Genomic DNA, 56,902 nt, shown 5'->3' with positions numbered 1-56,902 from the left:
TGCATCAAAGAGGCATTGACTGCGATGTCTTTGAAAGTGTGATGGACGTCAAAGAAATTGGTGTTGGCATTACCCTGCTCCCCCACGCCATGCGTGAACTGTCAGCGCTTGGAGTGCAAGCTGAACTTGAAGCAGCCGGCATTGAAAATCTCGAAAGTGTGTTCTACACACAGCATGGCCAGTACGTTTACAAAGAGCCACGCGGCCGCCATGCCGGTTACACCTTGCCAGAAATTGGCATTCACCGCGGCAAATTGCATCGCATTTTGTTCGAGGCCGCAGTCAAGCGCTTGGGAAAAGACAAAGTTCACACAGGCATGCGTTGCACAGGCTTTTCACAAGACAAAGATGGCGTGCAGCTTGAATTTTCTAACGCCCACACACAAACCGCCGAAACGCACACCGCTCAAATTGCTGTGGCCTGCGATGGCGTCAATTCAGTCATCCGCAAACAAATGCATCCGCAAGATCAGCTTTGCTTTGCGGGCATCAACACTTGGCGCGGTGTCACCGTTCACCCGCCCATCCTCACTGGCAAAAGTTACCTGCGCATTGGCACTGTGGAAACCGGCAAGATGGTCATTTACCCCATCATTGACAACGTGGACGGCAAAGGCAATCAACTCATCAATTGGGTGGCCGAGTTGCAAAAACCCAATGCAGTCATGAACGATTGGAACCGCGCTGGCGATCCAGCGGTTTGCGCTGAAATCTACAAAGACTGGCACTTTGACTTCTTGGACGTCCCCGAGTTGATCATGAAGGCCGACAAAGTATTTGAATATCCCATGGTGGACAAAAACGCCCTGCCGTTCTGGACACAAGGCCGCGTCACTCTGATGGGCGATGCCGCCCACCCCATGTACCCACGCGGCTCCAATGGTTCAGCGCAGGCCTTGATTGATGCCAGAACTTTGGCAGAACAACTCAGCCAACACGCTGACCCCCAAGAGGCGCTCAAATCTTATGAAAGCTTGCGCTTGGCACCCACGGCCAAAGTGGTTGAAACCAATCGGAGTGTGCCGCCCGACTTCATCATCATGAAAGCAGACGAACTCAGTGGTGGCAAACCTTTCCGGCACATTGACGACCTGATCAGTCAGGACGAATTGCGTCAAATTTCAGACCATTACAAAACGGTTGCTGGCTTTGCTTTGACGAAGTGAATGGGCGAGGTCCCGTTCATAACGGGTGGCTCATTCAATGCAGATTGAAGTTCACGCGCTCTCAACTGTCCACACCCCCCCTCCACATCTTGACCGGCTGAATTTCTCAGCTTGGTCAAAATGCCGCGGCGGTGCAAAGTGCGCGCCATTTCTGCAGCCCGCTCCCACGAAGGCCGCTTGAAGGGCAAGTCATCGATGGCGTTGTAAGGAATCATGTTCATCAAGGCGTATTTGCCTTTGAGCAAACGAACGATGCCCTCCAACTCTTCTTCAGAGTCGTTCACACCTTCAAGCAATGTCCATTGGTATTGAATGGGGTAACCGGTTTGGCGCGCATACACCTCTGCCGCTTCGACCAATTCTTCGGGCGACATTTTGGGTGCACGCGGCAACAATTGCGCGCGCAAATCGGCACGTGTGGTGTGCAAAGACACAGCCAAGGCTGGCTTGACCAAACCCATTGGCAAGCATTCAAACACACGGGGATCGCCGACGGTTGAAAACACCAAAGACTTGTGGGCGATGTTGCCCACAGTGCCCAATACCTCAATGGCTTCCATCACATTGTCCAAATTGTGCGCAGGCTCGCCCATGCCCATGAAGACCACTTTTTTGACAGGTCGGTGTAACCTGGCAAAAGCAACCTGCGCCACAATTTCTGCACTGCCCACCTGACGAATCAAACCATCTCGACCGGTCATGCAAAACACACAACCCACGGCACACCCAACTTGTGATGACACACACAAGCCGTCGCGTGGCAAACCAACGGTTTCCAAGGTTTGTCCGTCTTGCAAAGCCAACAGCCACCGAACCGAGCCATCTTCGGCAGGATGCGCAGATTGCAAACGCAACAAGCCGTTCAAGTCGTCCGTCAGTTGCGCCAAGTCCTCGCGCAAAGCCGTCGGCATGAAACTCTCTAAGGGACGTCGGCCACTGTTTTGCGGTTTGGCTTGCGCCCACAATCGCAAGATACGCAGCTCGTGTGCAGGCCTTGCACCCAAGCGACGCACCCGCTCGCGGATGGCTTGAATTTGAGACATCGTCATGTCAAGTCGCGCCACACATCAAGCTGTGCAAAGCCAGTCACTCAAACAGACAGCAAGTCCAGCAAGTGCTGGGGCGCATGAATTTGTGCATGAGCTTTCCATGACGCAATGTCCGATTGACTGCCCAAATAGCCGTAGGTTGCAGCAACCGTTTTCATGGCTGCGGCATGACCCGCCACAATGTCGCGCTCATCATCGCCGACATACACACAGCGCGCAGGATCGATGCTCAAACGCTTGGCGGCTTCCAACAAAGGCGCTGGATGCGGTTTGGCATGCGGCGTGGTATCACCACTGATCACCACCGAGGCGCTTGCAAACAAGGGCATGCCTTGCGTCAGCGGCTCCGTAAATCGCTTTGACTTGTTGGTGACCACGCCCCACGGCAATTGTCGCGCCACCAAGGCCTCGATCAAGTGTGCCACACCCTCAAAAGCAAAGGTGCGCTGGGTCATGCACGCTTCGTAGTTTTGGAAAAACTCTTCTTTCATGGCCTCGTAATCAGGATGATCGGGTGTGAAGCCAAAGGCCAAGCCAATCATGCCGCGAGCGCCTGCACCGGCCATGGGACGGTAATGCGACAAAGGCAAAGAAGACATGCCGCGGTCAACACGCATCTTGTCAACGGCCGCGCCTAAATCAGGCGCACTGTCGATGAGGGTGCCGTCTAAATCAAACAACACCGCCTGAACATTTTCAAATTTCATCATGAATGATCTCAGGCTGGATCGAATGGCTTTTGCGTGGCCATCAAATAGTTCACGTCGGTGTCATTGCCCATGGCATAGACCTTGGTGAAAGGGTTGTAACCCATGCCCTTCATTTGCATCACATCGAGGCCAAAGGCGCGAACCCAATCGGCCAGTTCACTGGGCTTGATCATGCGGGCATATTCGTGCGTGCCTTTGGGCAACAGATTGAGCACATACTCAGCCCCGACCACCGCAAACAAAAATGACTTGGGGTTGCGGTTCAAAGTTGAAAAGAACACCCAGCCACCCGGCTTGACCAATTTGGCGCAAGCCTGAACGACCGCAGCAGGATCGGGCACATGCTCCAACATTTCCATGCAGGTGACCACATCAAATTGACCAGCTTGTTCGAGTGCCAAGTCTTCCGCGCTTATTTCTCTGTACTGCACGCCTTGCGTGCCAGCCTCCAACGCGTGCAACTGCGCCACTTTCAAAGACTTCACCGCCAAATCGGCACCCAGTACTTGTGCACCTTGTCTGGCCATGGCGTCAGACAAAATGCCGCCACCACAACCGATGTCGACCACTTTTTTGCCAGCCAATGGCGCCAAACTTTGAATCCAATTCAAACGCAAAGGGTTGATTTGATGCAGCGGGCGGAATTCGCTTTCTGTGTCCCACCAACGATGGGCCAGTTCAGAGAATTTGGCCAGCTCTGCAGGATCTACATTGGCGCTAGAAAATTTGGAAGAATGGGGTGTGCTCATAGACAGCATTGTCTCCGAAAGTAAAAAAGCCTCCCGAAGGAGGCTTTTTGGTGTTCAAACATAGGGTTGACTTGCATCAACCCGAATGTTGATTACTTGTTAGGGCGTGTACCCACAACTTCGATTTCCACGCGGCGGTTTTTAGAACGGCCAGCATCTGTCTTGTTGTCAGCAACGGGTTGCTTTTCGCCCTTGCCTTCTGTGTAAACGCGGTTTTTCTCGATGCCCTTGGTCACCAAGTAAGCCTTGACAGCGTCAGCACGCTTCACAGACAACTTTTGGTTGTAAGCATCAGAACCGACGGAGTCAGTGTGACCCACAGCAATGATCACTTCCAGGTTGATCGCTTTAACTTTGCCAGCCAAGTCATCCAATTTGGCTTTGCCGTCAGCTTTCAAGACTGATTTGTCAAAGTCAAAGAAGGTGTCAGCAGCGTAAGTCACTTTGGTGGCGGCAGCTGGTGCGGGTGCTGGAGCGGCTGGTGCAGCAGCTTTGGGGGCTGGTGCGGGGGCAGCGGCTGGTGCGGGGGCAGCAGCTTTAGGGGCAGCAATAGCGCCATCGCAACCAGCAGCAGCTGTAGCGGGTGTCCAGTTGGCATCGCGCCAGCAGTATTCAGCTGTGCCGTTTTTCCAGGCCATTTCGCCTGTGCCGTTGCGCCAGTTGTCTACGGATTGTGCACTTGCAACGCTTGCCAAGGCAGCTGAAGCCAACACCATTGCCACTTTGTTGAATTTTTTCATGGTTCTCCTCATGGGATTAATACCGCAGACATCCTGCGAGAAAAGAGACGTTTTGAATGACCATCACTCAAAACGTTGAAATGATTGTGCCATAGCTCTGAGGCAATTCCCCAATTTGGTGAAAAGCCCTTGCAAGCGATCTTATCAATCTGAGCAATGTGTTGCAAATCAACGACACTCTTTGGACCTAAAATGGCAGTCTTTCACCCAGCGCGCCTGACCCCTCATGACCCAGTTTGCCAAAGAAACCCTTCCCATCAGTCTAGAAGAGGAAATGCGCCGCAGCTACCTCGACTACGCCATGAGCGTGATTGTGGGACGCGCCCTGCCTGATGCACGAGATGGCCTCAAGCCAGTGCATCGCCGTGTGTTGTTTGCCATGCACGAGTTGAACAACGACTGGAATCGCGCTTACAAAAAATCTGCACGTATCGTGGGTGACGTGATTGGTAAATACCACCCTCACGGCGACCAATCTGTCTATGACACCATCGTTCGCATGGCGCAAGATTTCTCCATGCGCCACATGCTGGTCGACGGCCAAGGCAACTTCGGTTCGGTGGACGGCGACAACGCCGCGGCCATGCGATACACCGAAATTCGCTTGGCCAAAATTGCCCATGAAATGTTGGCCGACATCGACAAAGAAACCGTCGACTTTGGACCCAACTACGACGGCTCTGAAAAAGAACCTTTGGTCTTGCCCAGCCGTATTCCTAACCTGCTGGTGAATGGCTCTGGCGGTATTGCGGTCGGCATGGCGACCAACATTCCACCCCACAATTTGAACGAAGTGGTTGACGCTTGCTTGCATTTGCTGCGCAACCCCGAAGCCACCATCGACGAGTTGATGGAAATCATTCCCGCCCCCGACTTCCCTACGGCCGGCATCATTTACGGCATCAGTGGCGTGAAAGAAGGCTACCGCACAGGCCGCGGCCGTGTGGTGATGCGCGCCAAGTGCCACTTTGAAGACATCGACAAAGGCCAGCGCCAGTGCATCGTGGTGGACGAGCTGCCCTACCAAGTGAACAAGAAGACCTTGCAAGAACGCATGGCCGAATTGGTTCACGAGAAAAAGATCGAAGGCATCAGCCACATTCAAGATGAGTCCGACAAATCAGGCATGCGCCTGGTCATTGAACTCAAGCGCGGTGAAGTGCCTGAAGTGGTGTTGAACAATCTGTACAAACAGACGCAACTCCAAGACACCTTTGGTATCAACATGGTGGCCCTCATTGATGGCCAGCCCAAGTTGTGCAACTTGAAAGACCTCATCAGCGTGTTCTTGCAACACCGCCGTGAAGTGGTCACACGTCGCACGGTGTTTACGTTGCGCAAAGCGCGCGAGCGTGGTCACGTATTGGAAGGTTTGGCCGTTGCACTGGCCAACATCGACGAGTTCATTGCCATCATTCGCAATGCGCCCACACCGCCTGTAGCCAAAGCCGAGTTGATGACCCGCCGTTGGGACAGCAAGCTGGTCCGCGAAATGCTCACACGCACTCGCGCCGATGGTGGTGCTGTCAATGCAGACGACTACCGTCCCGATGGTTTGGAAAAAGACTTCGGCATGGGCAACGACGGCTTGTACCGCCTCAGCGACACGCAAGCCCAAGAAATTTTGCAGATGCGTTTGCAACGCTTGACCGGTCTGGAACAAGACAAGATTGTGGTTGAGTACAAAGAAGTGATGTCTGAGATTGAAGACTTGCTCGACATCTTGGCCAAACCAGAACGCGTCTCCGTCATCATCGGTGAAGAGCTGGGTGAGTTGCGCCAAGAATTTGGTCAAACCAAAGTCGGTGCACGCCGCAGCTTCATTGAAAACAACGCCCAAGATTTGGCAACTGAAGACTTGATCACGCCGACCGACATGGTGGTCACCCTGTCTCACAGCGGTTACATCAAGAGCCAACCTTTGTCTGAATACCGCGCCCAAAAACGCGGCGGTCGCGGCAAGCAAGCCACGGCCACCAAAGAAGACGATTGGATCGATCAGCTCTTCATTGCCAACACGCACGATTACATCTTGTGCTTCTCCAACCGTGGCCGTTTGTACTGGCTCAAAGTGTGGGAAGTACCTGCGGGTTCACGCGGTTCACGCGGCCGACCCATCGTCAACATGTTCCCCTTGCAAGAAGGCGAAAAGATCAATGTGGTCTTGCCTTTGACAGGCGACATGCGCAGCTTCCCTGCCGATCATTACGTGTTCATGGGCACCTCCATGGGCACTGTGAAGAAAACATCTTTAGATGAATTCAGCAACCCTCGCAAGGCCGGCATCATTGCCGTTGACTTGGACGAAGGCGACTTCTTGATTGGCGCCGCTTTAACGGACGGCAAGCACGACGTGATGCTTTTCAGCGATGGCGGCAAAGCCGTGCGCTTTGATGAAAACGATGTGCGCCCCATGGGTCGCAATGCACGTGGCGTGCGCGGCATGATGCTCGACGAAACACAAAGCGTGATTGCCATGCTGGTGGCCGAAGACGAGCAGCAAAGTGTGCTGACCGCCACCGAAAACGGTTTCGGCAAGCGCACCTCCATTGTGGAATACACACGCCACGGCCGTGGCACCAAAGGCATGATTGCCATCCAACAATCTGAGCGCAACGGCAAGGTGGTGGCAGCCACTTTGGTTCGCGCCGAAGACGAGATCATGCTGATCACCGACACTGGCGTGCTGGTTCGCACGCGCGTTTCCGAAATTCGTGAAATGGGACGCGCAACCCAAGGCGTCACACTGATTGGCCTGGACGACGGCGCCAAATTGTCTGGCTTGCAACGCATCGTTGAAAACGACGCCAACGCGCACGATGACAGTGAAGCTCAAGATGCTGAAGGCGACGCTGGCGAAACCGCTGAAGGCAGCGCCGCCGAATGACGAGGCCTTACAACTTTTCTGCCGGCCCTGCTGCCATTCCCGATGCCGTCTTGATTCAAGCCGCCAGCGAAATGCTGGACTGGCATGGCAGTGGCATGGGCGTGATGGAAATGAGCCATCGCGGCAAAGAGTTCATGTCCATTTACGAAGAAGCAGAAGCCGATCTTCGTGAGTTGTTGGCAGTGCCCGCCAACTTCAAAATCTTGTTCATGCAAGGTGGCGGCATTGCAGAAAATGCCATCGTGCCTTTGAACTTGTCGCAAGAAGGCACGGTCGATTTTGTGGTCACCGGCAGTTGGAGCCAAAAGTCATTCAAGGAGGCTGCGCAATTTTGTACGCCTCATTTAGCGGCCAGCGCGCAAGGCTCAAAATTCACCACCATCCCCACACCTGATGAATGGCAACTGAGTACGAACGCCAGCTATGTGCATGTTTGCACCAATGAAACCATCGACGGCGTTGAATACCATTCCCTACCCGACCTGAAAGCCTGGGGCAGCAACGCCCCCTTGGTGATTGATTTTTCTTCGCATGTAGCCTCACGCAGCATCGACTGGTCCAAAGTCGGCTTGGCGTTTGGCGGTGCCCAAAAGAATCTAGGCCCTGCAGGTCTTACCTTGGTGGTAGTTCGTGAAGATCTTTTGGGCAAAGCCATGAAGCATTGCCCCAGTGCGTTCAATTACAAAATGGTGGCCGACAACGGCTCCATGTACAACACGCCTCCCACCTATTCCATCTACATTGCCGGTCTGGTTTTCAAATGGTTGAAAGCACAAACAGAAAATGGCATGACGGGTGTGGCCGCTATGGAACAGCGTAACATCGCCAAGGCCAAGTTGCTCTACGACTACCTTGATCAATCCCAGCTTTACGAAAACCGGGTTGACAAGTCATGCCGCTCCCGCATGAACATCCCCTTCTACTTGCGCGACGAGTCTCGCAACGATGCTTTTCTAGCAGGCGCCAAATCCCGTGGTTTGCTACAACTCAAAGGTCACAAATCGGTAGGCGGTATGCGCGCCAGCATTTACAACGCCATGCCGATTGAAGGCGTTGAAGCCTTGGTGGCCTACCTCAAAGATTTTGAAGCCACGCAAGCTTGAACTTGCCCTGGGCAATCTTCCACACAACACTGATTCACCATGACGCAACCTATTCAATCTGATGCATTGGGCGAATTGCGAATTCAAATTGATTCGCTGGATCAACAGTTGTTGAGCCTCTTGAACCAACGCGCCAAAGTTGCCGAAAAAGTTGGCGAAATCAAACGCGCAGAAGGCTCGCCATTTTTCCGGCCTGACCGCGTTGCCCAAGTCATTGCCAAAATTGAGAAGGCCAACCAAGGCCCTTTGCTCAATGCGCACGTCGCGTCCATTTGGCGAGAAATCATGTCCGCCTGTTTGGCACTTGAGGCGCCTCAACGTGTTGCGGTACTAGGCCCCCAAGGAACTTTTTGCGAACAAGCTGCCGTTGAATTTTTTGGCAGCGCCGCCAACCTCATTTATTGCAACAACTTCGACGAAGTGTTCCACGCCACAGCCGCTGGCACCGCACAGTTTGGCGTGGTGGGCATGGAAAATTCCACTGAAGGTGTGGTGGCCAGATCGCTCGATTTGTTCTTGCGCTCACCCGTTCATGTGATTGGTGAAGTTAGCTTGTTGGTGCGTCACAATTTACTGCGTCAAACCGACAACCTGAAAGACATTGAAGTGGTGTTGGCGCATCCTCAGGCCTTGGCCCAATGTCAGACTTGGCTCACACAACACTTACCGCATGTCGAGCGCCGCGCAGTTTCTAGCAACGCCGAAGGCGCGCGTTTAGCGGCAGAAAACCCCACTTGGGCCGCACTGGCCAGCGAGCGTGCTGCCTCTCAATTTGGTTTGCACATCGTGGCCCATGCCATTCAAGATGAAGCCACCAATCGCACGCGCTTCGCAGTCATTTGTTTGCCGCAAACCTTGGCCACACCCCCTGCTTCTGGCAAGGACTGCACCAGCTTGGTCGTGTCGGTACCTAACAAACCAGGTGCCGTGCATGACCTGCTCATGCCTTTGAAGAACAACGGTGTGTCGATGACCCGCTTTGAATCTCGTCCAGCCAAATCAGGTCAGTGGGAATACTATTTCTACATCGACATTCAAGGCCACATTTCGCAACCGCACGTTGCGGCAGCCCTGCAAGAACTGCAAGGTTTGTGCGCCTTCTACAAGGTGCTGGGCTCCTACCCTATTCCCGAATGAAATTCAGCAAAGTCGCTCTCATTGGCTGCGGTCTGATGGGCGGCTCGTTTGCCTTGGCCGCTCGAAGAGCAGGCTGGGCACCCCACATTGTGGGCTATAGCGCCTCCGCGTCATCGCGCCAAAAAGCACTTAGCCTGGGCGTGATTGACTTGGCCGTCGACAGCATGGCCGAAGCGGTGACGGATGCAGATTTGGTTTTATTGGCGGTGCCCGTCAAGGCCACAGAAGCCTGCTTCAAAGCCATCGCCCCTGCCTTGAGTTCAAATGCCCTGCTGATGGACGTGGGCTCCACCAAATCAGACATCGTGGCTGCAGCCCTTGCAACACTAGGAGACAAACTCCCGTGCTTCGTGCCAGTCCACCCTATCGCTGGCAAAGAGGTGGCAGGCGTTGAACATTCAGATGCCGATTTGTACCAAGATCGCGCGCTCATCGTCACGCCCATGCCCAGTTCGGGTTCCATGCAAGTTCAATTGGCCAAACAAATTTGGAAGAGCTTGGGCAGCTACATCACTGAACTCACGCCTGCAGCGCACGATGCGGCCTTTGCCGCAGTGAGCCATTTGCCGCACGTTTTGTCTTACGCCATCATTCGTGGCATTTTTCAACAACACAATGGCCCCGACTTGATTGCGCTGGGTGGCCCTGGTTTCAGAGATTTCTCGCGCATTGCTGCCAGCGATCCCGTCGTTTGGCGTGACATCTTGAGCACCAATCGCGAGCAAGTCTTGCTTCAGATTCGCCATTTCAAAGACGCATTGAATGACTTTGAACAAGCCATTCAAGCCAACGACCCTCAAGCGCTTGAAGAGATGATTCGTCAAGCCAGTGACCTGCGATTCAATTGGCGCATGGGCGCTACCCAGCCATCAGAAGAATAAACACGCCAACATGTTTGCAACTGCGTTTCTCGACCTTCCCTCTTTGCAACAAGCTGGTGGCACTGTCACCTTGCCAGGCTCCAAAAGTATTTCCAATCGCGTGTTGTTGTTGTCTGCCTTGTGCGCAGGCAGCACTTGGGTACACGATCTGTTGGACTCAGATGACACGCGTGTCATGTTGGCCGCATTGCGTCAACTGGGTTGCGGCGTTGAGCCAAAGGCGGGTACCCACAGCGTTTGCATCACCGGCTTAGGACAAAGCACTTCCAACGGCCAATCCGCTGGCTTGAAGAAGCCCACTGAAGCCATTGAATTTTTCATGGGCAACGCGGGTACCGCCATGCGCCCTCTCACTGCTGCTTTGGCTGTGATGGGCGGGGACTTCACACTCAAAGGTGTGCCGCGCATGCACGAGCGGCCCATTGGCGATTTGGTCGATGCACTGCGCCTCTTGGGTTGTCACATTGATTATTTGGGCAACGAAGGCTATCCGCCTTTGCGCGTACGCACACCCCAACTTCAACTCGACAAGCCCATTCAAGTGCGCGGCGATGTGTCAAGCCAATTTCTCACGGCTCTCTTGATGTCGCTGCCTTTGGCTGCCCAAAAAGACATCGTGATTGAAGTGGTGGGCGAGCTGATTTCCAAGCCCTACATTGAAATCACCTTGAACTTGTTGGCGCGCTACGGCATTGATGTGAAGCGCGATGGTTGGCAACGTTTCACCATTCCCGCGGGAAGCCACTACACCTCGCCGGGCGAAATTCACGTCGAAGCCGATGCCTCATCGGCCAGTTATTTCATTGCCTTGGGTGCATTGGCCGCCACAGACAAAGCGGTTCGCATTCAAGGCCTAGGCGCATCGTCCATTCAAGGCGACATTCGCTTCATGGATGCCGCAGCCCAAATGGGTGCTCGCATTGAAAGTGGCCCCAACTGGCTAGAGATCAAACGGGGTGCTTGGCCCCTCAAAGCCATCGACTTGGACTGCAACCACATCCCAGATGCCGCCATGACCTTGGCCGTGATGGCGCTTTACGCCGATGGCCCCACCACCCTTCGCAACATTGCCAGCTGGCGTGTGAAGGAAACCGATCGCATTGCGGCCATGGCCAAAGAAGCACGCAAGCTGGGTGCGCAAGTGGAAGAAGGTCCCGACTGGTTGCGCATTCACCCTTTGCCAACAGGGCAGTGGAAAGCCGCCAGCATTCACACTTACGACGATCACCGTGTGGCCATGTGTTTCTCTTTGGCGGCCTTTAACGTTGACCAGCAAGCCGTGCGCATTGAAGATCCCAAGTGCGTGGCCAAAACATTCCCAGACTATTTCGAAGCCTTGTTCTCTTTGACGCAAACACCTTCGGACCGCATTCCAGTGATTTGCATCGACGGCCCAACCGCTTCAGGCAAAGGCACTTTGTCTAGCCTGGTGGCCCAACGGTTGGGCTATCACTACCTTGACTCTGGCGCCTTGTATCGGGTCACAGCTTATGCCGCATTACAGGCTGGCCTGAGCCTTGAAACAAGTAACGAATTGGCCATCGCCGCCCTCGCCGAAAAGTTGCCAGTCCGTTTTGAAGGCGACAAAGTCTTGCTCAATGAGCAAGATGTGACCGACGCCATCCGCAGCGAAGAAGGCGGCATGAACGCCTCCAAAGTGTCCACTTTGCCCGCCGTTCGGGTAGCCTTGGTGGCTCTTCAGCACAGCTTCCAGCGCCTGCCCGGCCTCTTGGCTGACGGCCGCGACATGGGCACAGTGATCTTTCCTGGCGCGCCTTTGAAGGTGTTTTTGACCGCCAGCGCCGCAAAAAGAGCCGATCGCCGCTATAAGCAATTGATTTCTAAAGGTTTTCAGGCTAAAATCGCCGATCTTAGGGCGGATCTAGAGGCGCGCGATGCACGAGACAGTTCTCGTAGCGTGGCCCCCTTAAAACCCGCACAAGATGCAATGCTGCTAGACAACTCAGATTTGAGCATCGACCAATCGGTGCGTCAGGTCCTTGACTGGTGGCAAAGCAAACAAGGCTTTCCTGTTTAAATTTCTTGTTTAAAACAGGCAGGCCTTGAACAGAGGCCCACAAAACACCCTCCGCGCTGCTTGCGCATTTGTTTTGTGGTTCATCAACTTAACCCGCGTGAAAACGCAAACAACCGCCGCATCTAGCCTTGGTAACGACGCAATATCGCAGTCGTCAGACCTTTTTGCGGATTAGGAACTTGAATGTCAGAATCTTTTGCAGCCCTATTTGAAGAATCACTGAAGCGCACGGAAATGCGCCCAGGCGAAGTGATCACCGCTGAAGTTGTTCGCATCGAACACAACTTCGTGGTTGTGAACGCCGGCCTCAAATCTGAAGCCTACGTACCCCTGGAAGAATTCAAATCAGATCTGGGCGAAATCGAAGTCCAAGTGGGCGACTTCGTGTCTGTGGCCATCGGCTCTATCGAGAACGGCTACGGCGACACCATTTTGAGCCGTGACACTGCCAAGCGTTTGGCATCATGGTTGTCATTGGAAAAAGCTTTGGAATCCGGCGAATTCGTCACTGGTACCACCAGCGGCAAAGTCAAAGGCGGCCTCACAGTTTTGGTCAACGGCATTCGTGCTTTCTTGCCAGGTTCATTGGTCGACACACGTCCTACCAAAGACCTGTCACCGTACGAAAACAAGACCATGGAATTCAAGGTCATCAAGTTGGACCGCAAGCGCAACAACGTCGTGTTGTCACGCCGTGCTGTGGTTGAAGCTTCGATGGGCGAAGAGCGCGCCAAACTGATGGAAAACCTCCGCGAAGGTTCCGTCGTTCACGGTGTGGTCAAGAACATCACCGAATACGGTGCTTTCGTTGACTTGGGCGGCATCGATGGTTTGCTGCACATCACCGACATGGCATGGCGCCGTGTTCGTCACCCTTCCGAAGTGGTGCAAGCCGGTCAAGAAATTACCGCCAAGATCCTCAAGTTCGACACCGAGAAAAACCGCGTGTCCTTGGGCCTCAAGCAAATGGGCGACGATCCTTGGATGGGCGTCAACCGCCGCTACCCACAAAGCACCCGCATGTTCGGCAAGATCACCAACATCGCCGACTACGGCGCGTTTGTGGAACTCGAGCCAGGCATCGAAGGCTTGGTGCACGTCTCTGAAATGGACTGGACCAACAAGAACGTGGCACCTTCCAAGATCGTGTCATTGGGCGACGAAGTCGAAGTCATGGTTTTGGAAATCGACGAAGACAAGCGCCGCATCAGCTTGGGCATGAAACAGTGCCGTGCTAACCCATGGCAAGAGTTCGCTCAAAACACCAAGCGTGGCGACCGCGTCAAAGGCCCAATCAAGTCCATCACCGATTTCGGTGTGTTCGTTGGCTTGGCCGCTGGCATCGACGGTTTGGTTCACTTGTCCGACTTGTCATGGAACGAAACCGGCGAAGCCGCAGTTCGCAACTACAAGAAGGGTCAAGACGTTGAAGCCATCGTGTTGGCAGTCGACGTTGAGCGCGAGCGCATCAGCTTGGGCATCAAGCAACTCGACGGCGACCCATTCACCACATTCGTGACAGTGAACGACAAGGGCCAAACAGTGACTGGTAAAGTCAAAACTGTTGACGCTCGTGGCGCTGAAATCGACTTGGGCGAAGACATCATTGGTTACTTGCGCGCTAGCGAAATTTCACGCGATCGCGTGGAAGACGCTCGCAGCTTGTTGAAAGAAGGCGACGAAGTCACTGCCGTGGTCGTCAACGTCGATCGCAAGACACGTAACATCCAGTTGTCTATCAAGGCCAAAGATGCTGCTGACCAAAATGAAGCCATGGCCACATTGAGCCAGCAGTCTTCACGCGAAAACGCTGGTACCACCAGCTTGGGCGCTTTGTTGCGTGCCAAGTTGGACAACAACGACGCAGCTTAATGATCTGCTGAAGAACAAAGCCTCTGGCCTGGCCCCTTCGGGGGTTGGGCGGAGGCTTTTTCTATGCGTCAACCCAACTCACTTTCTCTGACATGACCCGTTCCGACCTCGTTGAAGCATTGGCCGCCCGTTTCGAGCAGCTGACGCACCGTGACGCCGAATTCGCCGTCAAAACGGTCTTGGACGCCATGAGCGAAGCCTTGGTCAAGGGCCATCGCATTGAGATCCGTGGTTTTGGCAGTTTCACCATCAACCGCCGCCCACCCCGTGTTGGCCGCAACCCACGTTCTGGTGAAAGCGTGCAAATTCCAGAAAAACGCGTACCGCATTTCAAACCTGGCAAGGCACTGCGCGAAGCCGTTGATAAAAAGTCTCTCGACATCCTGCATGGCAAGGCTGAATAAGCCCGCAGCCCGCTCTGAATAAATCGGCCCATCCAAGGGCCTTTTTTGTTTCTGGGTGCAGCATCGCTTTAGAATGACAGGGCTGCCTGAGGCCATTCATGAAACAATTTCTCAAGCTGCTTCAGTGGACACTGAATGCGGCCGTCTTTTTTACTTTGTTTGCCTTCGCGCTGAACAATCAGCACGAAGCCAAGGTGTATTTCTTTTTTGGCACGCAATGGCGCTCTCCCATGGTGTTGATTGTTTTGATTGCTTTCGCTTTGGGCATGGTGGTGGGCGTGCTGGGCATGGTCCCTCGCTGGTGGCGCCAACGCCAAGCTGCCAAGGCCGTTCAAGCACCGGCATCCAGCAACGCAGAAGCCCAACCGGAAGTACCGCATGGAACTTGACCTCATTTGGATTTTGATTGGCCTGCCTGCAGCCTTCGGCCTGGGCTGGTTGGCTTCTCGACTTGACTTGCGTCAGCTGCGCATTGACAACCGTCAAGCACCCCGCGCCTATTTCAAAGGTCTGAACTTCTTGCTCAACGAGCAACAAGACAAGGCCATTGACGCTTTCATCGAGGCCGTCCAAAACGATCCCGACACCTCCGAGTTGCACTTTGCCTTAGGCAACTTGTTTCGCCGCCGCGGCGAATACGAGCGCGCCGTTCGGGTGCACGAGCACTTGCTGTCACGAGGCGACCTGAGTGCTGCAGACCGTCAGCGCGCACAAAACGCATTGGCCAAAGACTTTGTCAAAGCAGGCTTGTTAGACCGCGCCGAAGACGCCCTGCGCAAATTAGAAGGCACCAGCTTTGAAGGCCAAGCCAGATTGGCACGCTTGGCCATTTACGAACGTTCGCGTGAATGGCCTCAAGCCCGCGAAGTGGCCACCCAATTGGAAGCGTCTGGCGAAGTCAGCTTTTCTGTTCGCAAAGCCCATTACTTGTGTGAACAAGCGCGCGAACTCAACGCGAATGGCGATGCATCTGGCGCAGCGCAGTTGCTGCTGAACGCAATGACCGAAGCACCCGATGCCCCTCGCCCTCGCCTATTGCTAGGGCAGCTTCAGCTGAACCAAGGACAAGCCCAGCAAGCTTGCACCACGCTAAGCCAATTGTTTGAATCGGGTTCTGTGGCAGCACCTTTGGCCGCTGCAAGTTTGGTGCGTGCCGCTCAGGCGGCCCATCAGGTGCCTGCAGCTTTGTCCTTGCTTCAGCAACACTACGCCCAAAGCCCATGCATTGATGTGATGGACGCCATTGTGGCCTTGGAAAAAACTGGCCCCAACGCAGAGCAGCAAGTTAGGCAACGCTACATCGAGCACCTTCAAAAGCAACCCTCTTTGTTGGCCGCCTCTCGTTGGTTGGCAGGCGCCGATTTAGGTACTGACGACACGCGGGCACCGGTGCAAAAAGCCCTTGAGCAAGCTTCACGGCCTTTGGCGCGTTATCGTTGTGCGGCCTGCGGCTTTGAAGCCAAGGAGCATTTCTGGCACTGCCCAGGATGCCAAGCGTGGGACAGTTACCCACCACGCCGCGTCGAAGAACTCTAAAACACTTTCAAGGTGTTGCTTGCACTCACCTTGAATTGCAGAATGCACTTCTGCAGTTGAATCAGCAGTTGAATCGGGTTTGCATCACCGTTGGGGTGATGCCCAACTTAGGAATTCAACATGTTGAAAAAGATCTTAACCACCACCGCCCTGCTGTTTTCACTCAGCAGTTTTGCTGCCGTTGACGTCAACAAAGCAAGTGCCGCAGAATTGGATGGCATCAAAGGCATTGGCCCTTCTTTGTCGGGCAAAATTTTGAAAGAGCGCAACAAAGGTAATTACAAAGACTGGCCCGACTTGATGCACCGCGTCAGTGGCATGGGCGAGAAAAGTTCCGCCAAGTTTTCAGCACAAGGCCTCACGGTCAATGGTTCGGGCTATCAAGGGGGCGCAGCGAGCGAGCCCGCAAAAGCAAAATCAACCGACAAGCCTAAGTCGACCAAGTCTTAAGCAGGGATGGGCCGGGAATCCAAACCTCGGATGTGGCCAACCTCTTCGACCCAAGGCCTTGCGCAAACGCAAGGCCTTTTGTTTAAGAATTCAAAGCTGCAAGGTGCTGGATCGCAGAGAAATCAGAAGCACGTTCGATCAGTTCACCAGCTCTTAAAGCAATGTCCTCGCGAAAACGACTGGTGACAATTTGCACACCAACGGGCAATCCTGCAACAATGCCAGTTGGCACAGACAAGCCAGGTAAGCCGAGGACAGCAGTACTCAACAAGGGTGATTGCGCCAATAAAATTTCGCTCATCCGCTCTGCAGTCCGCTGATCATCGTCGATGGGGAATTGACGCTCCCATGAGTTGGGCATGAGCAAAACAGGATAGCGCTCAAAAAACACTGCCCAGTCTCGGGCAATGTTAAAGCGTCTCGTGAGCGCCTCCAGATTTTGATCTCTGTCCCAAATTGGATTGATGTCTAAATAATGCTGAAGCGCCCTTCGCAAGGCATCGTCACCTAACTGCTGCATGAATCCCGCACCAGCGCGTCGCATGTCATTCATGACCATGTGAAATTGCATGGCCGACACTTCTGCAAAGTGTGGCGGCTCAACTTCTTCCAACACATAGCCTGCGGCCTCTAGCCAATGCGCTGCTTGAGCCACGGCCTCACTGACACTGGGATCTACTTTTGAATGCGTCCAGTTTTTGAACACGGCAACACGCGTTGGTTTTTCACAGTCGGGGTTATCCAAAGGTGCAGGCACCCATTGCGGATCTAAAGCAGAACCACGCGACATCACTTTCAATGCCAAGCGAGCGTCAGCCACCGTTCGAGTGAGTGGACCTTGCACTGACATTTGCTGGTTGGTGATAATTCGATTGGGCGCACTTGCCTTGTACGAAGGCACACGTCCTACGGTGGTTCGCAAGCCCACCACACCACAAGCCCATGCCGGATAACGAATTGATCCACCATAGTCGTTACCGTGCGCAATGGCCCCCATGCCAAGCGCTGTTGCTGCCGCCGCACCGCCACTTGATCCACCCGGCGTGACCCCTGGGTCAAAAGGGTTGAGCGTTCGGCCGTGAAAACTGTTGTCTGTAAACCAGCGGAGTGAAAAGGCTGGGGCATTACTTCGGCCCACGATGATGGCGCCTGCATCACGCATCGATTGGACCAAAGGAGAGTCAGTGGTAGCGATGTTGTCCTTCAGTGCTTCTACGCCATCCGTTGTCGCTTCACCAGTCACATCCACATTCACTTTGATGGTGACGGGCACGCCATGTAAAAGTCCGAGCGATTTACCCTGGGCTTGTGCTGCATCAGCATCGTCCGCGTCTTTTAAAGCAGATACTGCATTAACTTTTGCCAAAGCATTGATGCTGGGGTTGATATCTTCAATCCGCGCAAGAACGCTCTCGGTCACCTGTCTGGCCGATATTTCTCGATGCGCAATGCGAGAGGCCACTTCGGTGGCGCTGAGTTGCCATAAAGCTTGAGTCATGGTATTTTTTAGTTTGTTAAGTAACGCTGCGTCAACAAAGCCCAATAGGCAGCACCCACAGGCAAAATTTCGTCATTGAAGTCATAGCCAGCGTTGTGCACCATGCAGGCATGTGCGAGATCTTTGGGGGATGAGGCGTTTGGTGCGACCCCATTGCCAATCATCAAGTAACTGCCCGGACAGTGATCCAGCATGAAAGCAAAGTCTTCACTCCCTGTAAGAGGACGGCCTTGCAAAGTGACGCCTTCATGGCCTAACAAGGCCACGCCCACGGCGCGTGCAAATTCGGTTTCAGCCCTTGTATTGACCAATACGGGGTAATCACGCTTGTAGTCAATCTGCGCTTGTAATCCGAAGCTTTGCGCTTGGGCAGTCACCAAATCCGTAATGCGAACTTGCAGTAGATCACGCACTTCGCGGTCCAGTGCACGCACGCTTAACTCTAAACGCGCAGAACCTGGAATCACATTGTTGGCTTTTCCAGACGCCAAGGCCCCAACCGTGATCACTCCAGTTTGCAAAGGATTGATGTTGCGAGAGACGATGGTTTGCAGGGACATCACAATGCTGGATGCCGCCACGATAGGATCTTGTGCCAAATGCGGCATGGCGCCATGCCCGCCCAAACCTGTCAAAGTAATGGTGACATCATCAGATGACGCCATGGCCGGGCCATCGATGAAGACCAACTGCCCCGCTGGAATGCCTGGCATGTTGTGCGCAGCGAAGATCGCGTCACAGGGGAATTTCTCAAACAGGCCCTGCTCAATCATGAGCTTGGCGCCCCCCGGATGTTCTTCTGCTGGTTGAAATATTAAATTCAAAGTTCCCGAGAAATCAAGTTCTTGCGAAATGTATTTCGCCGCTGCCATCAGCATGGCCGTGTGACCATCATGGCCACAGGCATGCATCAGGCCATCATGAAGACTGCAATGTGCAAAGCGATTGGTTTCTTGGATGGGCAAGGCATCCATGTCAGCGCGAATGCCCAAACGCTTTTTGCCCTGCCCCCGAACCAATTGCGCCACAAGTCCTGTTGTGGCGATACCTCGGGTGACGCTGAAGCCCCAACATTCAAGCTGTTCCGCCAACAAAGCAGAGGTTCGAAATTCTTGAAGCCCCAATTCTGGGTGCCGATGCAAATCGTGGCGTAGCGCGACGAATGGCGCTACGCGTTCACGCATAGCGTGCAACAAATTCATTGCGCTTGCAAGTTAATGGATTTGGCAATGCCCTGGTACAACTTGATGTCGTCGGCATAAGCCTTGCCCGCTTCATCGAGCCGCAAAGCGGGGGATGGGTCTTGCCCCATTGCAGCCATCGTGGCGACAAAGTCAGCATCAAACATCACTTTGGTCAGTGCTTTGTGCAAAGCCTCCACAATGGGCTCGGGTGTGCCCTTCTTCACGTAATAGCCACTTCCAATGGTGTAGTGAAATCCTTTGAGCAATTTGTTTTCATCCACGGATGGAATGTGTTTGATCAAACGTTGAGGCTCGCTAGACAGGACAGCAATGAATCGCAACTTGCCTTCTTTTTCCATGGCCACGTGAGGCGCGCCATAGGGTGTGATGAACAAGTCAATTTGCCCGCCCAACAAATCTTGCGAAATGGGCCCGCCACCTTTGTAAGGCACGTGCAACATCTCTGCGCCAATCTTTTTCGACAACTCTTCACCAATCAAATGATAGAAACTGCCATTGCCAACGCTGGCGTAATTGACAGGCTTACCCTCTTTGGCCATTTTTTGGATGTATGCCACCATTTCGTTGGCGTTCTTTGCAGGGAAGTCTTTGCGCGCCACGATGGCCATCGGCGCCAAAGCCATTTGCTGAATCAAGCGAAAATCTTCTGGCTTGTATTTCACCGCCTTCATGGCCAATGGCGCCAAAATCAATTCATTGGGTGAACCCTGAAAGATGTAGTACCCATCGGCTGGTGCGCTCAACACTTTTTGTGCCGCAATGGCACCGCCCGCACCGCCCAAGTTTTCAATGATGACGGGTTGCTTCAGTTCTAGCGCCAAAGCCTGGTTCACTTTTCGCGCAATGACATCCGACAAACCACCCGGTGGATAAGGCACCATCAACGTGACAGGTTTATTTGGATAGGTGTCAGCGTAAGCAGGTATCACAAGGGTGAGAATGCTGAGGAGCAGCAATTCCAGTGCAGAGCGTCGTTTCATGGCAGGGTCCTTTGGTGAGCGCTGAAGTAGCTCGAAGTTTGAAAAATCCATCCATCAGATACTAGGAACACCCAACGACAAACGGAAGGCTATAATTTTTCAGCATGACAACCAAAAGTTGTCATTTAAAAACTTTGATTGGAGTCACCATGAAGCTTCACCAACTTCAGGCACTTGTGGGTGTGGTTGAACATGGCAGCATTCGGGCCACCGCACGCGAAATGCACTTGACGCAAGCGGCCTTGACCAAGTCCTTGCGGACGCTAGAGGAAGATGTCGGCGTTTCTTTGCTGATCAGAAAATCGCGTGGCGTGGTGCTCACAGAAGCCGGTCAAAGATTACACGCCAGAGCCAAACTGGTCACACGCCAAATCACTTTGGCGCATGAAGACCTTAAACAGACACAAGGGGACGACACGGGCACCTTGCGGGTGGGAATTACGCCTTACCTCATGCTAACGGTGTTAGGCGATGCATTCATGTGGTTCAGGCGACGATACCCCAAAGTTCAGTTGCGTTTGGTCGAGGGCTTGGTAGCACGGGTCCTGCCCAGCTTGCGAGATGGATCTTTGGATTTTGCAATCGTGGCAGACAGCGGCGAAGTGATCCATACAGAATTTGATGCCACACGACTTCTCAAAGAACCTCAAAAAATAGTGGTCCGTCAGGGACATCCCATCTTGTTACAAGGCACCGCCGCCCGCTTGGCCGAATTGGAGTGGGTTTTGCCTGGCCCCTTCGCCAATGATTTGGACGATGGCTTGAATGCCATGTTCAAACAAGCTGGCGTCAAAGCCCCTGGTCTGATAACACGTTGCGATGCCATGGCAGCCATGGCCTTGGTGAGGCAGTCGGATGCTGTGAGCGTCATGCCTGCACCTTTGTTAGCGCAACCCGAATGTCGGGGCCTGGTCGAAATTTCCTTGCACAAACTGAGGCCTCCGCCGATTGAACTTGTACTGCTTGCACCACCCGATGTACCGCTGACACCGGCGGCAGCTTACTTTGCACGCTGCCTCACCGATGCCATCATGGCTCAACACATCAGTCGTCAGGTTTGAGGCTCTGAATTAAGCAGCGCAGATGCGTTCACTTCTTTCGATCACAGAAGAAAGGCCTGTTTTTAGCAGGGTACCGAATAAATTTTTGGGATCCTTCATCTGCGGCATCAATGACAAGCGCTCACCCAAGCCCAATGCGCATGCTGACTCATACATGAATCGCAGGGCAGCAAAATCTTCTAATGCAAAACCAACCGAATCAAATACCGTGATCTGTTGCAAGTGCTCTCGTCCTGGCTGATGTCCCTTTAGCACTTGCCACAGTTCTGTCACTTCAAAGTCATCTGGCATTTGCTGTATATCACCCTCCACTCGCGACTGTGGGATGTATTCCACAAACACTTTACTGGCAGCCAACACACCGGCCGACAATTCGGTTTTGCCAGGACAATCACCCCCCACGCCATTGATGTGCATGCCGGGCTCGATCAAATCAGCTGTAATGATGGTGGCACAAGATTTATCTGCAGTCACCGTGGTCACGATGTCTGCGCCTTTGACAGCCTGCGCAATGCTGTCGCATATTTGCAAGTTCAAGCCACTGCCACTTAAGTTGGCCATGAGTTTGGCGCTGGCCTTCGGATCGAGATCATACAAACGCACAGTCTCAATGCCTAGCAGGTGTTGAAAGGCCAACGCTTGAAATTCACTTTGCGCGCCATTGCCAATCAAAGCCATCACACGACTGCCGGGTCTGGCCAATACTTTGGCCGCCAATGCCGAAGTGGCGGCCGTTCGCAGGGCCGTGGTGAGTGTCAACTCGCTCAAAAACAAAGGTGTACCTGTCGCCACATCCGCCATCACGCCAAAGGCCATCACGGTAGGCAAGCCCATCGCCGTGTTTTTGGGATGACCGTTGACGTACTTAAAACTGTAGGTGGTGTCATCAGCAATGGGCATCAACTCAATGACGCCGTCGGTGGAATGATTGGCAACACGCGCAGATTTATCAAAATCCTCCCAACGCAAAAAGTCTGCCTTGATGAAATTGGCAATGCCTGACAGGCAAGCTTTCAAGCCAATGCTTTGCACCAATTCAACCGCGGCAGGTGCACTCAAATAAAGCGGGCTCAGAGTTGTGGCCTGTTTGGGAAAAGCCTTGCGTGGCTGAGAGGAAGAAAAATTCATAAGGAAACTCAAGATCTATCAAAACGAGAAGAGCAGAGTTTGCATAAGAAGTGAATCAATTGAAATGGTCAAAAATGTATTTTTTTGATCATTTATTTACCAAAATGACACAATAAAGTATCATTTCGGCAAATTAGGACGAATGATTTCAAATGGACGATATTGACCAAAAACTCATCGGCTTGCTACGACAAGATGCCCGGATGAGCATCGCTGACTTGGCTCACAAGTTGAAGGTGTCGCGCGGCACCATCAACAATCGCTTGCGAAAACTGGAAGACTCACAAGTGATCGTGGGCTACACCATCAAGCTAAGACCCGACACTGAACCCGAAACCATCAGGGCTTGGATGGGCGTATTGGTAGAAGGCAACACCACGCGTCAGGTCATCGCCAGTTTGCTGGGAGAGCCCAGCGTCTGCGCGCTTCACGATACCAATGGCCGCTGGGACCTCCTGGCGGAAATAGAGGCCCCCTCCATGAAGGCCTTATCTAACGCGCTAGAAAGAATCCGTTTGATCAGCGGTATTCGATCGACAGAAACAAACATCCACCTAGCTTCTTACCGCTAGGTGGATCTCTCACTTTCTGACTTCAGCGCCGTACCCACCGCCACCAGGCGTGTGAATTTCAAACACATCGCCCGGTGCCATTTCCACTTGGCCAATGTGTTTCAACACTTCTGTACGACCATCAGCACGCTGCACTTGGTTGATACCTGGTGCACCTGCTTTGCCACCGGCCATGCCAAATGCGGGATGCACGCGGCCATTGGACAAAATGCTGGCCGTCATGGGCTCTAAGAATCGGATGCGCCTGACACCACCCATGCCCCCCTGCCATTTGCCGTGCCCGCCCGAACCTTGGCGCATGGCGTAGCTCTCCAACCGCACTGGGAAGCGAAACTCCAATATTTCAGGATCGGTCAGGCGTGAGTTGGTCATATGCGTCTGGACCACCGAAGTGCCATTGAAGCCTGAAGTGATCTGCCCTTGCTCGTCCACCATCACACCTGCACCACTGCCACCCGAGATGGTTTCGTAGTACTGGTACTTGGCATTGCCAAAGGTGAAGTTGTTCATGGTGGGTTGACTACCCGCCATCACACCCAAAGCGCCAAACAAGGCATTGGTGATGCAGCTCGATGTTTCCACATTGCCCGCCACCACAGAAGCTGGAAAATTGGGATTGAGCATACAGCCCTCGGGGATGATCACGTTCAAAGGTTTCAAACACCCCGCATTCAGCGGAATGTCGTCGTTGACCAAACTTCTGAACACATACAACACCGCCGCCATGCACACCGCTGTGGGCGCATTGAAGTTGTTGGTCTGCTGCGCACTGGTACCTGTGAAATCAATTTCTGCGCTGCGGTTTTTGGCATCCACGCGAACGGCCACTTGAATTTGCGCGCCATTGTCGAGGGGCAAGGTGAAGGCGCCATCTTTCAAGCGTGTGATCACGCGGCGCACCGATTCTTCAGCGTTGTCTTGCACATGGCGCATGTAGGCCTGAACCACATCCAAGCCAAACTCAGCCACCATTTTGTGCAACTCTTGTACTCCCTTTTCGTTGGCGGCCAATTGAGCGCGCAAATCGGCCATGTTTTGTTGCGGATTGCGACTGGGGTATTGACCACTGGCCAACAAGTCCAACATGCCCTGCTCCTGCAAAACGCCTTCAGACACCAACTTGAAGTTGTTAATTTGCACACCTTCTTCTTGAATGGTGGTGGAGAAAGGTGGCATCGAGCCCGGTGTGGTGCCGCCTATGTCAGCATGGTGACCACGCGAGCCTACATAAAACTCTGGCTGCGTTGCACCTTCTAAAAATACGGGCGTGATGACCGTCACATCCGGCAAGTGCGTGCCGCCGTGATACGGGTCATTGAGCACAAACACATCCCCGCGGTGCATCTTGCCTGCGTTTTCACGGATGACGGTTTTGATGCTTTCTCCCATGCTGCCCAAGTGCACGGGCATGTGAGGCGCATTGGCTATCAAGTGGCCTTGGGCATTGAACAAAGCGCATGAAAAATCAAGACGCTCTTTGATGTTCACCGAATAAGCGGTGTTTTGCAATTGCAAACCCATTTGCTCGGCAATGTTCATGAACAGGTTGTTGAACACTTCCAACAACACTGGATCGACCGTGGTGCCAGCTGCATGTTTGGTTTGACGCACTTCCACACGGTTCAGCAACAGATGGTCCAGCGCAGTTACTTGCGCTTGCCAGCCAGGCTCGACCACTGTGGTGGCGTTTTTCTCTGCAATGATGGCGGGTCCTGCAATCACATCACCGATACGCAAGTCTTCGCGCACAAACAAGCCGGCATCCCACCAGCGCGATTCACCATCGGAGCCTGCAGCGTACATGCGCACGGTAGCGCGTTTGGGGACATCCCGCACAGGGTTCACCGATCGTGGCACTTCAACCGCAGCGTCTCCTTTGATCAAAGCCTCGACTGAAACGGCTTCCACCATGAGGGCCTTGCCCGTCATTAAAAATGCAAAGCGTTGACGGTAAGCCTGCTCGAATCGCGCGGTTATTTCTTCCAAGCTGCCCATGCTGACCACCAGGGCGGAATCACTGCCTTCGTACCGCACATGCACGCGCTGGTGCAATTCAATGGCATCGCCCAAGGCTTGCTGAGACAAAGCAGCGCGCGCTGCATCGCCCAAACTTTGAAGAGGCGCCAACAAAGCTGGCATGGCCTCTGGCGTCAGCCGCAACTCTACCGCTTGTTCCCGAATCAAACTCTGATCGGCCAAGCCCATGCCATACGCAGACAACACCCCCGCCAAGGGGTGCACATAGACTTGTTTCATGCCCAGTGCATCGGCCACCATACAAGCGTGCTGCCCACCAGCGCCCCCAAAACATTGCAAGGTGTAGCGCGTGACGTCGTAGCCGCGCGCCACTGAGATTTTCTTGATGGCGTTCGCCATCTGCTGCACTGCAATCCGCAGAAAACCATCGGCAATGGCTTCGGCGGGTCGGTTCATTTGCTGAGACAAAACATCAAAACGTTCTGCGACAGCCTGCTTGTCTAAACGCTGATTGCCCTCAGGACCAAACACAGCGGGGAAGAAGTCGGGCTGCACTTTGCCCACCAACACGTTGGCATCTGTGACCGCCAAAGGGCCACCACGTCTGTAACTGGCCGGCCCTGGATTGGCACCAGCGCTTTGCGGACCCACGCGCAAACGCGCGCCATCAAATTGCAACAAAGAACCACCGCCGGCCGCCACGGTGTGAATGCTCATCATGGGCGCACGCATGCGAATGCCTGCCACTTGCGTTTCAAACTCGCGCTCAAACTGACCTGCATAGTGCGACACATCCGTAGACGTGCCGCCCATGTCAAAGCCAATCACTTTGTCGTGACCCGCGCCTTCGGCGGTGCGCGCCATGCCCACAATGCCCCCAGCAGGACCACTCAAAATGGCATCCTTGCCCGCAAAGGCGTGCGCGTCTGTCAGACCACCGGATGACTGCATGAACATCAGCTTGACGCCTGGCATTTCACTCGCCACTTGGTCGACATAGCGGCGCAAGATGGGTGATAAATAGGCATCGACAACGGTGGTGTCACCGCGGCTGACAAACTTCATCAAGGGACTGGTTTGATGGGAGGTGCTGATTTGCGTGAAGCCAATTTCACGCGCCAACTGCGCAGCCAAAACTTCGTGTTGCGAATAACGATAAGCGTGCATGAAAACAATGGCCACGCTGCGAATGCCAGCATCAAATTGAGTTTGCAATTGCGCGCGCAATGCATCGACATGCAGCGCTTCAATCACTTCACCTTGCGCCGACATGCGCTCTTGCGCTTCAATCACCTCGCTGTAGAGCAATTCAGGCAAGACGATATTGCGGTCAAACAAGCGCGGACGGTTTTGATAAGCAATTCGCAAAGCGTCACGGAAACCTTGCGTGGTCACCAACAAGGTGCGCTCACCTTTTCGCTCTAACAGTGCATTGGTGGCCACTGTGGTGCCCATCTTGACGCAACTCACCAAATTGGGGCTTACTGGCTCGTTCGATTTCAACCCTAACAAATGGCGAATACCCGCCACCGCTGCGTCTTTGTACTGATCAGGATTTTCAGACAACAGTTTGTGAGTGACCAACTGACCATCAGGCTGTTTGCCCACGATGTCTGTGAATGTGCCCCCTCTGTCAATCCAGAATTGCCACAACGGACTGGACGGTAAGCTCGACATTGATTTTCCTTAAAATGACAGCGCAATTCAGCCCTGTTGAGGGCTGTTTTCAATTGATATTGAACGAGATGTTAAACCTTTCAGACTCATCTTCGTGATGAACATCGCGTTTCTACCAAGCCGGGCCTGTATTTTGCATTTGCAGTCAGTGCTATTCTTGCAATGCTTTCTGATTTTTTTTCATTCAATGGAGCACCTATGAAAAGACGTTTAATTTCCAAAGCCCTGATCACCACTGTGTTGGCCATGGGTGGCATTGCATCCGTCCAAGCCCAGACTAAGTGGGACTTGCCGGCAGCCTACCCCGCCAACAACTTTCACACCGAAAATTTGGTGCAATTTGCCAACGATGTTGAAAAAGCTTCTGGCGGCAAATTGAAGATTACCGTGCATGCCAATGCGTCATTGTTCAAAGCGCCTGAAATCAAGCGTGCTGTGCAAGGTGGTCAAGCACAAATTGGTGAAATCTTGTTGGCCAACTTCCAAAATGAATGGCAATTGTTTGGCGCCGATGGACTGCCCTTCTTGGCTGACAGCTATGAAGAATCTTTCAAACTCTACAAAGCTCAACGTCCTTTCTTGGAAAAGAAACTGGCTGAGCAAGGCATGATCTTGTTGTATGCAGTGGCATGGCCACCACAAGGCATCTATGTGAAGAAGCCCATCAACTCGGCCGCAGATTTGAAGGGTGTGAAATGGCGCGCTTACAGCCCATCCACAGCCCGCATAGCCGAATTGGTTGGCGCTCAGCCTGTCACTGTGCAAGCAGCCGAGCTCTCGCAAGCTATGGCAACAGGTGTGATTGAAAGCTACATGTCTTCAGGCTCAACTGGCTACGACACCAAAACTTACGAGCACATCAAGTACTGGTACGACACACAAGCTTGGCTGCCCAAAAATGCGGTCATCATGAACAAAGCCGCATTTGATGCCCTCGACGCCGGGACCAAACAAGCCGTTTTAAAAGCAGGCGCTGATGCAGACGCACGCGGCTGGAAAGTATCTCAAGCCAAGAACGGTGAATACATTGACTTGCTCAAAAAGAACGGCATGAACATCGTCACACCATCTGCACAGCTCAAAGCCGACATGAAAAAAGTAGGCGATGTGATGTTGAAGGAATGGCTTGAAAAAGCGGGTCCTGAGGGCAAAGCTTTGGTCGATGCCTACAACAAGCTTTGATTCACAATGCGCAGTTTGTTAAACCGCATTTATGACAGCGCCGCCGCTTTGGCGGCGCTTTTCATGTGCGCCATGCTCGCGATGGTTTTGATGTCCATCATTGGCCGTGAATTTAACTTTCACATCAGAGGCACAGATGCTTATGCGGGCTATTGCATGGCCGCCAGTGGCTTCTTGGCTTTGGCGCACACCTTGAAAAAAGGCGAGCACATTCGTGTCACGGTACTCATCAGCCGATTCAAAGGCGGCTGGCTCAAAGGCATTGAATTGTGGGCATTGGGCATGGCCACTTTTTTAGCCTGCCTCATGGCGTACTACAGCATTCGTTTGTCTTGGCAGTCATACACCTTCCACGACATTTCCACCAGCAATGATGCAACGCCCTTGTGGATTCCACAAATTTCCATGGCACTTGGTACCGTGGTTTTGGCGATCGCTTTCATCGACGAATTGATTTTGGAAATTCTGGGCAAACGAGTTGCCTTGAATTCAGATGAAGCGTTACACAACGAGTAACTATGAATGATTTACTGATCACAGCGCTGCTGGTTGCAACGCTGTTTCTCATTTTGGGCAGTGGCGTCTGGATTGGCTTGTCCTTGTCAGGCGTGGCTTGGGTGGGCATGCAATTGTTCAGCAGCCGTCCTGCTGGCGACGCCATGGCCGTCACCATCTGGGGATCCTCTTCCAGCTGGACCCTCACAGCATTGCCTTTGTTCATTTGGATGGGAGAAATTCTTTTTAGAACGCGACTCAGTCAAGACATGTTCAAAGGCTTGGCACCCTGGCTCCAAGCTTTACCGGGTCGCCTCTTGCACACCAATGTGGCGGGATGCACCATTTTTGCAGCGGTATCGGGTTCTTCGGCGGCCACTTGCGCCACCATTGGCAAGATGACTTTGCCTGAGCTGTCAAAAAGAGGTTATCCAGACAACATGGTCATTGGCACCTTGGCAGGCGCTGGAACTTTGGGACTGCTGATTCCGCCATCCATCATCATGATCGTTTACGGCGTAACGGCAGACGTTTCCATCGCCAAATTGTTCATTGCCGGCATTTTGCCTGGCCTGATGTTGGCTTGTTTGTTTTCGGGTTACATCATTTACTGGGCATTGCGACATCCAGAACAGGTTCCTGCCAACGATCGTCAATACACCTTCATGGAAAAGATTCGCGAATCGGGCAGCCTGATTCCTGTCGTGTTGTTGATTGCTGCTGTGCTTGGTTCTATTTACGCTGGCATTGCCACTGCCACTGAAGCAGCAGCAGTTGGCGTTGTAGGTGCCATGCTTTTGTCTTCAGCTCAAGGGTCCTTGAATCGGGCAAGCTTCAAAGAAGCTCTGATGGGTGCAACACGGCTTTACTGCATGATTGCCCTGATCTTGGCTGGGGCCTCGTTCTTGACGCTGTCCATGGGTTATATCGGTTTGCCGCGGCACTTGGCAGAATGGATTGCCACTTTGGGTCTGAGCCAATTTGAATTGATTCTGGCGCTGACCGTTTTTTACGTGGTCTTGGGATGCTTCTTAGATGGCATCTCGATGGTGGTCCTCACCATGGGCGTCATCATGCCCACCGTGCAAAAAGCCGGTATCGACCCCTTGTGGTTTGGCATCTTCATTGTGCTGGTGGTTGAAATGGCTCAAATTACCCCACCTGTGGGTTTTAATTTGTTTGTGTTGCAAGGCATGACCGGCAAAGACTTGCTGTGGATTGCCAAAGCCACACTGCCCATGTTCTTCTTGATGGTGTTGGCCGTTTTGTTAATTTACTTCTTCCCTGGCATCGTTACTTGGATGCCTCAGCAGATGAAGTTGTAAGCAGTTGATACAGGCTGTGCAGTTGCCAGCCTGTAGCCACTTGTATGGCCCCCGCATAAGGCGGCATGTTGGTGCACTCCAAAACCACATGCTTCACTTCGGGGGCTTTTTGCTTCAAACGCAATGCTGCTGACACCACACTTTTCTGAGCAGCTGCAACATCCATTTCCAATTGGTTTCCCATAATAGCCAAGGCAAAAGCTTCGTTTTTTTGAACACCCTGCACGCGCAACCGAGACAAGTCTTTGACTGCGACACCTGCTGCCAGAAAATGTGCAGCCCCCAAAGCTTCATCGTCCATCGTTAAGACACCCACCGTGTCATGCACTGCCAACAATTGTGGCAAACACAACAAACTAGAACTGATCACAGGCACTGGCAATGTTGCTTGCAATTCGTTTTGCAGCAAGACCAAAAAGCCGCAACTGGTGGTTATGCCTTCAGCGCCCTGCGCGATCAATTGTCGACTGGCATTGACAAAGGCTGGCAGCACCAAGTGCTGCTTCAGACTATCGGCGCTGCGCACAATTTCTTGGGGAAACATGCCGGGCACTTTTTGATACATCAAGTCAAATGGCCAGCCTTCAGGGCAGCCAATATCGCCCAGCAAACGCGGAAATTGCGTGTCCAACATCAACACACCCCAGCGTTTGCGTGCCATTAAGTTGGGTAACAAAGAATTTCTGACCATGAGACGAAGTGTGGCTGATTTTGATTCAAAATTAACACCCTATGATGTCGATTAATTTGACCTCAAGTCAAAGAATACCCAAAGGAATTTCGTGTTTAAAAATGTAATGGCCTATCGAATTGGGCCAAATTGGGTGGCGACAGTTCCCGAGATTGAAACAGCACTGGCTGCCAATCGTTTTGTAGAGTGCTCCCCCGGTCAAGACAAATCGGTCGGCTGGACCGAACCACGCGGCGTCGCCCATGGTCCCTTGCTAGAGTCCGTAGGCGGTCAATGGATTGCCAAATTGTTGATCGAGACCAAGGCCGTCCCCTCTTCCGTCGTCAAGCGAAAAGCCGAGTTGCAGGCCAAAGACATTGAGGAGAAAACCGGCCGCAAGCCCGGAAAAAAAGAGCAACGCGAAATGCGCGAAGACATTTTGCACAGCCTGTTGCCCCAAGCCTTTGCCAAGCAAGGTGCCGTCATGGTGTGGATCAACCCCAAAGACCGCTTGTTGGCCATCGATGCTGGCAGCACCAGCAAGGCCGACGAGGTCATCACCCAATTGGTGCGCGCGTTGCCAGGGCTCGACCTCAACTTGCTGCAAACGGCCATGTCGCCCCAAACCGGCATGGCCGCTTGGTTGTTGGCCACCGACCCGCACGAGCTGCCACCTGCTTTAAGTGTTGAAAAAGAATGCGTCCTCAAATCGGGCGCGGAAGACCAACCCATGGTCAAGTACACCCGCCACGTGCTCAACACCGACGAAGTGCGCAAGCATGTGCGCGATGGCAAGCTGCCAACGCAGCTGGGCCTCAGCTGGGAAGGCAAAGCCAGCTTTGTGCTCACCGACAATTTGCAGTTCAAAAAAGTCAGCTTTCTAGACGGCACAGAGCCTGAAGCCATTGGCACCGAAGGCGATGACAAGTTCGATGCCGATGTGGTTCTGAGCACCGGCATGTTAGGCCCACTCATCAAAGACGTGGTCACCGCCTTAGGCGGCGAGAATGTGTTTGCAGAAGCCGCCTCTTCAGAGGAAGGCCCGCCCTTTTAAGCCTCATGCTGCTGTCGCCCATTTGATTTAATTCACAAGGATCACTGCCATGTTTGCCGTCATTGCCATTTGCTTCGGTGCTTGCCTGGGCGCTTTGGCGCGCTGGCAATTGGGGTTGTGGCTCAACCCCAGCACATCAGATGATGGTTTATTGCCATGGGGCACCTTGGCCGCCAACTTGATCGGCGGCTACCTCATTGGATTGTGCGTGGGTATTTTTCAAAACATGCCCCAACTGGCACCCGAGTGGCGCTTGTTGTGCGTCACGGGCTTTTTAGGCGCACTGACCACCTTTTCCACGTTTTCCGCTGAAGTGGTGGGCATGTTGCAACAGGGTCGACTGGCCCTGGCCCTGTTTACGGCAGGCATTCATTTGCTGGGCTCCCTGGTTTTGACTTATTTTGGGCTTTACACTGTCAAATTAATCGGTATTAGTCCTATGCCCTAAATCTGGGGAATGAGGTCTACTGCAACATTGTTTGGTTTTACTTGGAGCACCTATGACCCTGAATCACATTGCACGTCGCCTAGCCCTTGGTGTGGCTGTGGCACTCCCCTTGGCTTTGACCGTGAGCACCAGCGCACAAGCACAAGCTTTCTTCCGCATTGGCACAGGCGGTACAGCAGGCACTTACTACCCCGTGGGCGGCATGATTGCCAACGCGGTGTCTGTACCAGGCAAACTGATTGCCACTGCACAGGCCACCAATGGCTCTGTGGCCAACGTCAATGGCGTGGCCAGTGGCGCCATGGAATCAGGTTTCTCTCAGTCTGACGTGGCCACTTGGGCCCAAAAAGGCACGGGCATCTACGAAGGCAAGCCCAATATTCCAGATTTGCGCCTCATCGCCAACCTCTACCCTGAAACCATTCACGTGGTGGTCAAAAAATCTTCTGGCATCAAAAGCATTGCTGAACTCAAAGGCAAGCGCGTTGCCTTGGACGAGCCAGGCTCTGGCACGCTGGTCAATGCCCGTTTGATCTTGGCCGCCTACAACATCAAAGAATCCGAAATCAAGCCCGAGTACATCAAGCCCAACCAAGCGGCTGACAAAATGAAAGACGGCGCTTTGGATGCCTTCTTCTTCGTGGGCGGTGCACCGGCTGGCGCCATTGCCGAATTGGCTTCTAGTGGCGGCGGCATTGCCTTGTTGCCCATTGATGGCGCTCAAGCGCAAGCCTTGCGCAGCACCAGCTCCTTCTTTGCCAACGACAGTGTGCCTGCTGCCACCTACAAAGATGTTGACGCTGTGAACACATTGTCTGTGGGCGCCCAGTGGGTGACCAGCGCCAAAGCTGACACAGAAACCATCTACCAAATCACCAAAGCTTTGTACAGCGAGTCCACCCAAAAAGCATTGGCCGCTGGCCACGCCAAGGGCAAGCTGATCACCTTGAAAAATGCTGTGCAAGGTGCTGGCATTCCTTTCCACCCCGGTGCAGAAAAGTTCTACCGCGAAGCGGGTGTCTTGAAATAATTTAACGTTTCGTTAAATGCCAACGGGCGGGTTAACTTCAGGTTAACTCGCCCGTTACTACTTGAAGTTTCCAGAGTATTCACATGACCGCTGCCACCCTGCTCCCCGACGATCAAAAACTACAAGAACTCGAAGAACAGTTTGATCCCGAGATGCGCTTTCGGCCCACCTTGCCGCCTGCCACGCAAATCGTCAAATGGCTCTTGATTGCCCTGTCGTGCTTTCACTACTACACCGCAGGCTTTGGCTTGCTGCAAGAAATCACGCACCGCGGTGTGCACTTGGCCTTTGTGTTAGGCATGATTTTTTTGGTCTTTGCATTCAGTAGCGCCTCTGCCAATCGCGATCTCAAAAGTTCGTTTTTAAATCCAGGTGGTGTGCCGCTGGTGGACTGGCTGTTGGCAGGTGCTTGCGCATTGAGCGTTTTGTACATCCCCTATGTCTTTGATGACCTGATGTTCCGCGTGGGCAACCCCAGCAACATGGACGTCATCATGGGCAGCATTCTGTTCATCACCTTGCTGGAAGCCACACGGCGCTCCATGGGCTGGCCTTTGCCACTGATCGCGATTGGCTTCACGGCTTATGCATTGCTTGGCCCCTACTTCCCCGGTTTGCTCAAACATGCTGGCGCCAATTGGTCCATGATGATCAATCACCAGTACCTCACCAGCCAAGGCATTTACGGCGTGGCGGTGGGCGTGGTGGCCACTTATGTTTTTCACTTTGTGTTGTTTGGCGTCATGGCCACACGCATTGGCTTGGGTCAATTGTTCTTAGACGTTGCCTCTAGCATTGCCGGACGTTATGCCGGTGGCCCTGCCAAGGTCAGCGTATTTGGCTCGGCCCTGTTTGGCATGTTGAGTGGCTCCTCCGTGGCCAATGCCGTCACGGTGGGCTCGCTCACCATTCCCGCCATGATTCGTGTGGGCTACAAAAAGCACTTTGCGGCAGCGGTTGAAGCCGCCTCCTCCACAGGCGGACAAATTACACCGCCCGTGCTGGGTGCTGCAGCGTTCTTGATGATCGAATTCTTGAACGTGCCCTACCAAACCATCATTGCCGCATCGGTGGTGCCTGCGTTCATGCACTTCTTTGGCGTGTTCATGCAAGTGCACTTTGAAGCCAAGCGATATGGCCTGCGCGGACTCACAGAAGAAGAAATGCCACGTTTGGCCGAGTCACTCAAAATGCGTTGGCCCACCCTCATTCCTTTGGGCTTGCTGATCAGCATTCTGGTTTCAGGTCGCACGCCTTATTTGGCGGCATTTGTAGGCATCAGTTCATGTGCCATTGTGGGCATGTCTACCAAAACCAGTGGCAACCAACTCAAGAACTGGGGCCTCTTGGTGGTCATGCACGCCATCTTGATGACCATCGCGTTCTCCGATTTCGGAAATGACAATAGCACCATCAAATTGGTCTTGTTCGCATTGGCCTTGATCGTCGGCGCTGCTGCCTACATCTGGGCGGGTGTGCGCGGTCGCATTGAACCGCATGTCTTGATTGAAGCGCTTGAAACTGGCGCCAAGTACGCCTTGGCTGTGGGCGCTGCGGCGGCCACCGTGGGCATCGTGATTGGTGTGGTCACGCTCACTGGCGTGGGCTTCAAGATCAGCTACATCATCACGCAAGCAGCGCAAACCATTTCTGCATTCATGAGCGGCTGGATCCCTGCAGATTGGGCGTCCTTGAACACACTCACCTTGCTTGCAGCCCTCACCATGACCGGTCTGGTTTGCATCTTGATGGGCTGCGGTGTGCCCACCACAGCCACCTACATCATCATGGTCACCGTGGCTGCCCCCACCTTGGTGGGCTTGGGTGTAGAGCCCTTGGTTGCGCACTTCTTTGTGTTCTATTACGGCGTGTTAGCCGATATCACGCCTCCGGTAGCTCTTGCCGCTTACGCCGCCGCAGGCATGGCTGGCAGTGACCCTTTCAAGACCGGCAACACGGCCTTCCGCTTGGGCCTGGCCAAAGCATTGGTTCCTTTTGTCTTTGTCTTCTCGCCCTCTTTGCTTTTGGTGGCCAAAGGGTTTACTTGGGAAAGCTTCATCATTACCTTTAGCGGCTGCGTTTTTGGCATCACCCTCATGGCAGCTGCTTTGAGCAAGTTCCTCTTGGTAGAAATGAAACGCTGGGAACAGCTCACTTGCTTGTTTGCCGCCTTGCTGATGATTGCACCTAGCCTGACGGCCAGTTTGGTCGGCGTGGCCATGGTCATTCCCATGGTGGTCAGTCAGTGGCGAAGGTCTAAGCTGGCCTAATGCGTTGAAAATTGGGGAAAGCCCTTACCGAACATTTGCTTGCTGCGTGATCTACTGGAGGACGAATTCAATCCGAGGAGTTACGCATGCAGGTTCAAATGAAGGTCAACGGCAAATCAGTGTCCGTTGATGCCGCCCCCAACACATTGCTCGTTCAAGCCTTGCGCGAGCACCTCAAACTCACTGGCACCCACGTGGGTTGCGATACCGCCCAATGCGGCGCTTGTACTGTTCATGTGAACGGCCGTGCAGTGAAGTCATGCAACATGCTCACCGCACAGGCGCAAGGCGCCGAAGTCACCACCATTGAAGGCATGGCCCAAGCCGACGGCACCATGCACCCCATGCAAGCGGCATTCAAAGAATGTCACGGCTTGCAGTGCGGCTTCTGCACCCCCGGCATGGTCATGAGCGCGGTCGACATCGCCAAGCGCCACCCCAATGCCAGCGAAACCGAAATTCGCGAATTGCTCGAGGGCAACCTGTGCCGTTGCACCGGTTACCAAAACATCGTCAAGGCCGTGCAGCAAGGTTCTGCTGCCATGAAAGCTTAAGGAGCTCACCATGGGTGCATCAGATTTCTCCAAACTCCCCCACATCGGTGAAGCCTTGCGTCGCAAGGAAGACTACCGTTTCCTCACGGGCGCTGGCAACTACACCGACGACATTCGCCTCGACAATATGACGCACGCTGTGTTCGTGCGTTCACCGCATGCGCACGCCAATATCAAAAGCATCAACAAAGCAGCAGCTTTGGCAGCACCGGGTGTGGTGGCAGTGCTCGACGGCCCCGATGTGGTCGACGCCAAGATCAATGGCTTGCCCTGCGGCTGGTTGATCACCGACACCAGCGGCAAACCCATGAACGAGCCACCTCACCCCATTCTTGCCAATGGCAAGGTTCGCTACGTGGGCGACCACGTGGCCATGGTGGTGGCCGAAACTTTAGAGCAAGCCAAAAACGCTGCTGAATTGGTCGAAGTGGATTACGACGTGTTGCCCGCTGTGGTCGATGTGCGTCAAGCCAAAACGGCCACAGCCCTGCACGCAGAAGCCCCCAACAACCATTGCTACAACTGGGCCATTGGCGACAAGGCCGCTGTCGACGCAGCCTTTGCCAATGCAGCACACGTGACCAAGCTTGATTTGATCAACAACCGCTTGGCGCCTAACCCCATGGAGCCACGCGCCGCCATTGGCAGCTACAACCGCGCCAGCGACGAGTACACACTGTACGTGTCCAACCAAAATCCGCACGTTGAGCGTCTGCTCATGACCGCGTTTGTGATGGGTTTGCCCGAACACAAAGTGCGTGTGATTGCTCCCGATGTGGGCGGTGGTTTTGGCGCCAAAATTTACTTGTACGCTGAAGATGTGTGTCTCACTTGGGCTTCTAAAAAGCTCAACCGCAACATCAAATGGAACTGCGATCGCTCAGAAGCTTTCTTAAGCGATGCGCACGGCCGTGACCATTCCAGCCACGCCGAATTGGCCATCGACAAAGACGGCAAGTTCTTGGCTTTGCGCGTGCACACCGATGCCAACTTGGGTGCTTACTTGTCCACGTTCTCAACAGCGGTGCCTACGATTCTTTACGCCACTTTGTTGGCTGGCCAATACGCCACACCTCAAGTCTATGTCGAAGTGGATGCCTGGTTCACCAACACCGCGCCAGTCGATGCTTACCGCGGGGCAGGTCGTCCAGAAGCCACTTACCTGCTAGAGCGCATTGTGTCTCGCGCAGCTTTCGAGTTGGGCATGACGCAAGACGCCATTCGCAGCAAGAACTTCATCACACAGTTCCCGTACCAAACGCCAGTGGCTTTGCAGTACGACACGGGCGATTTCCATGCCCTTATGAACCACGCCAACAAGCTGGGCGACTTAGCGGGCTTCCCTGCCCGTAAAGCGGCCAGTGCTGCCAAAGGCTTGCTCCGCGGCATTGGTTACTCCAGCTACATCGAGGCTTGCGGACTAGCCCCCAGCAATGTGGCAGGTGCTTTGGGCGCTCGCGCTGGCTTGTTTGAGTGCGGTGAAGTTCGCGTTCACCCCACAGGCAGCGTCACGGTGTTCACAGGCTCACACAGCCATGGCCAAGGTCACGAAACTACCTTTGCACAGGTGGTGGCTGCGCGCTTGGGCATTCCGGTTGAAAACGTTGACATCGTTCACGGCGACACCGGCCGCGTGCCTTTCGGCATGGGCACTTACGGCTCACGTTCTATTTCTGTAGGTGGTGCTGCACTGATGCGCGCCCTCGACAAAATTGAAGCCAAGGCCAAGAAAATTGCAGCCCACCTGATGGAAGCTGGCGATGCCGACATTGACTTTGCCAACGGCGAATTCAGCGTGAAAGGCACCGATAAAAAGATTCCGTTTGGTACTGTCGCCCTCACAGCCTATGTGCCCCACAACTACCCCTTAGACAAGTTGGAGCCAGGCTTGAACGAAACTGCGTTCTACGACCCCACCAACTTCACATTCCCTGCAGGCACTTACATCTGCGAAGTGGAAATTGATCCTCAAACTGGCGTCACCAAAGTGGACAAGTTCACAGCCGTGGACGACTTCGGCACCATCATCAACCCGATGATTGTGGAAGGCCAAGTGCATGGCGGTTTGGTGCAAGGCATTGGCCAAGCCCTCATGGAAAACTGCGTGTACGACAAAGAAACCGGTCAACTCTTGACGGGCTCTTTCATGGACTACCCCATGCCACGCGCCGACGATTTCCCCGAGTTCGCCATCGGTCACGAGTGCACCCCCTGCACCACCAATCCTTTGGGCACCAAGGGTTGTGGTGAAGCGGGCGCCATTGGCTCTCCCCCTGCTGTGATCAATGCCGTGCTGGACGCACTGGCACCCCTTGGCGTCAAAGACTTTGACATGCCTGCCACACCACACCGCGTGTGGGAAGCCATTCAAGCCGCCAAGCATTAATTAGATATTCGGAGAACACACCATGTACGCATTCAAATACGAAAGACCCACAGCCTTGGCTGATGCGCAAAAAGCGGCGCAAGCAGGCGGTCAAGTTTTGGCCGGTGGTCAAACCATGATCGCTGCGATGAAGCAACGCCTGCAGCAACCCGAAACCTTGATTGACTTGGCTGCCATCAGCGGTTTGGCCGGCGTCAAAAAAGACGGCAACAACATCGTGATTGGCGCCATGACGCGTCACCAAGACGTGGCCGACAACGCAGACGTCAAGCAGCACATTCCTGGCTTGGCCGCATTGGCCAACAACATTGGCGACAAGCAAGTGCGCGCCATGGGTACCATTGGTGGCTCTGTGGCCAACAACGACCCAGCAGCCTGCTACCCCAGCGCTTTGCTGGCTTTGGGCGCCACAGTCAATACCGACAAGCGTGCCATCAAGGCTGACGACTTTTTCCAAGGCCTGTACACCACCGCTTTGGAAGCGGGCGAAATCATCACTTCCGTGAGTTTCCCCATTCCCACTAAAGCGGCGTACGCCAAATTCAACCAACCGGCCTCACGCTTTGCGTTGGTGGGCGTGTTTGTGGCCCAGACAGCGGCAGGTGCGCGCGTGGCCATTACTGGCGCAGGCAATGGCGTGTTCCGTCACGCAGGGCTTGAAGCAGCTTTAAGCAAAAGCTTCACACCCGAAGCAGTGGCTGGTGTCGCGGTAGACTCTACAGATCTCAATGCCGACCTGCACGCTTCAAAGGCCTATCGCGCTCACCTGATCACCGTGCAAACCCAAAGGGCGGTGAAACAGGCGAACGGATGACCGCAAAAGACACTTTCAAAACCATCGACGAACTTGCCCAGGCCTTAGAAGGCGTGGGCTATTTCGCGGAACGGCGGCTCATCACCGCCGTTTTTTTGAGCCTCAAATTAGAGCGCCCTCTTTTGTTGGAGGGTGAACCTGGTGTGGGCAAAACCGAACTGGCCAAAGCCTTGGCCAAAGTTCTTGGCCGACCGCTGATCAGACTGCAATGCTACGACGGCATGGAACAACGCGAAGCTTTGTATGAATGGAATCATGCAGCGCAGTTGTTGCACATGCGCGCAGCGGCCACGCACGCTGGGGGATCAGCCACGCCCCAAGACATTGAGCGCGAGGTTTACCAAAAACGCTTCTTGGTCAAGCGCCCTTTGCTCGAAGCCTTGCAAACCGAAGTGCCTGGCGCCCTGCTGTTGATCGATGAAGTGGACCGCACCGACGAACCCTTCGAAGCGTTCTTGCTGGAGTATTTGGGTGAGTACCAGGTCAGCATTCCAGAACTGGGCTCCATCCAAGCCGAAGTGGCACCGGTCACCATCCTCACCAGCAACCGCACACGCGATTTGAACGATGCCGTGAAGCGACGCTGCTTGTATCACTGGATGGATTACCCCGATCGCGAGCGCGAGTTGGCCGTGGTGCGTTCACAAGTGCCTCAGGCCAGCGCGCAGTTGACTGAACAAGTCGCTGAGTTTGTAGGTCGCCTTCGCAGCCAGCCCTTTGCCAGTGCCTTTCAGCGCGCTCCCGGCATTGCCGAAAGCGTGGAGTGGGCCAAAGCCCTGGTCGCCTTGGACACCTTGACGCTCGACCCTGAAGTGGTTCAAGACACCGTCGGTATTTTGTTCAAGCAGCGCGAGGACATTGCAGCCATCACGCCTTTGCTTGACGATTTGTTGGCCCCTGCCCCTACCGTCCTTTAAGAATTTTTGACCATGTTGTTGGGCGACGCACGCACTGGCAAACTCAGTGACAACATCACGGGTTTTGCAAGGGCCTTGCGCAGAGCAGGCTTGCCCATCGATGCGTCGCGCATCAGCTTGGCCATTGAATCGACTCAGCTGGTTGGCATTGAACGCAAAGGTGATTTGTCTGCCGCCCTTCAAGCCTGCTTGGTCAGCCGACAAGAGGACCTGGTGGTGTTTGAACAAATGTTCTCTGCATTTTTCAGAGACCCCGAACTCACGCGCCAATTGCTGTCGCAGTTGCTGCCCAAAGCGCCTACCGCTACACCCGGTGTGCCTCGCAAGTCGCGCGTGCAAGAAGCGCTGGCCGCCAAAAACAAACACAACGATCCCGTCAAACCCAAAGAAGATGAGCTGAAGTTTGACGCTGCCATGAGCGCCAGCGATCGTGAGCGTTTGCAACAAGCCGACTTTCAAAGCCTGAGCGCCAGCGAATTCAACTTGGTCGAGAAATTAGCGCGACGCGTCAAGTTGCCCCTGCCCCAAATTCAAGGTCGCCGAACCCGTGCTGGCGGTCGTGGCGAACGCATGCATTGGGCCAAAACCATGCAAATGGCCGCGCGCCAAGATGGCGATGTTTTGCGTCTGCCCCGCATGCAACGCAAACCCCAAGCCCTGCCCTTGCTCATCTTGGTCGACATTTCGGGCTCGATGGAACGCTACGCCCGTTTGCTGCTGGCCTTTTTGCACCAAGCCACCCGAGGCACGCCGCGTCAAGTGTTCGCGTTTGGCACAGGCCTGACTGACCTCAACCCCGCCTTCAAACTGCGCGACACCGACGACATGCTGGCCTTGGCCAGCCATCAAATTAAAGACTTTGCGGGTGGCACTCAGTTGGGCCAATCGCTGGTGCAATTTCGCAAACAGCATGCCAAAAAACTCACAGGCAGGCGAACGGTGGTGTTGTTAATCAGCGATGGCTTGGACACGGGCACTGCGGAAGCGCTAGACTCAGAGCTTGTTTGGCTCAAGCGTCACACACGCTCTTTGCTTTGGCTCAACCCTTTGCTGCGTTTTGAGGGCTATGCGCCCATCGCAACAGGTGCAAGCGTGTTGAATCGCCATGTGAACGGCATGTTGGCCATCCACAATTTATCGCGCTTAGAAGAACTGGCCAGTGCCTTGTCTAAGCTCTTGAAATCACATTAAGAATCACTAGGAGACTCACCTCATGGACATGCAAGGACAACGCGTTTTGCACGTGACACAAGCACAAGCCTGGGATGCATTGAACGATCCCGCCATTTTGAAATCATGCATTCCCGGTTGTGACAAATTTGAATTGACCGAACCCAACGTTTACAACGTGGGCGTCGCCATCAAAATTGGCCCTGTGTCCGCCAAATTCACAGGCAAGGTCACACTGTCTGACATTCAAGCGCCTAACGCGTATGCCCTGAACTTCGAAGCACAAGGCGGCGTGGCAGGCTTTGGCAAAGGCGAGTCCAAGGTGTCTTTGCATCCCCATGCCGAAGGGTGCGAGCTGCAATACACCGTTCACTCCACAGTCGGTGGAAAGTTGGCGCAATTGGGCCAACGCCTGATTGATGGTGCGGCCAAATCCTTGGCTGAGGATTTCTTCAAACGCTTTGACGAGGCCTTGCAGGCCAAGTACCCCCAAGCAGAAGGCGCAACGGCATCGCCCGAACCCGCAGCCACACCCGCCTCTGGCAGTGTCCCCACTTGGATTTGGCTTGCACTGGCCGTAGCGGCCGGTGCTGTTTGGACCTTGATTCGCTGAAGCACTTCAAATCATCATGGAAAACTTAGACATTGTGGTTTTGCGAACCCTCAAAGCTTGGCGCGATGCTGGGCAGCGAGCCATGCTCACCACCGTGGTCAGAACTTGGGGCTCTTCACCTCGCCCTGTAGGCTCCATCATGGCCTTGTGTGAAACCGGCGCCGTGGTGGGTTCGGTATCGGGTGGTTGCATTGAAGACGATCTGATTGCGCAGTACAGCAAAGCCAACGCCATTACCGACAGTGCGCCTGTGCGCTTGAAATACGGCATCAGCGCCGATGAAGCACACCGTTTTGGATTGCCATGCGGTGGCACCCTCGAGTTGTTATTGGAGTTCAACCCCGATGCCGCCCGCTTGACGGAGTTGATCGACATGTTGGCTCGCGGTCAACTGACCCAACGATGTACGGATCTGCAGACTGGGCTAGTCACGCTGATCGCCAGCGATGCACCCAGCGAATTGCACATCGACGAACACCAGCTCATCAACACCTTTGGCCCCGAATACCGCATGCTGCTCATCGGTGCCGGTCAGATGACCGAGTACTTGGCCACCATGGCCCTCTTCAATGGCTTTGCAGTGACCGTGTGCGATCCGCGCGAAGAATATCGCGGTGCATGGTCCGTGGCTGGCGTCACAGTGAAGCACGACATGCCCGATGACTTGGTAGGCAGCTTCAAGCCCGACCGCCGAAGCTGTGTGATTGCCTTGACGCACGACCCCAAACTAGATGACTTGGCTTTGTTGGCGGCCTTGGAAACAGATGCGTTTTACATTGGCGCCATTGGCTCACGCCGCAACAACTTGCTGCGCCAGCAACGCATGATCGAGCATTTTGATCAAACGGAAGAATCCCTGGCCAGACTGCGCGGCCCCATTGGCATTTACATTGGCAGCAAAACACCCGCTGAGATTGCGGTCAGCATCATGGCCGAAGTGTTGGCCGTTAAAAATGGCGTGCCCTTGCCGCGCGACATGGATGTAGCGCATGCCAAAAACACGCACGAAGGACCGCCCATCGATCCTTCGGTACCTGTTTGCTTTACAGGCAGGTAAATTACTTGTTGGCGTTGGGGAAAAACACCGACTCACCGCCAATTTTGTAGGCTGCAATGGCTGCCTGACCATTGCTTGAAATCACCCAGTCCACAAACTTTTGCGCATCGGCTTGTTTCACGTGCGGGTGCTTGGCGGGATTGACCACCATCACACCGTATTGGTTGAACAACTTGGCATCGCCTTCCACCAAGATTTTCAAGTCAGCGCGGTTTTTGAAGTTCAACCACGTCCCGCGGTCTGTGAGCACATAGGCGCCAGTGGACGCACCCATGTTCAAAGCCGGCCCCATGCCGCAACCGCATTCTTTGTAACCACCGCCCTTTTTATCGGCCATTGAAGCTTGGCTCCAAAAGCGTAACTCTGCAGCGTGCGTGCCACTTTTGTCACCGCGCGAAATGAAGGCGGCATTGCTGCTCGAGATTTTCTTCAAAGCGGCCACGATGTCATTGCCTTTGACATTGGCGGGATCGGCTTGCGGACCCACCACCACAAAGTCGTTGTACATCACCGGAAAACGTTTGATGCCAAATCCTTCAGCAACGAATTTTTCTTCTGCTGGCAGGTCGTGCACAAACACCACGTCGGCATCGCCCCGGCGCGCCATGTCCAAAGCCTGGCCTGTGCCCAAGGCCACCACCTTGATGTCAATGCCCGTGGCTTTTTTGAACTCGGGCAAAAGGTGACTGAACAAGCCCGATTGTTCAGTGGACGTTGTGGAGGACATCACAATCGATTGCGCTGTGCTGTGGACGCTCAGTGCACCCAAGGCCAAACCCAAAAACAGGGAACGTACCCATGGCTTTTGCAGCAACGAAGTGAGGGCCTTTCTCATGAAGTCTCTCCTTGAAGAAATAAATATGCTTGATAGCTGTGTTGTTTCAAACACTCGGCATTGAAAAAATCTGCTGTGGGCAAATCCGCCAAGATGCGGCCTTGTTCGATGTAAATCACCCGACTCGCCCAACGCTTGACTTGACCCAAGTTGTGACTTGCAAAAATCAAAGTCATCGGACTTGGTTTGTCCTTGGGCGCAATCATGCGCTGCACCAGGGCTTCAATTTCTCGTTTAGCAGGTGGATCCAAGCTGGCTGTCGGTTCGTCCAAGAAAAGCAATTCGGGCGCTTTGGCCCAAGCTCTGGCCAAGGCCAAACGCTGCTGCTGACCGCCCGACAAGGTGGCCGCGTTTTGCAACTTCACACCGGACAAACCCACCACAGACAAAGCATCCAGCGCACGCGCTTTGGCTTGATGCCAAGGCAAACCCAAACTGCGATCTAACCACAAGCCCAAGGCCACATTGCTCCAACTGCTCATGCGCAACATGTGAGGTCTTTGGAACAGCATGGCTTGACGGCATGTCGCCAATTGCAACTTGCCCTCCGTGACTTGATGCAAGCCATTCAAAACGCGCAGCAACGTACTTTTGCCTGACCCGTTGGCGCCAATCAGCGCCACATGCTCACCCGCATCAATGCGCAAACTCACATCGCTAAGGGCTTGCACATGGCCGAGTTTCAGGCTCACATGCTGAATTGCAATTAGGGAAGTCATGCCACCCACCCTCGCAAGCTGGTGGGCATGGACGCTTGATGGCGGTCTTGCCAATGCCTGAACAGCGACAGCAGCATGTTCAAACAGCCCACAATGGCCAACAGCACCATGCCAAGCGCCAAGGCCAATGGCAAATCACCTTTGCTGGTTTCAAGCGCAATGGCTGTCGTCATCACACGCGTGAAGCCTTCGATGTTGCCACCCACAATCATCACCGCGCCCACCTCTGAAATAGCGCGTCCAAAACAAGCCACCACCACGGTGAGCAATGCAAAGCGCTCGTTCCAAGCCAACAACACACAGCGCACCAAATGACCGGCCCCTAAAGACCGCCATTGCTCGCCATGCGCTGTGTCCACGTCTTCGACCACTTGCCTGCTAAGCGCTGCAGCCACGGGCACCACCAGCACGACTTGCGCCAGCACCATCGCTTTGAAACTGAACAACCAACCTAAAAAACCCAAAGGGCCTGTGCGCGACAGCAACAGGTAAATGACCAGCCCCACCACCACCGATGGCAGTGCCAGAAATGTGTTCAGCACGGTAAGGACAACCGCCCTGCCTGAAAAGCGCGACACCCCCAAAAAAGCCCCCACAGCGATGCCGATGGCGCAGCCAATGACGCAGGCTACCGCACTCACGCCAAGCGACCTGCCCGCAATGGCCCAAAGTGCTGGATCCAAGGAGGTGATGAGTTGAAACGCAGTCAAGGCGCTGTCTGAAAAAGTATTCATAAAATTAAAACTTGCGCCGATGCTAGCCGTTTTAAATAACCTGAACTAGGCGGGTGTTCAGCTATGAAGTGAGATGCATAAGCACGCCGACACGTCAATCGAACCTCGGTCTAAATGAGGCACACTTAAGCCGTGCGAAAAATTGAACTTTCTTACAGTTGGGGGCCTGAAGATGCGCCCCCCTTAGCGGCCGATGCTTTAAAACCAAGGCAGCAAGCATTGCTCCGCAACCCGCTCATGGACTTGCTCCAAGCTGTTCGCGAACAAGGCTCCATTGCGGCAGCGGCAAAATCGCTCAACCTGTCTTACCGTCATGTTTGGGGCGAGTTGAAAAAATGGGAGCAACGTCTGAACCAAAACTTGATCGTTTGGGAAAAAGGCATGCCTGCCGAATTATCAGAATTTGCGAGTAAATTGCTGTGGGCCGAAAGACAAGCCCAGGCCAGATTGGCGGCCCCCATTGAATCTCTGATGGCAGAGATCGAGAGAACCTTTGCTGTCGCTTTTGACCCTCAAGCTCACTTGCTCACCCTCTATGCCAGTTATGACGATGCGTTGGTTAGTTTGCGCGAGTCCACAGCTCAACAAGCTTTACACCTGGACATTCGGTTTTGCGGCAGCGTGGATGCCATTCGAGCCTTGAACGAAGGTCGCTGCGAAATTGCTGGATTTCACACCCTGTCACAGCCCAACGACAAAAGCCTTTCCGCAATCACCTACAAGCCCCTTCTCAAACCGGGTCACCACAAATTGATAGGCTTTGCCAAACGCACCCAGGGCTTGCTGGTCAGGACGGGAAATCCTTTGAACATCCAATCCCTGGCGGATGTTGTGAACGGCAGGTTTCGCTACGTTAACCGCGGACTGGGGACGGGAACAAGACTGCTGCTGGATGAGTTGCTCAAAAATCAAAACATTCAAGCTGACCAACTGAAAGGCTACCAGCGACAAGAACTCTCTCACAACGCGGTTGCAACTTGCGTGGCCTCCGGTCAAGCCGATGCGGGTTTGGCCATAGAAAGCGCGGCACTGGCCGCCGGCCTAGACTTCATTCCCTTGGTGACTGAAAACTATTGGCTGGCCTGCCTCAAGAGCGCCTTAGACTCACCCCCTGTAGCAGCGCTAAGACAGCATTTGACCGATCAGCGGTGGCAAACCACCTTGCAGGCAATGCCCGGCTATCAAACCAATCAATCGGGCAATGTGCACTCCTTGCGAAATGAGTTGCCCTGGTGGAACTTAAAACCCCGAAAAACAGTCGCTTGATCCTTGATCTAGCGCAGGGAAAACCCGCGCCAAAGCGCGATTTAAATTTCCTACAATAGCGATCATGACTGTAACCAGTCTTCAGTGTCGCTCAGGCGTCCTGAATTCATCAACCTAGACTTCCGGAGTGAACCCCATGGATCGTCGTTCCCTTATTAAAAATGCCGGTATTGCTGGCGTCTTGGCCGCTGGTGTAGCCCCAGCGGTTCACGCTCAAGCCACATTGCGCTGGCGCATTGCTTCTAGCTTCCCCAAATCACTCGACACATTGTTTGGTGTTTGCGACGTGTTTGCCAAAAAAGTTGGCGAATTGTCTGGCGGCAAGTTCACTATCACCACTCACGCTGCTGGCGAATTGATGCCTGCATTCGGCGTGCTCGACGGCGTGTCCAACGGCACCGTTGAAATGGCCAACACTGCGCCTTACTACTTCTTCGGCAAAGATCCCACATACGCTTTGGATTGCGCCATTCCTTTCGGCCTCAACAGCCGTCAAATGACTGCTTGGATGTACGAAGGCAATGGCTTGAAGCTGTTCCGTGAGTTCTACGCCAAAGTGGGCATCGTGAACTTCCCAATGGGCAACACAGGCGTGCAAATGGGCGGCTGGTATCGCAAAGAGATCAAATCTTTGGCCGACATGAAAGGCCTGAAATTCCGCGTCGGCGGTTTCGGCGGCAAAGTGCTGGAACCCCTGGGCGTTGTGCCCCAAAACATTCCTGGTGGCGAGATTTATCAATCCCTGGAAAAAGGCACCATCGACGCAGCCGAGTGGGTTGGCCCTTATGACGACCTCAAATTGGGTCTGAACAAAGTGGCTCCCAACTACTACTTCCCCGGTTTCTGGGAAGTGGGTCCACAGTTGGCCTTGTACGTCAACCAAAAGGCCTACGAAGGTTTGTCTAGCGAATACAAAGCCATTGTTGAGTGCGCTGCAGCTTATGCCCACACCGACATGCAAGCCAAGTACGACTACAAAAACCCAGCGGCTCTCAAGACACTCATTGGTCAAGGCGCCAAATTGCGCGCATTCCCCAAAGACGTGATGGACGCTGCCTTCAAGTCTTCGCAAGAAGTTTACGCAGACCTGAACAACACCAACCCAGCCTGGAAGAAAATCTACGCTGACTACTCTAACTTCCGTCGTGAAGCCAACCAGTGGTTCAGCTTGGCTGAGTCCAACATGAACAACTTCATGGAACGCCAAAAGCTGTAATACACAGCCAAGGCTCTGGGGACTTTCAAGGTCCCCAACAAAAAACCCGCCTAGGCGGGTTTTTTGTTGCTTGTGAATCCAACACCTCTTAGGGAGAGGTGCTGTGATTCAGAAGATCAAGGCTTCTTAGCTTGGTCTTCTTTCATGGACTCCATTAAGGCTTTTACAGGATCCACTTCCTGGCCGGGGGTCTCGTTTTTAGCTGCATCCGCATCATCGGTTGCAGTGTCAGCACGCATTTGCATGAGCACGGCCTCGGCGTCCACTGTAGGCTCTTTGGACAAACCACTGGAGACCAAACCAGGGAAGGCAATGATCAAGCCCACCATGATCACTTGAATGACCACAAAGGGAACTGCGCCCCAATAGATGTCTTCGATGGTGACTTTCTTGATGGTTTTCTTGGTCACGCGGTCAATGTAGTCTTCCACAGGTGCCACGCTTCGGAGATAGAACAAGGCAAATCCGAAGGGAGGGTGCATGAAGGACGTCTGCATGTTCACAGCCAACAACACACCAAACCATACCAAGTCAATGCCCAGTTTCTCAGCGACAGGGCCAATGAGTGGGATGATGATGAAGGCCAATTCAAAGAAGTCTAAGAAGAAGGCCAAGATGAACACCAAAATGTTCACCACAATGAGGAAGCCCAACTGACCGCCTGGCAAGCCAGACAACAGATGCTCCACCCAAATGGGACCATCCACACCTTGGAAAGCCAAGCTGAACACGGTGGCACCAATCAGGATGAACAACACGAAGCAAGACAGCTTCATGGTGGAGTCCATGGCTTGACGGATGAGTTTCATGTCAATGCGGTTACGCGCCAAGGCCATGACCAAAGCACCAACAGCACCCATCGCACCGCCTTCAGTGGGGGTTGCAATGCCCAAGAAGATGGTTCCCAGAACCAAGAAAATAAGGGCCAAAGGAGGAATCAACACAAAGGTCACACGCTCGGCCATGTTGGACAAGAGGCCCAACTTGGTGATTTTATTGACCAAGGATGCAATGAAGGCAAAGCCAACACCAACGCACATGGACACCACGATGGTTTCATCCGTGGGGGTTGTATCTGGCAACCACTTGGCAAAACCAACTGCAATTGCAACAGAAACAATTGTCAAGATGGACAATGAACGCAAGCCGGAAGTGCCGTCATCTTCTTTGATGGTTCGCGCCTCCAAGGGCAAGGCTGGCACCCACTGTGGACGCATAAAGCTGATCATCAAAATGTAGCCCACATACAAACCTGTGAGTACAAAACCTGGAATGAATGCGCCCTTGTACAGGTCGCCCACACTCTTGCCCAACTGGTCGGCCAACACGATCAGCACCAAGGAAGGCGGAATGATCTGTGCCAAGGTACCCGAGGCGGCAATCACACCACCCGCCACGCGGCGGTCATAGCCGTAGCGCAACATGATGGGCAGCGAAATTAGGCCCATGGAAATCACAGAAGCTGCCACCACACCGGTGGTGGCAGCCAACATGGCACCCACCAAAATAACGGCGTAGGCCAAGCCTCCACGGATGGGGCCGAACAACTGACCAATGGTGTCAAGCAGGTCTTCCGCCATGCCAGAGCGTTCCAAGATCAATCCCATGAAGGTAAAGAACGGAATGGCCAACAAGGTGTCGTTTTGCATGATGCCGAACATGCGAAGCGGCAAGCTTTGCAAGAAGGTGGCTTGAATAACGCCCAACTCCACACCGACAAAACCAAAGAACAGACCGCAAGCGGCCAAAGAGAATGTGACTGCGTAGCCGAACATCAAAAACAAGATGAGCGACACGAACATGATAGGCGCCATGTTGGCGATCAAGAACTCGGTCATTTTTGGGCTCCCATTTGTGCAGCTTCACGGGCAGCAACTTCTTTTTGCAACAAGAACTCTGCGAATTCTTCTTCAGGTGTTTTGGCACCTTGTTTTTTACTGGGATCGGGAATCATGCCCTGCAAGAACGCCACGCGCTTGATGAGTTCGGAAATGGCCTGAATGCCCAATAACAACAAGCCCAAAGGCAACAAAGCAAACACAGGCCAGCGAATCAGGCCGCCGGCATTGGAAGACATTTCGTTGCTGACGTAGGCATTGATGACCAAAGGCATGGCCAACTTAATGATGTAAAAAACAAAGGGCAGCAAGAAAAAAGTGATGCCGACAATGTCAATCCAGATTTGGGTGCGTTTAGAAAAACGTCCCGACACAACGTCAATCTTGACGTGCTCTTGTCGGAGCAAGGTGTACCCCGCAGCCAACATGAACACAGCAGCAAACAAGTACCACTGAATTTCAAGAAAAGCGTTGGAGCTGGTGTTGAAAGCTTTGCGAACGACCGCATTGCCAGCGCTGATGAGCACGGCTGCCAAAACCAACCAAGCCACCCAACGACCCACCCACTCACTGAATTTGTCTATCCGTTTGGACAGCGCTAACAGGGATTCCATAAAGACTCCAGGAAAAGTAACAACCGCTGATTGTAAAAAAAAATTGAAGCGCCGAGCGAAGGGGTTTACCCTTCAGACTGATTGGGGCCATTTTTTCGCGATGGCAGCCTCGATGCCAGCCGCATCCAGCCCTTGCAAAGCCATTAACTTTGCTGGGTCACCATGCTCAATGAACTCGTCAGAAAGCCCCAAGTTCAAGACAGGTTTTAGAACATCCGCTTTTTGAAGTGCCTCACAGACCGCACTTCCAGCCCCACCCATCACGCTGGCGTCCTCAACGGTCACAATGCGATCGTGGCCAGCAGTGATTCGCAAGACCATTTCAAGGTCCAAGGGCTTGGCCCACCGCATGTTGACCACCGTGGCATTGAGCTTCTCGGCAACCTGCAACGCGGGATACAGAAGCGTTCCAAAGGCCAAGATACAAAGGCTTTGACCTTCTCGTCTGATCTCTGCCTTGCCAAATTCAAGTGTTTTCAAGTCTTGACCTGCATCCATTCCGACACCTGCACCCCGCGGATACCGCACTGCCACCGGGTGATTTTGAGCATAAGCGGTGCTGAGCAACAAACGGCATTCACGCTCATCACTGGGACATGCCACCGACATGTTGGGAATGCAACGCAAATAGGCAATGTCGTAAGCACCGGCGTGCGTCGCGCCATCAGCGCCCACCAAACCAGCACGGTCCAGGGCAAAGACCACGGGCAAGTTTTGCAATGCCACGTCGTGGATCAATTGGTCGTAGCCACGTTGCAAAAAGGTGGAGTAAATGGCCACCACTGGTTTTAAACCTTCGCAGGCCAAGCCGGCTGCAAACGTCACGGCATGCTGTTCGGCAATGCCCACATCGTAATAACGGTCGGGAAAGCGCTTGTGAAACTCCACCATGCCCGAGCCTTCACGCATTGCGGGCGTGATGCCCACCAAACGCGTATCTTGGGCGGCCATGTCACAAAGCCACTGGCCAAAAATGTGCATGAAAGCAGGCTTGGGGGCCGTCGCTGCGGGCACCAAACCCACCTTGGGATCGAACTTGCCAGGACCGTGATAGTTCACGGGGTCGTCCTCAGCCAGCTTGTAGCCCTGCCCTTTTTTGGTAATCACGTGCAGGAACTGCGGGCCCTTCAGTTGCTTGATGTTTTCCAGCGTGGGAATGAGCGAGTCCAAATCATGGCCATCGATGGGGCCAATGTAGTTGAAACCAAATTGCTCAAACATCGTGGCTGGAACCACCATGCCTTTGGCATGTTGTTCAAAGCGCTTGGCCAATTCAAACAGGGGCGGCGCGCTCTTTAAAACGTTCTTGCCCATGTTCTTGGCCGTTGAATAAAAACGACCACTCATCAGTTGTGCCAAGTAGCGATTCAGCGCCCCAACCGGTGGGCTGATGGACATGTCGTTGTCATTCAAGATCACCAACAATTTGCAATCTTCAATGCCCGCGTTGTTCATGGCTTCAAAGGCCATGCCCGCTGTCATGGCGCCATCGCCAATGACCGCAATCGCATGGCGTGACTCGCCCTTTTGGCGTGCCGCAATGGCCATGCCCAAGGCTGCAGAAATACTGGTCGAAGAGTGCGCTGTGCCAAAGGTGTCGTACTCGCTTTCGTCGCGACGCGGAAAGCCTGACAAGCCGCCCAGCTGGCGCAATGTCGGCATGCGTTCACGACGGCCCGTCAAAATTTTGTGCGGATACGTTTGATGACCGACGTCCCACACGATGCGATCTTCAGGAGTGTTGAAGACGTAGTGCAAAGCGACGGTCAGTTCCACCGTGCCCAAATTGGAGCTCAGGTGCCCGCCGGTTTTAGACACGTTGTCCAAAACACATTGACGCACTTCGTCGGCCAAGCGCGGCAAATCACTGCGCTGCAGTTTTCGCAGATCGGCAGGTGAATGAATCGATTCAAGCATGTTAATTTTTCCGTTCCACCACTTGGCTGGCCAAGGCGCGCAAAGCGGCTGTGGCTGTGGCGTTCAAACCGCTGGCAGTCAATGCGGCCAGCGATTCAGCATGAAGTTGTTCTGCCAGTTCTTGCGCTTTGGCAAGACCTAGCAAAGACACATAAGTGGGTTTGTCGGCCGCGGCATCTTTGCCAGCAGTTTTGCCCAAGGTGGCCGAGTCTGAGGTGACATCCAAAATGTCGTCAACCACCTGAAAAGCCAGACCCAAGCATTGGGCGTATTGCGACAATGCGTCCATCACCAAGGTGCTGGGCTTGCCCGCACAGACGGCACCCATTTGCACGCTGCACAACAACAAGGCGCCGGTTTTGAGGCGATGCATTTGGCGCAGTTGCGCTTCGGTCAAGGGCAATCCAACGCTGGCCAAGTCAATGGCTTGGCCGCCTGCCATGCCTTGGTAGCCCGCAGCTCGGGCCAACAAGCCAACTTGCAAAGCCTGAACTTCCAACTCGGTGCTGCCATCCAATGGCGTGAGGTATTCAAAAGCCAAGGCTTGCAAGCCATCACCCACCAACAAGGCCTGCGCCTCACCGTATTTCACATGAACCGTGGGCTTGCCGCGGCGCAACACATCGTTGTCCATGCAAGGCATGTCATCGTGAACCAAGGAATACGCATGAATCAATTCAATGGCGCATGCAGCACGCAATGCGGCAATGGCGGCAGGCTGATCAGACACACTGGCGGCTTCTAAGTCCACACCAATGGCTTCTGCTGCAGCCAAAACCAGCAAGGGGCGCAAACGTTTGCCGCCGTCCAAAACGGCATAGCGCATGGCTTCACCCAAACCAGCGGGGGAATGCCCATCAATGCCTTGTTTGAGTTGCTGCTCGACTTGCGCCAGTCGGGCTTCCGACCAAGCTTTGAAATTGAAGTTGCCAGAAAAAGAGTCGCTCATACGCCGTCCCAAGGTTTCAAACTGCCCTCATCTAAAACGCTGATTTGGGTTTCGATGGCGGCCAAACGTTCGCGGCAATAGGCCAGCAAAGTTGCGCCTCTTTGGTAATGCGTCAGCAGCTGATCCAAAGGCAATTGACCGGATTCGAGTTTGGCCAACAACTGCTCCAGCTCTTGAACCGCCTCTTCGTAGCTTTCAGGAACGGCCTGATCGGCCTGCGCTTTGGCTGGGGTAGGAGTGGCTTTGGGCATGGCTGAATTAGATCTAAAGAAGGGCATTTTAGGGCGACTTCACCCCGAAATTGCTGACCTGAGGGTACAATTCCCCTTCTTCGCGGGCTTCGGTCCGTTTTTTTCGCGGTCAGCCCTCAAGGCCCCGCATTGTCCCTGCCCCTTCATAGGGGGAGTCTCTAGGTCAGGTCACCCATGTCTGATTTAAGTCTTCAACTGCAGCAGGCCGCAAGCCAACTACCAGTTTCAAGCTACTTTGATGACGCGCTGTTTCAGCGCGAGCTGAAAAGCATTTTTCAGCAAGGCCCCAAGTACGTGGGTCATCAACTGTCCGTTCCCGAAATCGGGGACTACCATGCCCTGCCCCAAGAGGCCGGTGGCCGTGCCTTGGTTCGGTCCGAGCGCGGCGTCGAATTGATCTCCAACATTTGCAGGCACCGCCAAGCGGTCATGCTGCAAGGACGTGGTTCACTTCATACCCAACAAAAAGGCAGCGCGGGTGGCAACATTGTTTGCCCACTTCACCGTTGGACTTATGCACCTTCTGGCAACTTGCTGGGTGCCCCACACTTTGCCCAAGACCCTTGCCTGAACCTTCAAAACTACCCACTCCAAGAATGGAATGGCTTGCTCTTTGAAGGCAATGGCCGCGATGTGACCGCCGATTTGGCCGGCATGGGCCCTCGCGCCGCCCTTGACTTCACGGGCTTCAAACTCGATCACGTTGAGATGCACGAGTGCAACTACAACTGGAAAACCTTCATCGAGGTTTACCTCGAGGACTATCACGTCGAGCCCTTCCATCCTGGCTTGGGCAATTTCGTGACCTGTGACGACCTCAATTGGCAATTCCAAAAAGAGTTTTCGGTGCAAACGGTTGGAATCGCTAACCGTTTGGGAAAAGCAGGCAGCCCGGTCTACAAACGCTGGCAAGAGCAACTCATGCAATACCGCCAAGGTGCCGTTCCCGAATTCGGCGCCATCTGGCTCACCTACTACCCCCACATCATGGTGGAGTGGTATCCGCATGTTTTGACGGTGTCCACACTGCACCCCATCAGCCCCGAAAAAACGCTGAACATGGTGGAGTTTTACTACCCCGAAGAAATCGTTGCCTTTGAGCGTGAGTTTGTAGAAGCACAGCAAGCCGCGTACATGGAAACATGCATTGAGGACGATGAAATTGGCGAACGCATGGACGCCGGTCGCAAAGCCTTGTTGAAACGAGGCGACAACGAAGTGGGCCCCTATCAAAGTCCCATGGAAGATGGCATGCAACATTTCCACGAGTGGTACCGACGAAAAATGGGCGACGCCCTTACCGACTGAAGCGCATGCAAGCACTCTGGATGGTTCTGGCCTCGCTGTTTTTCTCAACCATGAGTGTTTGCGTGAAGTTTGCAGCCACGCATTTCAACACCTTTGAATTGGTTTGCTACCGCGGTGCCATTGGCACCTTGATCATGGCGGTCATCTGCAAGCGCAAAGGCATGTCACTCAAAACCCCCGTGCCCAAAATGCACCTCTGGCGCTCCGTGGTCGGCGTCACGTCCTTGGCTGCATGGTTTTATGCCATTGCCTATTTGCCCTTGGCCACCGCCATGACGCTCAACTACATGAGCGGTGTCTGGGTGGCGGCATTTTTGGTGGGCAGCACCATTTGGGCAGGGTCCTTGCAAAACGCCAAACAACAAATTCCAGTGGCCCTCACCGTGATGGTGGGTTTTGTCGGTGTGGTGATGATTTTGCGTCCCACCTTTGAACAAAATCAGTGGCTGGCAGGCTTGATTGGCGTGTCCTCTGGGGTCATTGCAGCCATGGCTTATTTACAGGTTGCTGCTTTGGGCCGCGAAGGTGAACCCGTCGAGCGCACTGTGTTTTACTTTTCCTTGGGCGCCACAGTCTCAGGCGCTGTGTGCATGCTCTTTACCGGCACCAGCGAGTGGGTGTGGCCACAAGCGTGGTTGCTTTTGCCGATGGGCATTTTGGCGGCTTTAGGTCAATGGTGCATGACCCGCGCCTACAACGACGGCGCCACCATGGTGGTGGCCAATCTGCAATATTCGGGCATCGTCTTTTCAGCCTTGTTTGGCATGTTTTTGTTTGGCGATCAAATCCCCCTCATTGGATGGGCCGGCATCATTGTCATCGTGCTGAGCGCCATCGCCGCAACGGCATTGCGATCACGCAGTGCCGTTGCCTTGCCCGTTGAAGACCACTGATATTGAAAGGATGCATTCGATGTACACCACCCTCATTTCCGTCCAACAACTCAAAGAACTTCAAGCCTCTGGACAAGCCTTCATGGTGTTCGATTGCAGTTGCGATTTGATGAAGCCTGAAATGGCCGACGTGATGTTTGCAACAGTGCGCATTCAAGGTGCGCGCCAAGCGCATTTAGATCGCAACCTGAGCACACATGGCCCCACAGCCGTCAACGGCGGCCGCCATCCCCTGCCTTCACGCGAAACATTTGCGGCGTGGCTTGGCAGTTTAGGGTTCACCAACGAGATGCAAGCTGTGGTCTACGACCGCAACGGTGCAAACTATTGCGGCCGTTTGTGGTGGATGCTGAAATGGCTAGGCCATGATGCCGTGGCGGTGCTCGACGGCGGATTGCAAGCTTGGCAAGCCGTGGGCGGCGCTGTCGATTCTGGCGCTGCTTTACCTGCGCAAGCTTCATCTAAGTTTGCCTTGAAACCCGCGCTGCGCGAATGGGTCAGCACCGCCGACCTGGCACCCCAAGTGGGTCATGCCAATCTCACCATCATCGATGCGCGGGGTGCTGCACGCTATCGCGGCGAAATGGAACCCATCGACCCTGTGGCGGGCCACATCCCTGGTGCGCTGAACCGCCCCTTCAATGAAAACCTCACCGCTGAAGGTTTTTTCAAATCACCGCAAGTGCTGCGCGCAGAATTTGAAACACTCTTGGCGGGTCGCGACGCGTCAACGGTGGTGCATCACTGCGGCAGTGGCGTCAGTACGGTGCCCAATATTTTGGCCATGGAGTTGGCGGGCTTGGGTGTGACCCGTTTGTACCCAGGCAGCTGGAGTGAATGGTGCAACACACCTGGCCTGCCCTGCGCCAAGTCTTGAAATTGCCAGTCAGTGCAGGCTTGAAGCGTGGGCCAGCATGCTCACGCCACTCACCAAAGCCATGCCAGACACCAACCACACAATTTGTGCGGCCGTCTCGCGAGAGCTCAGGCGCTTTTGAAGTTGTGGAATCAGGTCGGCCAGCGCCACATAGATGAAACTGCTGCTTGCAATGGCCAGCATGTAAGGCAAGATGCCATGCAACTGGTCTAGCAAGACGTAGCCTGCCACGCCGCCCAATGCCGTGATTGCACCTGCCAGCGTCACTTTCAAAATGGCTGTTTGACGGCTGCGGGAACCTTCGTTCAACACCACCAAATCGCCCATGTGGTGCGGCACTTCGTGCGCCAGCACGGCCAAGGCAGCCACAACACCCAAGCGCAAATCGACCATAAAGGCCGAAGCAATCAAGACGCCATCGCCAAAGCAATGGACGCTGTCGCCAGCCAAAATGGCCCAACCACCAGCCATTGGTTTGGCATGCGTGTCATGATTGTGTGAAGCGTCGGCTGCATGGTCGTGATCATCGTCATGATGATGGCCATGGTGCGCATCGCCATGGTGGTGTTCATGACCGTGATGCCACAACTCGGCTTTGTCGAGCAAGAAGAAAAAGAGCAAACCAAACAGCAGCGTGACAAACAGGTTGTGGGGTTCAACGCCAGCCTCGAAGGCTTCGG

General features: G+C 53.9%; 51 protein-coding genes (2 of these 51 only partly in view). 32 read left to right on the top strand and 19 right to left on the bottom strand.

Features of this window, described 5'->3' with window-relative positions:
- Positions 1 to 1,166, top strand: partial view of a flavin-dependent oxidoreductase gene (locus L103DPR2_RS06395; protein ID WP_055361897.1) — the 3' portion only. The gene continues 55 nt to the left of window position 1, outside the view; 1,166 of the gene's 1,221 nt are visible here — the last part of the coding sequence; its start codon lies off the left edge, out of view; its stop codon occupies positions 1,164 to 1,166.
- Here L103DPR2_RS06395 and L103DPR2_RS06390 read toward each other — a convergent pair.
- The 4 genes from L103DPR2_RS06390 to ompA all read right to left on the bottom strand — a co-directional run bounded on the left by L103DPR2_RS06390 (position 1,130) and on the right by ompA (position 4,414).
- Complete coding sequence (locus L103DPR2_RS06390; protein WP_055360268.1) at positions 1,130 to 2,209, bottom strand: RNA methyltransferase; 1,080 nt, start codon at positions 2,207 to 2,209, stop codon at positions 1,130 to 1,132. The two genes, L103DPR2_RS06395 and L103DPR2_RS06390, sit on opposite strands and share 37 nt — an antisense overlap.
- Positions 2,210 to 2,256: 47 nt before the next feature.
- Entirely contained in the window at positions 2,257 to 2,925 is a 669-nt protein-coding gene (locus L103DPR2_RS06385; RefSeq protein ID WP_231717697.1) for an HAD-IA family hydrolase, read from the bottom strand.
- A gap of 8 nt (positions 2,926 to 2,933) precedes the next feature.
- The gene (ubiG, locus tag L103DPR2_RS06380; protein WP_055360267.1) at positions 2,934 to 3,674 is read right to left on the bottom strand and encodes a bifunctional 2-polyprenyl-6-hydroxyphenol methylase/3-demethylubiquinol 3-O-methyltransferase UbiG; all 741 of its coding nucleotides are present in this window, start codon (positions 3,672 to 3,674) and stop codon (positions 2,934 to 2,936) included.
- Between the two features lie 92 nt (positions 3,675 to 3,766).
- Complete coding sequence (gene ompA, locus L103DPR2_RS06375) at positions 3,767 to 4,414, bottom strand: outer membrane protein OmpA (protein WP_055360266.1); 648 nt, start codon at positions 4,412 to 4,414, stop codon at positions 3,767 to 3,769.
- Positions 4,415 to 4,640: 226 nt separating this feature from the next.
- Here ompA and gyrA point away from each other — a divergent pair, with 226 nt between their 5' ends.
- The 10 genes from gyrA to L103DPR2_RS06325 all read left to right on the top strand — a co-directional run bounded on the left by gyrA (position 4,641) and on the right by L103DPR2_RS06325 (position 16,722).
- Positions 4,641 to 7,301: a DNA gyrase subunit A gene (gene gyrA, locus L103DPR2_RS06370; RefSeq protein WP_055360265.1), complete on the top strand. Its 2,661-nt coding sequence runs from the start codon at positions 4,641 to 4,643 to the stop codon at positions 7,299 to 7,301.
- Positions 7,298 to 8,404 carry a 3-phosphoserine/phosphohydroxythreonine transaminase gene (gene serC, locus L103DPR2_RS06365; RefSeq protein ID WP_055360264.1) on the top strand — a complete coding sequence of 369 codons (1,107 nt, stop codon included), beginning with the start codon at positions 7,298 to 7,300 and terminating at the stop codon, positions 8,402 to 8,404. Before gyrA ends, serC begins: the two co-directional genes overlap by 4 nt.
- Before the next feature lie 39 nt (positions 8,405 to 8,443).
- On the top strand, positions 8,444 to 9,541 hold the full coding sequence (pheA, locus tag L103DPR2_RS06360; RefSeq protein WP_055360263.1) for a prephenate dehydratase: 1,098 nt from the start codon (positions 8,444 to 8,446) through the stop codon (positions 9,539 to 9,541).
- Complete coding sequence (locus tag L103DPR2_RS06355) at positions 9,538 to 10,422, top strand: prephenate dehydrogenase (protein ID WP_055360262.1); 885 nt, start codon at positions 9,538 to 9,540, stop codon at positions 10,420 to 10,422. The genes pheA and L103DPR2_RS06355 overlap by 4 nt, the downstream gene beginning before the upstream one ends.
- A 10-nt stretch (positions 10,423 to 10,432) precedes the next feature.
- Positions 10,433 to 12,460: a bifunctional 3-phosphoshikimate 1-carboxyvinyltransferase/cytidylate kinase gene (locus tag L103DPR2_RS06350; RefSeq protein ID WP_055360261.1), complete on the top strand. Its 2,028-nt coding sequence runs from the start codon at positions 10,433 to 10,435 to the stop codon at positions 12,458 to 12,460.
- 183 nt (positions 12,461 to 12,643) lie between these two features.
- A complete protein-coding gene (rpsA, locus tag L103DPR2_RS06345; RefSeq protein ID WP_055360260.1) occupies positions 12,644 to 14,332 on the top strand; it encodes a 30S ribosomal protein S1 in 1,689 nt (562 codons plus the stop codon).
- 92 nt (positions 14,333 to 14,424) lie between these two features.
- Positions 14,425 to 14,736 carry an integration host factor subunit beta gene (locus tag L103DPR2_RS06340; protein ID WP_055360259.1) on the top strand — a complete coding sequence of 104 codons (312 nt, stop codon included), beginning with the start codon at positions 14,425 to 14,427 and terminating at the stop codon, positions 14,734 to 14,736.
- A gap of 98 nt (positions 14,737 to 14,834) precedes the next feature.
- Positions 14,835 to 15,125: a LapA family protein gene (locus tag L103DPR2_RS06335; RefSeq protein WP_055360258.1), complete on the top strand. Its 291-nt coding sequence runs from the start codon at positions 14,835 to 14,837 to the stop codon at positions 15,123 to 15,125.
- Positions 15,115 to 16,272, top strand: coding sequence for a lipopolysaccharide assembly protein LapB (lapB, locus tag L103DPR2_RS06330; RefSeq protein ID WP_055360257.1), 1,158 nt, complete (start codon positions 15,115 to 15,117; stop codon positions 16,270 to 16,272). The genes L103DPR2_RS06335 and lapB overlap by 11 nt, the downstream gene beginning before the upstream one ends.
- Positions 16,273 to 16,392: 120 nt before the next feature.
- Positions 16,393 to 16,722, top strand: coding sequence for a ComEA family DNA-binding protein (locus tag L103DPR2_RS06325; protein ID WP_055360256.1), 330 nt, complete (start codon positions 16,393 to 16,395; stop codon positions 16,720 to 16,722).
- An 82-nt stretch (positions 16,723 to 16,804) separates the two neighbouring features.
- On the opposite strand, the gene L103DPR2_RS06320 is transcribed toward L103DPR2_RS06325, so the two are convergent.
- Genes L103DPR2_RS06320 through L103DPR2_RS06310 form a run of 3 tightly spaced genes read right to left on the bottom strand, consistent with a single transcriptional unit; the run spans position 16,805 to position 20,405 of the window.
- On the bottom strand, positions 16,805 to 18,220 hold the full coding sequence (locus tag L103DPR2_RS06320; protein WP_055360255.1) for an amidase family protein: 1,416 nt from the start codon (positions 18,218 to 18,220) through the stop codon (positions 16,805 to 16,807).
- Positions 18,221 to 18,228: 8 nt separating this feature from the next.
- On the bottom strand, positions 18,229 to 19,422 hold the full coding sequence (locus L103DPR2_RS06315; protein ID WP_055360254.1) for a M20 aminoacylase family protein: 1,194 nt from the start codon (positions 19,420 to 19,422) through the stop codon (positions 18,229 to 18,231).
- Entirely contained in the window at positions 19,419 to 20,405 is a 987-nt protein-coding gene (locus L103DPR2_RS06310; protein ID WP_055360253.1) for a tripartite tricarboxylate transporter substrate binding protein, read from the bottom strand. The genes L103DPR2_RS06315 and L103DPR2_RS06310 overlap by 4 nt, the downstream gene beginning before the upstream one ends.
- A gap of 149 nt (positions 20,406 to 20,554) precedes the next feature.
- On the opposite strand from L103DPR2_RS06310, the gene L103DPR2_RS06305 reads away from it, so the two are divergent.
- A complete protein-coding gene (locus L103DPR2_RS06305) occupies positions 20,555 to 21,466 on the top strand; it encodes a LysR substrate-binding domain-containing protein (RefSeq protein ID WP_197274913.1) in 912 nt (303 codons plus the stop codon).
- 9 nt (positions 21,467 to 21,475) lie between these two features.
- Here the strand turns inward: L103DPR2_RS06305 and L103DPR2_RS06300 are convergent, their stop codons facing one another.
- Complete coding sequence (locus tag L103DPR2_RS06300) at positions 21,476 to 22,594, bottom strand: ornithine cyclodeaminase (protein WP_055360251.1); 1,119 nt, start codon at positions 22,592 to 22,594, stop codon at positions 21,476 to 21,478.
- 152 nt (positions 22,595 to 22,746) lie between these two features.
- On the opposite strand from L103DPR2_RS06300, the gene L103DPR2_RS06295 reads away from it, so the two are divergent.
- The gene (locus tag L103DPR2_RS06295; protein ID WP_055360250.1) at positions 22,747 to 23,166 is read left to right on the top strand and encodes an Lrp/AsnC family transcriptional regulator; all 420 of its coding nucleotides are present in this window, start codon (positions 22,747 to 22,749) and stop codon (positions 23,164 to 23,166) included.
- A gap of 9 nt (positions 23,167 to 23,175) precedes the next feature.
- Here L103DPR2_RS06295 and L103DPR2_RS06290 read toward each other — a convergent pair whose 3' ends face one another.
- Positions 23,176 to 26,820: a hydantoinase B/oxoprolinase family protein gene (locus tag L103DPR2_RS06290; protein WP_055360249.1), complete on the bottom strand. Its 3,645-nt coding sequence runs from the start codon at positions 26,818 to 26,820 to the stop codon at positions 23,176 to 23,178.
- Positions 26,821 to 27,018: 198 nt separating this feature from the next.
- Here L103DPR2_RS06290 and L103DPR2_RS06285 point away from each other — a divergent pair, with 198 nt between their 5' ends.
- Genes L103DPR2_RS06285 through L103DPR2_RS06275 form a run of 3 tightly spaced genes read left to right on the top strand, consistent with a single transcriptional unit; the run spans position 27,019 to position 29,822 of the window.
- Positions 27,019 to 28,002 carry a TRAP transporter substrate-binding protein gene (locus L103DPR2_RS06285; RefSeq protein ID WP_055360248.1) on the top strand — a complete coding sequence of 328 codons (984 nt, stop codon included), beginning with the start codon at positions 27,019 to 27,021 and terminating at the stop codon, positions 28,000 to 28,002.
- A gap of 6 nt (positions 28,003 to 28,008) precedes the next feature.
- On the top strand, positions 28,009 to 28,518 hold the full coding sequence (locus L103DPR2_RS06280; RefSeq protein WP_055360247.1) for a TRAP transporter small permease: 510 nt from the start codon (positions 28,009 to 28,011) through the stop codon (positions 28,516 to 28,518).
- A gap of 2 nt (positions 28,519 to 28,520) precedes the next feature.
- Positions 28,521 to 29,822, top strand: a complete 1,302-nt coding sequence (locus L103DPR2_RS06275) for a TRAP transporter large permease (RefSeq protein ID WP_055360246.1) — start codon at positions 28,521 to 28,523, stop codon at positions 29,820 to 29,822.
- Here L103DPR2_RS06275 and L103DPR2_RS06270 read toward each other — a convergent pair.
- Positions 29,791 to 30,513 carry a hypothetical protein gene (locus L103DPR2_RS06270; protein WP_055360245.1) on the bottom strand — a complete coding sequence of 241 codons (723 nt, stop codon included), beginning with the start codon at positions 30,511 to 30,513 and terminating at the stop codon, positions 29,791 to 29,793. The genes L103DPR2_RS06275 and L103DPR2_RS06270 overlap by 32 nt on opposite strands.
- 91 nt (positions 30,514 to 30,604) lie before the next feature.
- Here L103DPR2_RS06270 and L103DPR2_RS06265 point away from each other — a divergent pair, with 91 nt between their 5' ends.
- From L103DPR2_RS06265 to L103DPR2_RS06215, 11 genes are all read left to right on the top strand, one after another.
- Positions 30,605 to 31,546, top strand: coding sequence for a recombination-associated protein RdgC (locus L103DPR2_RS06265; RefSeq protein ID WP_055360244.1), 942 nt, complete (start codon positions 30,605 to 30,607; stop codon positions 31,544 to 31,546).
- Positions 31,547 to 31,595: 49 nt separating this feature from the next.
- Positions 31,596 to 31,994, top strand: a complete 399-nt coding sequence (crcB, locus tag L103DPR2_RS06260) for a fluoride efflux transporter CrcB (RefSeq protein ID WP_055360243.1) — start codon at positions 31,596 to 31,598, stop codon at positions 31,992 to 31,994.
- 52 nt (positions 31,995 to 32,046) lie between these two features.
- Positions 32,047 to 33,024, top strand: a complete 978-nt coding sequence (locus L103DPR2_RS06255; RefSeq protein ID WP_055360242.1) for a TAXI family TRAP transporter solute-binding subunit — start codon at positions 32,047 to 32,049, stop codon at positions 33,022 to 33,024.
- A gap of 83 nt (positions 33,025 to 33,107) precedes the next feature.
- The gene (locus L103DPR2_RS06250; protein ID WP_055360241.1) at positions 33,108 to 35,294 is read left to right on the top strand and encodes a TRAP transporter permease; all 2,187 of its coding nucleotides are present in this window, start codon (positions 33,108 to 33,110) and stop codon (positions 35,292 to 35,294) included.
- Positions 35,295 to 35,380: 86 nt separating this feature from the next.
- Positions 35,381 to 35,848, top strand: a complete 468-nt coding sequence (locus L103DPR2_RS06245) for a (2Fe-2S)-binding protein (protein ID WP_055360240.1) — start codon at positions 35,381 to 35,383, stop codon at positions 35,846 to 35,848.
- A 10-nt stretch (positions 35,849 to 35,858) separates the two neighbouring features.
- The gene (locus L103DPR2_RS06240) at positions 35,859 to 38,234 is read left to right on the top strand and encodes a xanthine dehydrogenase family protein molybdopterin-binding subunit (RefSeq protein ID WP_055360239.1); all 2,376 of its coding nucleotides are present in this window, start codon (positions 35,859 to 35,861) and stop codon (positions 38,232 to 38,234) included.
- 22 nt (positions 38,235 to 38,256) lie between these two features.
- Positions 38,257 to 39,048 (top strand): FAD binding domain-containing protein, encoded by a 792-nt coding sequence (locus tag L103DPR2_RS06235; protein ID WP_055360238.1) that lies wholly within the window; start codon positions 38,257 to 38,259, stop codon positions 39,046 to 39,048.
- Entirely contained in the window at positions 39,045 to 39,965 is a 921-nt protein-coding gene (locus tag L103DPR2_RS06230) for an AAA family ATPase (RefSeq protein WP_055360237.1), read from the top strand. The genes L103DPR2_RS06235 and L103DPR2_RS06230 overlap by 4 nt, the downstream gene beginning before the upstream one ends.
- A gap of 12 nt (positions 39,966 to 39,977) precedes the next feature.
- The gene (locus L103DPR2_RS06225) at positions 39,978 to 41,156 is read left to right on the top strand and encodes a vWA domain-containing protein (protein ID WP_055360236.1); all 1,179 of its coding nucleotides are present in this window, start codon (positions 39,978 to 39,980) and stop codon (positions 41,154 to 41,156) included.
- 22 nt (positions 41,157 to 41,178) lie between these two features.
- Positions 41,179 to 41,748, top strand: coding sequence for a CoxG family protein (locus L103DPR2_RS06220; protein WP_055360235.1), 570 nt, complete (start codon positions 41,179 to 41,181; stop codon positions 41,746 to 41,748).
- Positions 41,749 to 41,764: 16 nt separating this feature from the next.
- Positions 41,765 to 42,805: an XdhC family protein gene (locus L103DPR2_RS06215; RefSeq protein WP_055360234.1), complete on the top strand. Its 1,041-nt coding sequence runs from the start codon at positions 41,765 to 41,767 to the stop codon at positions 42,803 to 42,805.
- A 1-nt stretch (position 42,806) separates the two neighbouring features.
- Here L103DPR2_RS06215 and L103DPR2_RS06210 read toward each other — a convergent pair whose 3' ends face one another.
- From L103DPR2_RS06210 to L103DPR2_RS06200, 3 genes are read right to left on the bottom strand one after another with little or no spacing between them, the layout of a single operon-like run.
- Positions 42,807 to 43,640, bottom strand: a complete 834-nt coding sequence (locus L103DPR2_RS06210) for an extracellular solute-binding protein (RefSeq protein WP_082466737.1) — start codon at positions 43,638 to 43,640, stop codon at positions 42,807 to 42,809.
- Positions 43,637 to 44,359, bottom strand: coding sequence for an energy-coupling factor ABC transporter ATP-binding protein (locus L103DPR2_RS06205; protein WP_055360233.1), 723 nt, complete (start codon positions 44,357 to 44,359; stop codon positions 43,637 to 43,639). Before L103DPR2_RS06205 ends, L103DPR2_RS06210 begins: the two co-directional genes overlap by 4 nt.
- Positions 44,356 to 45,093 carry an ABC transporter permease gene (locus L103DPR2_RS06200; protein ID WP_055360232.1) on the bottom strand — a complete coding sequence of 246 codons (738 nt, stop codon included), beginning with the start codon at positions 45,091 to 45,093 and terminating at the stop codon, positions 44,356 to 44,358. The genes L103DPR2_RS06205 and L103DPR2_RS06200 overlap by 4 nt, the downstream gene beginning before the upstream one ends.
- A 132-nt stretch (positions 45,094 to 45,225) precedes the next feature.
- Between L103DPR2_RS06200 and L103DPR2_RS06195 the strand changes: the two genes are divergently transcribed.
- Together L103DPR2_RS06195 and L103DPR2_RS06190 are read left to right on the top strand one after the other, a co-directional pair.
- Positions 45,226 to 46,359 (top strand): substrate-binding domain-containing protein, encoded by a 1,134-nt coding sequence (locus L103DPR2_RS06195; protein ID WP_108254492.1) that lies wholly within the window; start codon positions 45,226 to 45,228, stop codon positions 46,357 to 46,359.
- A 136-nt stretch (positions 46,360 to 46,495) separates the two neighbouring features.
- The gene (locus L103DPR2_RS06190) at positions 46,496 to 47,575 is read left to right on the top strand and encodes a TRAP transporter substrate-binding protein (protein ID WP_055360231.1); all 1,080 of its coding nucleotides are present in this window, start codon (positions 46,496 to 46,498) and stop codon (positions 47,573 to 47,575) included.
- Positions 47,576 to 47,691: 116 nt separating this feature from the next.
- Here the strand turns inward: L103DPR2_RS06190 and L103DPR2_RS06185 are convergent, their stop codons facing one another.
- The 5 genes from L103DPR2_RS06185 to xseB form a co-directional block, all read right to left on the bottom strand.
- On the bottom strand, positions 47,692 to 49,413 hold the full coding sequence (locus L103DPR2_RS06185) for a TRAP transporter large permease (RefSeq protein ID WP_055360230.1): 1,722 nt from the start codon (positions 49,411 to 49,413) through the stop codon (positions 47,692 to 47,694).
- Positions 49,410 to 50,027 carry a TRAP transporter small permease subunit gene (locus tag L103DPR2_RS06180; RefSeq protein ID WP_055360229.1) on the bottom strand — a complete coding sequence of 206 codons (618 nt, stop codon included), beginning with the start codon at positions 50,025 to 50,027 and terminating at the stop codon, positions 49,410 to 49,412. Before L103DPR2_RS06180 ends, L103DPR2_RS06185 begins: the two co-directional genes overlap by 4 nt.
- A gap of 72 nt (positions 50,028 to 50,099) precedes the next feature.
- Entirely contained in the window at positions 50,100 to 51,944 is a 1,845-nt protein-coding gene (gene dxs, locus L103DPR2_RS06175) for a 1-deoxy-D-xylulose-5-phosphate synthase (RefSeq protein WP_055360228.1), read from the bottom strand.
- 1 nt (position 51,945) lies between these two features.
- On the bottom strand, positions 51,946 to 52,893 hold the full coding sequence (locus L103DPR2_RS06170; protein WP_055360227.1) for a polyprenyl synthetase family protein: 948 nt from the start codon (positions 52,891 to 52,893) through the stop codon (positions 51,946 to 51,948).
- On the bottom strand, positions 52,890 to 53,144 hold the full coding sequence (gene xseB, locus L103DPR2_RS06165) for an exodeoxyribonuclease VII small subunit (protein WP_055360226.1): 255 nt from the start codon (positions 53,142 to 53,144) through the stop codon (positions 52,890 to 52,892). Before xseB ends, L103DPR2_RS06170 begins: the two co-directional genes overlap by 4 nt.
- Positions 53,145 to 53,318: 174 nt before the next feature.
- Here xseB and L103DPR2_RS06160 point away from each other — a divergent pair, with 174 nt between their 5' ends.
- The 3 genes from L103DPR2_RS06160 to L103DPR2_RS06150 are packed head-to-tail and all read left to right on the top strand — an operon-like array spanning position 53,319 to position 56,222.
- On the top strand, positions 53,319 to 54,452 hold the full coding sequence (locus tag L103DPR2_RS06160; protein WP_055360225.1) for an aromatic ring-hydroxylating oxygenase subunit alpha: 1,134 nt from the start codon (positions 53,319 to 53,321) through the stop codon (positions 54,450 to 54,452).
- A 5-nt stretch (positions 54,453 to 54,457) separates the two neighbouring features.
- Complete coding sequence (locus L103DPR2_RS06155; protein WP_055360224.1) at positions 54,458 to 55,345, top strand: DMT family transporter; 888 nt, start codon at positions 54,458 to 54,460, stop codon at positions 55,343 to 55,345.
- Positions 55,346 to 55,364: 19 nt separating this feature from the next.
- Complete coding sequence (locus tag L103DPR2_RS06150) at positions 55,365 to 56,222, top strand: sulfurtransferase (protein ID WP_055360223.1); 858 nt, start codon at positions 55,365 to 55,367, stop codon at positions 56,220 to 56,222.
- Positions 56,223 to 56,231: 9 nt separating this feature from the next.
- On the opposite strand, the gene L103DPR2_RS06145 is transcribed toward L103DPR2_RS06150, so the two are convergent.
- Positions 56,232 to 56,902, bottom strand: partial view of a ZIP family metal transporter gene (locus L103DPR2_RS06145; protein WP_055360222.1) — the 3' portion only. Its footprint extends 160 nt past the window's final position; the window shows 671 of its 831 coding nt (coding positions 161–831); the start codon falls outside the window, past its right edge — the gene reads right to left on this strand; its stop codon occupies positions 56,232 to 56,234.

It is taken from the genome of Limnohabitans sp. 103DPR2 (genome assembly GCF_001412575.1).
GTDB lineage: Bacteria > Pseudomonadota > Gammaproteobacteria > Burkholderiales > Burkholderiaceae_C > Limnohabitans_A.
This window is presented reverse-complemented; position numbering and strand designations above follow the sequence as displayed.

What these genes read in the sequence shown, in the direction of transcription:
- L103DPR2_RS06335 (WP_055360258.1), top strand. Translation starts at nt 14,835, where the DNA reads ATGAAACAATTTCTCAAGCTGCTTCAGTGGACACTGAATGCGGCCGTC.
- L103DPR2_RS06385 (WP_231717697.1), bottom strand. Translation starts at nt 2,925, where the DNA reads ATGATGAAATTTGAAAATGTTCAGGCGGTGTTGTTTGATTTAGACGGC.
- L103DPR2_RS06275 (WP_055360246.1), top strand. Translation starts at nt 28,521, where the DNA reads ATGAATGATTTACTGATCACAGCGCTGCTGGTTGCAACGCTGTTTCTC.
- L103DPR2_RS06315 (WP_055360254.1), bottom strand. Translation starts at nt 19,422, where the DNA reads ATGAATTTGTTGCACGCTATGCGTGAACGCGTAGCGCCATTCGTCGCG.
- L103DPR2_RS06250 (WP_055360241.1), top strand. Translation starts at nt 33,108, where the DNA reads ATGACCGCTGCCACCCTGCTCCCCGACGATCAAAAACTACAAGAACTC.
- L103DPR2_RS06320 (WP_055360255.1), bottom strand. Translation starts at nt 18,220, where the DNA reads ATGACTCAAGCTTTATGGCAACTCAGCGCCACCGAAGTGGCCTCTCGC.
- L103DPR2_RS06205 (WP_055360233.1), bottom strand. Translation starts at nt 44,359, where the DNA reads ATGACTTCCCTAATTGCAATTCAGCATGTGAGCCTGAAACTCGGCCAT.
- L103DPR2_RS06190 (WP_055360231.1), top strand. Translation starts at nt 46,496, where the DNA reads ATGGATCGTCGTTCCCTTATTAAAAATGCCGGTATTGCTGGCGTCTTG.
- L103DPR2_RS06325 (WP_055360256.1), top strand. Translation starts at nt 16,393, where the DNA reads ATGTTGAAAAAGATCTTAACCACCACCGCCCTGCTGTTTTCACTCAGC.
- L103DPR2_RS06295 (WP_055360250.1), top strand. Translation starts at nt 22,747, where the DNA reads ATGGACGATATTGACCAAAAACTCATCGGCTTGCTACGACAAGATGCC.
- L103DPR2_RS06220 (WP_055360235.1), top strand. Translation starts at nt 41,179, where the DNA reads ATGGACATGCAAGGACAACGCGTTTTGCACGTGACACAAGCACAAGCC.
- L103DPR2_RS06160 (WP_055360225.1), top strand. Translation starts at nt 53,319, where the DNA reads ATGTCTGATTTAAGTCTTCAACTGCAGCAGGCCGCAAGCCAACTACCA.
- L103DPR2_RS06300 (WP_055360251.1), bottom strand. Translation starts at nt 22,594, where the DNA reads ATGAATTTTTCTTCCTCTCAGCCACGCAAGGCTTTTCCCAAACAGGCC.
- L103DPR2_RS06240 (WP_055360239.1), top strand. Translation starts at nt 35,859, where the DNA reads ATGGGTGCATCAGATTTCTCCAAACTCCCCCACATCGGTGAAGCCTTG.
- pheA (WP_055360263.1), top strand. Translation starts at nt 8,444, where the DNA reads ATGACGCAACCTATTCAATCTGATGCATTGGGCGAATTGCGAATTCAA.
- L103DPR2_RS06340 (WP_055360259.1), top strand. Translation starts at nt 14,425, where the DNA reads ATGACCCGTTCCGACCTCGTTGAAGCATTGGCCGCCCGTTTCGAGCAG.
- rpsA (WP_055360260.1), top strand. Translation starts at nt 12,644, where the DNA reads ATGTCAGAATCTTTTGCAGCCCTATTTGAAGAATCACTGAAGCGCACG.
- L103DPR2_RS06155 (WP_055360224.1), top strand. Translation starts at nt 54,458, where the DNA reads ATGCAAGCACTCTGGATGGTTCTGGCCTCGCTGTTTTTCTCAACCATG.
- L103DPR2_RS06280 (WP_055360247.1), top strand. Translation starts at nt 28,009, where the DNA reads ATGCGCAGTTTGTTAAACCGCATTTATGACAGCGCCGCCGCTTTGGCG.
- L103DPR2_RS06305 (WP_197274913.1), top strand. Translation starts at nt 20,555, where the DNA reads ATGAAGCTTCACCAACTTCAGGCACTTGTGGGTGTGGTTGAACATGGC.
- L103DPR2_RS06235 (WP_055360238.1), top strand. Translation starts at nt 38,257, where the DNA reads ATGTACGCATTCAAATACGAAAGACCCACAGCCTTGGCTGATGCGCAA.
- L103DPR2_RS06180 (WP_055360229.1), bottom strand. Translation starts at nt 50,027, where the DNA reads ATGGAATCCCTGTTAGCGCTGTCCAAACGGATAGACAAATTCAGTGAG.
- L103DPR2_RS06245 (WP_055360240.1), top strand. Translation starts at nt 35,381, where the DNA reads ATGCAGGTTCAAATGAAGGTCAACGGCAAATCAGTGTCCGTTGATGCC.
- L103DPR2_RS06200 (WP_055360232.1), bottom strand. Translation starts at nt 45,093, where the DNA reads ATGAATACTTTTTCAGACAGCGCCTTGACTGCGTTTCAACTCATCACC.
- ubiG (WP_055360267.1), bottom strand. Translation starts at nt 3,674, where the DNA reads ATGAGCACACCCCATTCTTCCAAATTTTCTAGCGCCAATGTAGATCCT.
- L103DPR2_RS06290 (WP_055360249.1), bottom strand. Translation starts at nt 26,820, where the DNA reads ATGTCGAGCTTACCGTCCAGTCCGTTGTGGCAATTCTGGATTGACAGA.
- L103DPR2_RS06310 (WP_055360253.1), bottom strand. Translation starts at nt 20,405, where the DNA reads ATGAAACGACGCTCTGCACTGGAATTGCTGCTCCTCAGCATTCTCACC.
- crcB (WP_055360243.1), top strand. Translation starts at nt 31,596, where the DNA reads ATGTTTGCCGTCATTGCCATTTGCTTCGGTGCTTGCCTGGGCGCTTTG.
- L103DPR2_RS06170 (WP_055360227.1), bottom strand. Translation starts at nt 52,893, where the DNA reads ATGAGCGACTCTTTTTCTGGCAACTTCAATTTCAAAGCTTGGTCGGAA.
- dxs (WP_055360228.1), bottom strand. Translation starts at nt 51,944, where the DNA reads ATGCTTGAATCGATTCATTCACCTGCCGATCTGCGAAAACTGCAGCGC.
- L103DPR2_RS06390 (WP_055360268.1), bottom strand. Translation starts at nt 2,209, where the DNA reads ATGTCTCAAATTCAAGCCATCCGCGAGCGGGTGCGTCGCTTGGGTGCA.
- lapB (WP_055360257.1), top strand. Translation starts at nt 15,115, where the DNA reads ATGGAACTTGACCTCATTTGGATTTTGATTGGCCTGCCTGCAGCCTTC.
- serC (WP_055360264.1), top strand. Translation starts at nt 7,298, where the DNA reads ATGACGAGGCCTTACAACTTTTCTGCCGGCCCTGCTGCCATTCCCGAT.
- L103DPR2_RS06225 (WP_055360236.1), top strand. Translation starts at nt 39,978, where the DNA reads ATGTTGTTGGGCGACGCACGCACTGGCAAACTCAGTGACAACATCACG.
- ompA (WP_055360266.1), bottom strand. Translation starts at nt 4,414, where the DNA reads ATGAAAAAATTCAACAAAGTGGCAATGGTGTTGGCTTCAGCTGCCTTG.
- xseB (WP_055360226.1), bottom strand. Translation starts at nt 53,144, where the DNA reads ATGCCCAAAGCCACTCCTACCCCAGCCAAAGCGCAGGCCGATCAGGCC.
- L103DPR2_RS06150 (WP_055360223.1), top strand. Translation starts at nt 55,365, where the DNA reads ATGTACACCACCCTCATTTCCGTCCAACAACTCAAAGAACTTCAAGCC.
- L103DPR2_RS06230 (WP_055360237.1), top strand. Translation starts at nt 39,045, where the DNA reads ATGACCGCAAAAGACACTTTCAAAACCATCGACGAACTTGCCCAGGCC.
- L103DPR2_RS06215 (WP_055360234.1), top strand. Translation starts at nt 41,765, where the DNA reads ATGGAAAACTTAGACATTGTGGTTTTGCGAACCCTCAAAGCTTGGCGC.
- L103DPR2_RS06285 (WP_055360248.1), top strand. Translation starts at nt 27,019, where the DNA reads ATGAAAAGACGTTTAATTTCCAAAGCCCTGATCACCACTGTGTTGGCC.
- L103DPR2_RS06255 (WP_055360242.1), top strand. Translation starts at nt 32,047, where the DNA reads ATGACCCTGAATCACATTGCACGTCGCCTAGCCCTTGGTGTGGCTGTG.
- L103DPR2_RS06210 (WP_082466737.1), bottom strand. Translation starts at nt 43,640, where the DNA reads ATGAGAAAGGCCCTCACTTCGTTGCTGCAAAAGCCATGGGTACGTTCC.
- L103DPR2_RS06355 (WP_055360262.1), top strand. Translation starts at nt 9,538, where the DNA reads ATGAAATTCAGCAAAGTCGCTCTCATTGGCTGCGGTCTGATGGGCGGC.
- L103DPR2_RS06185 (WP_055360230.1), bottom strand. Translation starts at nt 49,413, where the DNA reads ATGACCGAGTTCTTGATCGCCAACATGGCGCCTATCATGTTCGTGTCG.
- L103DPR2_RS06350 (WP_055360261.1), top strand. Translation starts at nt 10,433, where the DNA reads ATGTTTGCAACTGCGTTTCTCGACCTTCCCTCTTTGCAACAAGCTGGT.
- gyrA (WP_055360265.1), top strand. Translation starts at nt 4,641, where the DNA reads ATGACCCAGTTTGCCAAAGAAACCCTTCCCATCAGTCTAGAAGAGGAA.
- L103DPR2_RS06270 (WP_055360245.1), bottom strand. Translation starts at nt 30,513, where the DNA reads ATGGTCAGAAATTCTTTGTTACCCAACTTAATGGCACGCAAACGCTGG.